Origin of the sequence: Sandarakinorhabdus sp. DWP1-3-1 (assembly GCF_049896705.1) — a bacterium.
GTDB lineage: Bacteria > Pseudomonadota > Alphaproteobacteria > Sphingomonadales > Sphingomonadaceae > Sandarakinorhabdus.
Genome location: NZ_JAFCUV010000002.1, coordinates 620,778 through 675,080, shown reverse-complemented (window position 1 = coordinate 675,080; position 54,303 = coordinate 620,778). Strand labels below are relative to the sequence as shown.

General features: G+C 67.3%; 58 protein-coding genes and 2 pseudogenes (2 of these 60 running past the window's edge). 29 read left to right on the top strand and 31 right to left on the bottom strand.

Annotated elements, in window-relative coordinates; translation table 11 throughout:
* From fusA to secA, 5 genes are all read right to left on the bottom strand, one after another.
* Positions 1-251: the start of an elongation factor G gene (gene fusA / locus ACP7AI_RS12690; protein ID WP_426167880.1), read on the bottom strand. 1,822 nt of this gene lie to the left of the window's left edge; only the first 251 of its 2,073 coding nucleotides appear in the window; it begins with the start codon at positions 249-251; its stop codon lies off the left edge, out of view.
* 63 nt (positions 252-314) lie between these two features.
* A complete protein-coding gene (gene rpsG, locus ACP7AI_RS12685; protein ID WP_426167878.1) occupies positions 315-785 on the bottom strand; it encodes a 30S ribosomal protein S7 in 471 nt (156 codons plus the stop codon).
* A gap of 13 nt (positions 786-798) precedes the next feature.
* A complete protein-coding gene (rpsL, locus tag ACP7AI_RS12680) occupies positions 799-1,170 on the bottom strand; it encodes a 30S ribosomal protein S12 (RefSeq protein WP_152577498.1) in 372 nt (123 codons plus the stop codon).
* Positions 1,171-1,425: 255 nt separating this feature from the next.
* A complete protein-coding gene (locus ACP7AI_RS12675) occupies positions 1,426-2,202 on the bottom strand; it encodes an energy transducer TonB (protein ID WP_426167876.1) in 777 nt (258 codons plus the stop codon).
* 36 nt (positions 2,203-2,238) lie between these two features.
* Entirely contained in the window at positions 2,239-5,001 is a 2,763-nt protein-coding gene (gene secA, locus ACP7AI_RS12670) for a preprotein translocase subunit SecA (protein ID WP_426167874.1), read from the bottom strand.
* Between the two features lie 47 nt (positions 5,002-5,048).
* On the opposite strand from secA, the gene ACP7AI_RS12665 reads away from it, so the two are divergent.
* Both ACP7AI_RS12665 and ACP7AI_RS12660 read left to right on the top strand, forming a co-directional pair.
* Positions 5,049-5,300: a hypothetical protein gene (locus ACP7AI_RS12665; protein WP_426167872.1), complete on the top strand. Its 252-nt coding sequence runs from the start codon at positions 5,049-5,051 to the stop codon at positions 5,298-5,300.
* Positions 5,290-6,351, top strand: coding sequence for a sensor histidine kinase (locus ACP7AI_RS12660; RefSeq protein ID WP_426167870.1), 1,062 nt, complete (start codon positions 5,290-5,292; stop codon positions 6,349-6,351). Before ACP7AI_RS12665 ends, ACP7AI_RS12660 begins: the two co-directional genes overlap by 11 nt.
* A gap of 16 nt (positions 6,352-6,367) precedes the next feature.
* On the opposite strand, the gene ACP7AI_RS12655 is transcribed toward ACP7AI_RS12660, so the two are convergent.
* Positions 6,368-6,688 (bottom strand): PGPGW domain-containing protein, encoded by a 321-nt coding sequence (locus tag ACP7AI_RS12655; RefSeq protein ID WP_426167868.1) that lies wholly within the window; start codon positions 6,686-6,688, stop codon positions 6,368-6,370.
* A 143-nt stretch (positions 6,689-6,831) separates the two neighbouring features.
* Here ACP7AI_RS12655 and ACP7AI_RS12650 point away from each other — a divergent pair.
* The 4 genes and pseudogenes from ACP7AI_RS12650 to ACP7AI_RS12635 form a co-directional block, all read left to right on the top strand.
* Positions 6,832-7,470 (top strand): annotated as a pseudogene (locus ACP7AI_RS12650) (magnesium chelatase domain-containing protein); the annotation flags it as partial.
* A 139-nt stretch (positions 7,471-7,609) separates the two neighbouring features.
* Complete coding sequence (locus ACP7AI_RS12645) at positions 7,610-8,386, top strand: HNH endonuclease (RefSeq protein WP_426167866.1); 777 nt, start codon at positions 7,610-7,612, stop codon at positions 8,384-8,386.
* Positions 8,364-8,657: a hypothetical protein gene (locus tag ACP7AI_RS12640; protein WP_426167864.1), complete on the top strand. Its 294-nt coding sequence runs from the start codon at positions 8,364-8,366 to the stop codon at positions 8,655-8,657. Before ACP7AI_RS12645 ends, ACP7AI_RS12640 begins: the two co-directional genes overlap by 23 nt.
* Positions 8,658-8,883: 226 nt before the next feature.
* Positions 8,884-9,294, top strand: a complete 411-nt coding sequence (locus ACP7AI_RS12635) for a hypothetical protein (protein ID WP_426167862.1) — start codon at positions 8,884-8,886, stop codon at positions 9,292-9,294.
* Here ACP7AI_RS12635 and ACP7AI_RS12630 read toward each other — a convergent pair.
* Positions 9,224-9,898: a recombinase family protein gene (locus ACP7AI_RS12630; protein ID WP_426167860.1), complete on the bottom strand. Its 675-nt coding sequence runs from the start codon at positions 9,896-9,898 to the stop codon at positions 9,224-9,226. The genes ACP7AI_RS12635 and ACP7AI_RS12630 overlap by 71 nt on opposite strands.
* Before the next feature lie 357 nt (positions 9,899-10,255).
* Here ACP7AI_RS12630 and ACP7AI_RS12625 point away from each other — a divergent pair, with 357 nt between their 5' ends.
* Positions 10,256-10,417, top strand: coding sequence for a hypothetical protein (locus ACP7AI_RS12625; protein ID WP_426167858.1), 162 nt, complete (start codon positions 10,256-10,258; stop codon positions 10,415-10,417).
* A 1,141-nt stretch (positions 10,418-11,558) separates the two neighbouring features.
* On the opposite strand, the gene ACP7AI_RS12620 is transcribed toward ACP7AI_RS12625, so the two are convergent.
* Positions 11,559-12,389, bottom strand: coding sequence for a hypothetical protein (locus ACP7AI_RS12620; RefSeq protein WP_426167856.1), 831 nt, complete (start codon positions 12,387-12,389; stop codon positions 11,559-11,561).
* 1,320 nt (positions 12,390-13,709) lie between these two features.
* The gene (locus ACP7AI_RS12615) at positions 13,710-15,311 is read right to left on the bottom strand and encodes a recombinase family protein (protein WP_426167854.1); all 1,602 of its coding nucleotides are present in this window, start codon (positions 15,309-15,311) and stop codon (positions 13,710-13,712) included.
* Between the two features lie 40 nt (positions 15,312-15,351).
* Here ACP7AI_RS12615 and ACP7AI_RS12610 point away from each other — a divergent pair.
* Positions 15,352-16,227: pseudogene (locus ACP7AI_RS12610) on the top strand (YifB family Mg chelatase-like AAA ATPase); the annotation flags it as partial.
* Positions 16,228-16,309: 82 nt separating this feature from the next.
* Positions 16,310-16,789 carry a peptidoglycan-binding protein LysM gene (lysM, locus tag ACP7AI_RS12605; protein ID WP_426167852.1) on the top strand — a complete coding sequence of 160 codons (480 nt, stop codon included), beginning with the start codon at positions 16,310-16,312 and terminating at the stop codon, positions 16,787-16,789.
* 52 nt (positions 16,790-16,841) lie between these two features.
* Here the strand turns inward: lysM and ACP7AI_RS12600 are convergent, their stop codons facing one another.
* A complete protein-coding gene (locus ACP7AI_RS12600; protein ID WP_426167850.1) occupies positions 16,842-18,092 on the bottom strand; it encodes a dicarboxylate/amino acid:cation symporter in 1,251 nt (416 codons plus the stop codon).
* 55 nt (positions 18,093-18,147) lie between these two features.
* Positions 18,148-20,157 carry a TonB-dependent receptor gene (locus ACP7AI_RS12595; protein WP_426167848.1) on the bottom strand — a complete coding sequence of 670 codons (2,010 nt, stop codon included), beginning with the start codon at positions 20,155-20,157 and terminating at the stop codon, positions 18,148-18,150.
* Between the two features lie 97 nt (positions 20,158-20,254).
* On the opposite strand from ACP7AI_RS12595, the gene ACP7AI_RS12590 reads away from it, so the two are divergent.
* On the top strand, positions 20,255-21,427 hold the full coding sequence (locus ACP7AI_RS12590; RefSeq protein WP_426167846.1) for an acetyl-CoA C-acyltransferase: 1,173 nt from the start codon (positions 20,255-20,257) through the stop codon (positions 21,425-21,427).
* A 313-nt stretch (positions 21,428-21,740) separates the two neighbouring features.
* Positions 21,741-22,244, top strand: coding sequence for a hypothetical protein (locus ACP7AI_RS12585; RefSeq protein WP_426167844.1), 504 nt, complete (start codon positions 21,741-21,743; stop codon positions 22,242-22,244).
* 122 nt (positions 22,245-22,366) lie between these two features.
* Here ACP7AI_RS12585 and ACP7AI_RS12580 read toward each other — a convergent pair whose 3' ends face one another.
* The gene (locus tag ACP7AI_RS12580; protein ID WP_426167842.1) at positions 22,367-24,289 is read right to left on the bottom strand and encodes a potassium transporter Kup; all 1,923 of its coding nucleotides are present in this window, start codon (positions 24,287-24,289) and stop codon (positions 22,367-22,369) included.
* A 181-nt stretch (positions 24,290-24,470) separates the two neighbouring features.
* Here ACP7AI_RS12580 and ald point away from each other — a divergent pair, with 181 nt between their 5' ends.
* The 3 genes from ald (at position 24,471) to ACP7AI_RS12565 (ending at position 27,230) form a co-directional block, all read left to right on the top strand.
* Positions 24,471-25,568 (top strand): alanine dehydrogenase, encoded by a 1,098-nt coding sequence (gene ald / locus ACP7AI_RS12575; protein WP_426167840.1) that lies wholly within the window; start codon positions 24,471-24,473, stop codon positions 25,566-25,568.
* A gap of 1 nt (position 25,569) precedes the next feature.
* Entirely contained in the window at positions 25,570-26,262 is a 693-nt protein-coding gene (locus ACP7AI_RS12570; protein ID WP_426167838.1) for a DJ-1/PfpI family protein, read from the top strand.
* Between the two features lie 83 nt (positions 26,263-26,345).
* A complete protein-coding gene (locus ACP7AI_RS12565) occupies positions 26,346-27,230 on the top strand; it encodes a DUF4394 domain-containing protein (protein ID WP_426167836.1) in 885 nt (294 codons plus the stop codon).
* A gap of 33 nt (positions 27,231-27,263) precedes the next feature.
* Here the strand turns inward: ACP7AI_RS12565 and ACP7AI_RS12560 are convergent, their stop codons facing one another.
* The 4 genes from ACP7AI_RS12560 to ACP7AI_RS12545 all read right to left on the bottom strand — a co-directional run bounded on the left by ACP7AI_RS12560 (position 27,264) and on the right by ACP7AI_RS12545 (position 31,359).
* Positions 27,264-28,628, bottom strand: coding sequence for a UdgX family uracil-DNA binding protein (locus tag ACP7AI_RS12560; RefSeq protein ID WP_426167834.1), 1,365 nt, complete (start codon positions 28,626-28,628; stop codon positions 27,264-27,266).
* 34 nt (positions 28,629-28,662) lie between these two features.
* On the bottom strand, positions 28,663-29,904 hold the full coding sequence (locus tag ACP7AI_RS12555; protein ID WP_426167832.1) for a putative DNA modification/repair radical SAM protein: 1,242 nt from the start codon (positions 29,902-29,904) through the stop codon (positions 28,663-28,665).
* 67 nt (positions 29,905-29,971) lie between these two features.
* Positions 29,972-30,796 carry an oxygenase MpaB family protein gene (locus ACP7AI_RS12550; RefSeq protein WP_426167830.1) on the bottom strand — a complete coding sequence of 275 codons (825 nt, stop codon included), beginning with the start codon at positions 30,794-30,796 and terminating at the stop codon, positions 29,972-29,974.
* Between the two features lie 32 nt (positions 30,797-30,828).
* Positions 30,829-31,359 (bottom strand): DUF2306 domain-containing protein, encoded by a 531-nt coding sequence (locus ACP7AI_RS12545; RefSeq protein WP_426167828.1) that lies wholly within the window; start codon positions 31,357-31,359, stop codon positions 30,829-30,831.
* A gap of 125 nt (positions 31,360-31,484) precedes the next feature.
* Here ACP7AI_RS12545 and ACP7AI_RS12540 point away from each other — a divergent pair, with 125 nt between their 5' ends.
* On the top strand, positions 31,485-31,751 hold the full coding sequence (locus tag ACP7AI_RS12540) for a hypothetical protein (RefSeq protein WP_426167826.1): 267 nt from the start codon (positions 31,485-31,487) through the stop codon (positions 31,749-31,751).
* A gap of 8 nt (positions 31,752-31,759) precedes the next feature.
* On the opposite strand, the gene ACP7AI_RS12535 is transcribed toward ACP7AI_RS12540, so the two are convergent.
* The 3 genes from ACP7AI_RS12535 to hrcA are packed head-to-tail and all read right to left on the bottom strand — an operon-like array spanning position 31,760 to position 33,668.
* Complete coding sequence (locus ACP7AI_RS12535; protein WP_426167824.1) at positions 31,760-32,062, bottom strand: putative quinol monooxygenase; 303 nt, start codon at positions 32,060-32,062, stop codon at positions 31,760-31,762.
* Positions 32,063-32,085: 23 nt separating this feature from the next.
* Positions 32,086-32,637, bottom strand: coding sequence for a nucleotide exchange factor GrpE (locus ACP7AI_RS12530; protein ID WP_426167822.1), 552 nt, complete (start codon positions 32,635-32,637; stop codon positions 32,086-32,088).
* Positions 32,634-33,668, bottom strand: a complete 1,035-nt coding sequence (gene hrcA, locus ACP7AI_RS12525) for a heat-inducible transcriptional repressor HrcA (RefSeq protein WP_426167820.1) — start codon at positions 33,666-33,668, stop codon at positions 32,634-32,636. Before hrcA ends, ACP7AI_RS12530 begins: the two co-directional genes overlap by 4 nt.
* A gap of 117 nt (positions 33,669-33,785) precedes the next feature.
* Between hrcA and rph the strand changes: the two genes are divergently transcribed.
* The 3 genes from rph to hemW are packed head-to-tail and all read left to right on the top strand — an operon-like array spanning position 33,786 to position 36,240.
* A complete protein-coding gene (rph, locus tag ACP7AI_RS12520; protein ID WP_426167818.1) occupies positions 33,786-34,502 on the top strand; it encodes a ribonuclease PH in 717 nt (238 codons plus the stop codon).
* Entirely contained in the window at positions 34,499-35,104 is a 606-nt protein-coding gene (gene rdgB / locus ACP7AI_RS12515; protein ID WP_426167816.1) for an RdgB/HAM1 family non-canonical purine NTP pyrophosphatase, read from the top strand. The genes rph and rdgB overlap by 4 nt, the downstream gene beginning before the upstream one ends.
* Positions 35,101-36,240, top strand: coding sequence for a radical SAM family heme chaperone HemW (gene hemW / locus ACP7AI_RS12510; protein ID WP_426167814.1), 1,140 nt, complete (start codon positions 35,101-35,103; stop codon positions 36,238-36,240). The genes rdgB and hemW overlap by 4 nt, the downstream gene beginning before the upstream one ends.
* Before the next feature lie 13 nt (positions 36,241-36,253).
* Here hemW and ccmE read toward each other — a convergent pair whose 3' ends face one another.
* From ccmE to ccmC, 3 genes are read right to left on the bottom strand one after another with little or no spacing between them, the layout of a single operon-like run.
* The gene (gene ccmE / locus ACP7AI_RS12505) at positions 36,254-36,682 is read right to left on the bottom strand and encodes a cytochrome c maturation protein CcmE (RefSeq protein WP_426168342.1); all 429 of its coding nucleotides are present in this window, start codon (positions 36,680-36,682) and stop codon (positions 36,254-36,256) included.
* Between the two features lie 2 nt (positions 36,683-36,684).
* Positions 36,685-36,828, bottom strand: coding sequence for a heme exporter protein CcmD (ccmD, locus tag ACP7AI_RS12500; protein WP_426167812.1), 144 nt, complete (start codon positions 36,826-36,828; stop codon positions 36,685-36,687).
* Positions 36,825-37,553, bottom strand: a complete 729-nt coding sequence (ccmC, locus tag ACP7AI_RS12495) for a heme ABC transporter permease CcmC (protein ID WP_426167810.1) — start codon at positions 37,551-37,553, stop codon at positions 36,825-36,827. The genes ccmD and ccmC overlap by 4 nt, the downstream gene beginning before the upstream one ends.
* Positions 37,554-37,599: 46 nt before the next feature.
* Here ccmC and ACP7AI_RS12490 point away from each other — a divergent pair, with 46 nt between their 5' ends.
* Positions 37,600-38,364 carry a hypothetical protein gene (locus ACP7AI_RS12490; RefSeq protein WP_426167808.1) on the top strand — a complete coding sequence of 255 codons (765 nt, stop codon included), beginning with the start codon at positions 37,600-37,602 and terminating at the stop codon, positions 38,362-38,364.
* Positions 38,365-38,609: 245 nt separating this feature from the next.
* Here the strand turns inward: ACP7AI_RS12490 and infC are convergent, their stop codons facing one another.
* Positions 38,610-39,134: a translation initiation factor IF-3 gene (gene infC / locus ACP7AI_RS12485; protein WP_310522262.1), complete on the bottom strand. Its 525-nt coding sequence runs from the start codon at positions 39,132-39,134 to the stop codon at positions 38,610-38,612.
* Between the two features lie 205 nt (positions 39,135-39,339).
* Here infC and ACP7AI_RS12480 point away from each other — a divergent pair, with 205 nt between their 5' ends.
* Complete coding sequence (locus tag ACP7AI_RS12480) at positions 39,340-41,454, top strand: prolyl oligopeptidase family serine peptidase (protein ID WP_426167806.1); 2,115 nt, start codon at positions 39,340-39,342, stop codon at positions 41,452-41,454.
* On the opposite strand, the gene ACP7AI_RS12475 is transcribed toward ACP7AI_RS12480, so the two are convergent.
* Genes ACP7AI_RS12475 through thrS form a run of 3 tightly spaced genes read right to left on the bottom strand, consistent with a single transcriptional unit; the run spans position 41,440 to position 43,884 of the window.
* The gene (locus ACP7AI_RS12475) at positions 41,440-41,568 is read right to left on the bottom strand and encodes a hypothetical protein (RefSeq protein WP_426167804.1); all 129 of its coding nucleotides are present in this window, start codon (positions 41,566-41,568) and stop codon (positions 41,440-41,442) included. The genes ACP7AI_RS12480 and ACP7AI_RS12475 overlap by 15 nt on opposite strands.
* A gap of 15 nt (positions 41,569-41,583) precedes the next feature.
* Positions 41,584-41,823, bottom strand: a complete 240-nt coding sequence (locus ACP7AI_RS12470; RefSeq protein ID WP_426167802.1) for a UvrB/UvrC motif-containing protein — start codon at positions 41,821-41,823, stop codon at positions 41,584-41,586.
* A gap of 45 nt (positions 41,824-41,868) precedes the next feature.
* The gene (thrS, locus tag ACP7AI_RS12465) at positions 41,869-43,884 is read right to left on the bottom strand and encodes a threonine--tRNA ligase (RefSeq protein ID WP_426167800.1); all 2,016 of its coding nucleotides are present in this window, start codon (positions 43,882-43,884) and stop codon (positions 41,869-41,871) included.
* 155 nt (positions 43,885-44,039) lie between these two features.
* Between thrS and ACP7AI_RS12460 the strand changes: the two genes are divergently transcribed.
* On the top strand, positions 44,040-45,047 hold the full coding sequence (locus ACP7AI_RS12460; protein ID WP_426167798.1) for a M48 family metallopeptidase: 1,008 nt from the start codon (positions 44,040-44,042) through the stop codon (positions 45,045-45,047).
* A gap of 133 nt (positions 45,048-45,180) precedes the next feature.
* Here the strand turns inward: ACP7AI_RS12460 and ACP7AI_RS12455 are convergent, their stop codons facing one another.
* Positions 45,181-45,963 carry a DUF2189 domain-containing protein gene (locus tag ACP7AI_RS12455; RefSeq protein WP_426167796.1) on the bottom strand — a complete coding sequence of 261 codons (783 nt, stop codon included), beginning with the start codon at positions 45,961-45,963 and terminating at the stop codon, positions 45,181-45,183.
* Between the two features lie 103 nt (positions 45,964-46,066).
* Between ACP7AI_RS12455 and ACP7AI_RS12450 the strand changes: the two genes are divergently transcribed.
* From ACP7AI_RS12450 to ACP7AI_RS12415, 8 genes are all read left to right on the top strand, one after another.
* On the top strand, positions 46,067-46,813 hold the full coding sequence (locus ACP7AI_RS12450) for an alpha/beta hydrolase (protein ID WP_426167794.1): 747 nt from the start codon (positions 46,067-46,069) through the stop codon (positions 46,811-46,813).
* Complete coding sequence (locus ACP7AI_RS12445; protein ID WP_426167792.1) at positions 46,810-47,547, top strand: tetratricopeptide repeat protein; 738 nt, start codon at positions 46,810-46,812, stop codon at positions 47,545-47,547. Before ACP7AI_RS12450 ends, ACP7AI_RS12445 begins: the two co-directional genes overlap by 4 nt.
* Positions 47,548-47,568: 21 nt before the next feature.
* Positions 47,569-48,012 carry an acyl-CoA thioesterase gene (locus ACP7AI_RS12440; RefSeq protein ID WP_426167790.1) on the top strand — a complete coding sequence of 148 codons (444 nt, stop codon included), beginning with the start codon at positions 47,569-47,571 and terminating at the stop codon, positions 48,010-48,012.
* The gene (locus ACP7AI_RS12435; protein ID WP_426167788.1) at positions 48,009-48,425 is read left to right on the top strand and encodes a VOC family protein; all 417 of its coding nucleotides are present in this window, start codon (positions 48,009-48,011) and stop codon (positions 48,423-48,425) included. The genes ACP7AI_RS12440 and ACP7AI_RS12435 overlap by 4 nt, the downstream gene beginning before the upstream one ends.
* Positions 48,425-48,730, top strand: a complete 306-nt coding sequence (locus tag ACP7AI_RS12430; protein WP_426167786.1) for a hypothetical protein — start codon at positions 48,425-48,427, stop codon at positions 48,728-48,730. The genes ACP7AI_RS12435 and ACP7AI_RS12430 overlap by 1 nt, the downstream gene beginning before the upstream one ends.
* Positions 48,727-49,458, top strand: coding sequence for a hydroxyacylglutathione hydrolase (gloB, locus tag ACP7AI_RS12425; RefSeq protein ID WP_426167784.1), 732 nt, complete (start codon positions 48,727-48,729; stop codon positions 49,456-49,458). The genes ACP7AI_RS12430 and gloB overlap by 4 nt, the downstream gene beginning before the upstream one ends.
* 69 nt (positions 49,459-49,527) lie before the next feature.
* A complete protein-coding gene (locus ACP7AI_RS12420) occupies positions 49,528-51,369 on the top strand; it encodes an alpha/beta fold hydrolase (RefSeq protein ID WP_426167782.1) in 1,842 nt (613 codons plus the stop codon).
* Between the two features lie 28 nt (positions 51,370-51,397).
* Positions 51,398-51,751: a hypothetical protein gene (locus tag ACP7AI_RS12415; RefSeq protein WP_426167780.1), complete on the top strand. Its 354-nt coding sequence runs from the start codon at positions 51,398-51,400 to the stop codon at positions 51,749-51,751.
* Between the two features lie 7 nt (positions 51,752-51,758).
* Here the strand turns inward: ACP7AI_RS12415 and gshB are convergent, their stop codons facing one another.
* The 4 genes from gshB to rsmI form a co-directional block, all read right to left on the bottom strand.
* The gene (gshB, locus tag ACP7AI_RS12410) at positions 51,759-52,712 is read right to left on the bottom strand and encodes a glutathione synthase (protein ID WP_426167778.1); all 954 of its coding nucleotides are present in this window, start codon (positions 52,710-52,712) and stop codon (positions 51,759-51,761) included.
* 81 nt (positions 52,713-52,793) lie between these two features.
* Positions 52,794-53,588, bottom strand: a complete 795-nt coding sequence (locus ACP7AI_RS12405) for a tetratricopeptide repeat protein (protein WP_426167777.1) — start codon at positions 53,586-53,588, stop codon at positions 52,794-52,796.
* A 3-nt stretch (positions 53,589-53,591) separates the two neighbouring features.
* On the bottom strand, positions 53,592-53,963 hold the full coding sequence (locus ACP7AI_RS12400) for a YraN family protein (RefSeq protein WP_426167776.1): 372 nt from the start codon (positions 53,961-53,963) through the stop codon (positions 53,592-53,594).
* On the bottom strand, positions 53,950-54,303 hold the final stretch of the coding sequence (gene rsmI, locus ACP7AI_RS12395) for a 16S rRNA (cytidine(1402)-2'-O)-methyltransferase (RefSeq protein ID WP_426167775.1). It continues 534 nt past the right edge of the window; 354 of the gene's 888 nt are visible here — the last part of the coding sequence; its start codon lies off the right edge, out of view; its stop codon occupies positions 53,950-53,952. The genes ACP7AI_RS12400 and rsmI overlap by 14 nt, the downstream gene beginning before the upstream one ends.

Here is a 54,303-nt window from a genome sequence, read left to right as displayed (position 1 = left end):
CCCGGGGTATCGATGATGTTGATGCGGTGGTCGTTCCAGAAGCACGTCGTCGCGGCCGACGTGATGGTGATGCCGCGCTCCTGCTCCTGCTCCATCCAGTCCATCGTGGCAGTGCCTTCGTGCACTTCGCCGATCTTGTACGACTTGCCGGTGTAATAGAGAATCCGCTCGGTCGTCGTGGTTTTCCCGGCGTCGATATGCGCCATGATCCCGATGTTGCGGTACATGTTGAGCGGGGTTGTGCGAGCCATGATTCTTCTACCAGCGAGAGGTCTGCGGTACCGCCGTCACCAGCGGTACCGTGATATGGGGTGCTACCAGCGATAGTGCGAGAAGGCGCGGTTGGCTTCGGCCATCCGGTGCGAATCTTCACGCTTCTTGACGGCGGCGCCGCGGTTGTTGGCGGCATCGAGCAGCTCGCCCGACAACCTTTGAGCCATCGTGTGCTCGCTGCGCTTGCGGGCAGCGGCGATCAGCCAGCGAATGGCGAGCGCCTGCGAACGCTCCGGGCGCACTTCGACAGGCACCTGATAGGTGGCACCGCCGACGCGGCGCGAGCGCACTTCGATGCCCGGGCGGACATTGGCGAGCGCATCGTGGAAGACGCCGACGGGTTCGCGGCGGCTCTTGGCCTCGATGGTTTCCAGTGCCGAATAGACGATCTGTTCGGCGACGGACTTCTTGCCCTCGTACATGACGAGGTTCATGAATTTGCTCAGCACGACATCACCGAAACGGGGGTCGGGCAGGATTTCGCGCTTTTCTGGGCGACGACGACGGGCCATTTTCTAATCCTTCTTACTTGGGACGCTTGGCGCCGTACTTCGACCGGCTCTGCTTGCGGTTCTTGACACCCTGGGTGTCGAGCACGCCGCGCAGAACGTGGTAGCGCACACCGGGCAAATCCTTGACGCGGCCGCCGCGAATCAGGACCACCGAGTGCTCCTGAAGGTTGTGGCCCTCGCCGGGGATGTAGCCGATGACTTCGAAGCCATTGGTAAGACGGATCTTGGCAACCTTGCGAAGTGCCGAGTTCGGCTTCTTCGGGGTCGTCGTGTAGACGCGGGTGCAAACACCACGCTTCTGCGGGCAGGCCTCCATGGCCGGCACCTTGTTGCGGGCCTTCTGCGGCTCGCGACCCTTGCGGATCAACTGGTTGATAGTCGGCATCGTGTCTTTGTCATCCTGCTGTTCGGTGGCTTGCGCCACCTACTCCAGGTCCGAACCGCCCTTACGGCATAAGCGCGCTTGGCACCCCTGACGGAGAGCCTCACGCGCGCGGCGCAGCCTGTTGTTTCATTTCGCGTCCACACGCCGGAATCGAGGCTTGCCTGATTTCGGCCCATATACGGGAGCGCGGCCTATAGGCTTGGAGGCCCTGCCCGTCAATTGGATTCACGGGGGCCGGCGTCTCCGCCTGTCGTCCTAACCTCCTACGGCGTCGATCACCAGCCGCCGTGTTCTGACCTTGCGGCCATCCGCAGTAGCCGTCGGCGCCAATCCACCGATAACGCAAAGATCGATGCGCGACGCCGGGGGCTTTGTGATCTCGGCGCCCCGCACTGGCTCGCACTTCGTGATCTCGCCCGTTTCGAGCGTCTGGAATTCGGCTTCTGCGATGACATTGCGGACAGCGAACCCAGTATCGAAATAGTGGCTTGCTTCCGGCAACTGGACCGTCCGGATTTCCGCCCAACGCAACCCTCGCGTTGGTCGGTCGAGGAATCCGAAAAAGACGCCCGCATTACCTTGGCGATCGCATTTCTTGTGGACGTCATCGGGCATCATTGCGTTGGGCATCATAGGCTTGACGATGCACTGCGTTACCCGGCCGAGCCGATCGAACTCGACGCGTACCACGTGCCCGGCGTTGGGCGATGGCGGGCTTCCTGCAAGTGTGAAGTTCACCGGCCCGTCGAAACTGCCGTCGACGGCATTGCCATCGGCGTCGCGCGCTGGCTGGAACCGGGCTCGCCGGCTCGCTGCATCACAGGCAACGCTGTCGAGACGGGGCGACCATGTTCCCTGCAGGATCGTGCAGCCTTTGACACGGCCCTTGCTATCCACTGCGAGGCGGTACCAGACGGTGCCCGCCATCCCGGCCCTGCGCGCTGTGTCGGAATAGTCCCCATCGCTGAACCACATCGTTCCGGCGATCGGAACCGGTGCCACGACTGCGGCCGCCATCATCAACGCCAGCATCACGTCCCCCGAAGTGCGAGGGTCGAAACTATGCCGCTACAGCACCCCGTGGCAATGCTTGAACTTCTTGCCCGAACCGCACGGGCAGACGGCATTGCGCGACACCACCCGGTGCCATTCGGCCAGATCCTCCGGGTCGACGTCGGTCAGTTCCGCGGTCGCCGCCATGACGCCGGTCAGCGCGCCGGCCGGCAGGCTGCCAAAGGCGTCGGTGCGGGCAAAGCCGCGGCTGCCAAAGGCGTCGTTTTCGCCGGTCAGCGGGTCGATGTGGGTGGTGACAAAGCTCGGCATTGCCGGCTGCGCCAGCGCAGGTGAATCCATCTGGAACTGGGCGTGCGACAGCATCCGCGTCACATCCTCGCGGACGATGACCAGCATGCGCTCGAACAGCGCGAACGCTTCGGACTTGTATTCGTTGAGCGGTGTCTTCTGCGCATAGGCGCGCAGGTGGATAACCTGGCGCAGCGCATCCAGCGTCGCCAGATGCTCCTTCCAGTGATGGTCGAGCGCCTGGAGGAGGAAGTTCTTCTCGATCTCCACCCAGTTGCCCGGCGGCAGTTGGGCGGCCTTGGCCGCCATCTGCGCGTCGGCGGCGGCGATCAGCCGATCGACGACGATTTCCGGGTCGATCGCGGCTTCCTGCGGCCAGTCGCGCACCGGCAGGTCGAGCGCCAGCGTGTTCTGGACGGCGGCCTCGAGCCCCTCGACATCCCATTGCTCGGGATAGCTGTTGGCCGGGCAATGCTCGGCGACGATGGCGTTGATCGTCTCGTGACGCATGTCGACGACGACGTCGCCGACGGTCTCGCTGTCCATGATGTCGGCGCGCTGTTCGTAAACGACCTTGCGCTGGTCGTTCATCACATCGTCGTATTGCAGCAACTGCTTGCGCACGTCGTAGTTGCGCGCCTCGACCTTCTTCTGCGCCGTCTCGATGGCCTTGGAGATCCAGGGGTGAACGATCGCCTCCCCCTCTTCAAGGCTGTTGTTCATCATGCGGCTCAGCATCGTCTGCTGGCCGAAGATGCGCAGCAGGTCGTCGTCGAGCGACAGGTAGAAGCGACTGAGCCCCGGATCGCCCTGGCGGCCCGAGCGGCCGCGCAGCTGGTTGTCGATGCGGCGGCTCTCATGGCGCTCGGTGCCGAGCACGAACAGCCCGCCGGCGTCGCGCACGGCCTGGCGCTCGGTTTCCACCTCTTGGCGGATGCGGGCAACGGCGGCATCGCGCTCCGGCCCCGGCTCCATCTCGGACAGTTCGCGTTCGACCCGCGCCTCGAAATTGCCGCCGAGCTGGATGTCGGTGCCGCGGCCAGCCATGTTGGTGGCGATGGTGACGGCGCCGAGCCGCCCGGCCTGTTCGACGATATGGGCTTCCTGTTCGTGGAAGCGGGCGTTCAGCACGACATGCTTGACGCCTTCCGTCTTCAGGAACTCGCTCAGCATCTCGCTCTTTTCGATCGATACCGTGCCGACGAGGATCGGCTGGTTGCGCGCCGATGACTCGCGGATAGTCTTGACGATCGCCCTGAATTTCTGGTCGGAATCCTTGTAGAATTCGTCGTCGACGTCCTCGCGCAGCACCGGCTTGTTGGTCGGAATCTCGACGACATTCAGCTTGTAGATGTCGAAGAATTCCGACGCCTCGGTCGCCGCCGTGCCGGTCATGCCGCCCAGCTTGGGATACATGCGGAAATAGTTCTGGAAGGTGATCGAGGCCAGCGTCTGGTTCTCGGGCTGGATCTGGACGCCTTCCTTGGCTTCGACAGCCTGGTGGAGGCCATCGGACCAGCGCCGGCCATCCATCATGCGGCCGGTGAATTCGTCGATGATGATCACCTTGTCGTTGCGCACGATGTAATCGGTGTCGCGGCGATAGATGACATTGGCGCGCAGCGCCTGGTTCAGGTGATGGACGACCTGGGTATTCTCGAAATCATAAAGGTTCTCGCCTTCGAGCAGCCCCATGTCGGCGAGCGCGCGCTCGGCCTTTTCGGTGCCGTCCTCGGTGAGGATCACCGAGCGCTGCTTCTCGTCGATCTCGTAATCCTCGGCCGACAGTGTCTTCACCATCGTGTCGACAGACATGTAGAGCTCGCTCTTGTCGTCGGTCGGGCCCGAGATGATCAGCGGCGTCCGCGCCTCGTCGATCAGCACCGAATCGACCTCGTCGACGACGGCATAATGGAACGGCCGCTGCACCATCTGCTCGCGGCTGTACTTCATGTTGTCGCGCAGGAAATCGAAGCCGAATTCGTTGTTGGTGCCATAGGTGATGTCGGCCGCATAGGCTTCGCGCCGGGTATTGTCGTCGATGTTGGGGACGATGACGCCGACGCTGAGCCCGAGGAACTTGTAGACCTGGCCCATCCAGCCGGCGTCGCGCGCGGCGAGATAATCGTTGACGGTGACGACATGGACGCCCTTGCCGGCCAGCGCGTTCAGGTAGACGGCAAGCGTCGCCACCAGCGTCTTGCCTTCGCCGGTCCGCATCTCGGCGATCTCGCCGCGGTGGAGGACGATGCCGCCGACCAGCTGCACGTCGTAATGGCGCTGGCCGAGCGTGCGCCTGGCGGCCTCGCGCACCGTCGCAAAGGCTTCGGGCAGCACATCGTCGAGCGTCTTGCCGGCGGCGAGCTCGGCCTTCAGCTTGTCGGTCTGGGCGCGCAACTGGTCGTCGGTCAGCGCCGAGATGGTCGGCTCAAGGGCATTGATCCGCCCCACCACCGTGCCGAGCGACTTGACGTAGCGGTCGTTGCTTGAACCGAAAAGCCGCTTGGCGATACCGCCGAATCCGAGCATGAAAATCCTAACGCGCAGGCGACCGGCGGCCGCAAAAGGGGCCGCGCATGTCGAACCGCAGCGATGTAGGGGCGACGACCGCTTTCGTCAATTCGGCCACCGGCAACCATGCAGCCACACCAACGATTGCAGGTCGCTGTGATTTTATGACGCGATGCCGCAGCGGCGTGCTACACCGGATGTTGCAGGAAGTCGGTTCCAGTCAGGTGGCGGGATGGGGGCTGCGGTCGATCCCGGTCAATGGTTTGCAAGTTGTAACCCTCCGGCTGCTTTGCGAAGGGCTTAACCATGGCTCCTGACGAATTCGCGGTCATCGTTCCCGAAGTCGCGCTGACACTGGTAAGCGCCGTCATCGGGTCGTCGACATCGCCGCTGATCCTGCTTGACGGCGAGTTGCGCGTTGTTCTCGCCAGCACTTCATTCGGGCGGTGCTTCGACCTGTCGCCCGGCGACATCATCGGCCACAACATCTTTGCACTGGGCCACGGCGAATGGGACGTGCCGCGTCTGCGGTCGCTGCTGTCCGCCACACTGTCGGGCGCCGAGATCACCCCCGCCTATGAAATCGATCTCGACCTGCCGAAGCGCGGCCGGCGGCGGCTGGTCATCAATGCCAGCAAGCTGGCCTATGACGGCAGCCCCACCCGTACCCGCGTTCTGGTCGCGATCGCCGATGTCACCGATGCCCGCATCGCGACCCGGGCCAACGAAAGGCTGCTGCAGGAAAAGGCGGTGCTGGTGCGCGAAATCCAGCACCGCGTCGCCAACAGCCTGCAAATCATCGCCAGCGTGCTGATGCAAAGCGCCCGCAAGGTCGGCTCTGAAGACGCCAGGGTGCACCTGAAGGACGCCCATAGCCGCGTGCTGGCCATCGCCGAGCTGCAGCGCAAGCTGGCCGAATCGGAGAATGACGAGGTCCACATCGGCCCCTATCTGAAACAGCTTTGCCAGAGCCTCGGCGCCTCGATGATCGACGATCACGACCGGATTTCGCTGACATCGACCGCCGATGACAGCCTGGTGCCCGCCAATATTTCGGTCAGCATCGGGCTTGTTGTCACCGAACTGGTGATCAATTCGCTGAAGCACGCGTTTCCCGACAAGCGTCAGGGCAAGGTCACCGTGGCCTATTGTGCCGCGGGCAATGCCTGGACGTTGACGGTGACCGACGATGGCATCGGCATGGACGGGGAGGCCGATACGTCGCCCGGCCTCGGCACCAGCATCGTCACCGCCCTCGCCCGCCACCTCAATGCCGAAATCGCCGTGAGCGACGGCGCGCCGGGAACCATCGTGACCGTTACCCATGCCGAAGGGGCGGAGGCCGTAGCCGACGAAGAACCGGTCTAGGCGGGTCGGCGGCGGGTCAGCGGCGATCCAGCGGCGGGGGCAACGGCCCCAGCGGCGGCGTCGCCGGCTTGCGTTTCGATTTGCGCCGCAGGCCGAAATTGACCGCCTTTTGCACCCGCGGATAGCGGCGGGTGTAGCGGACATAGCGCCGCCGCGCCCAGGCCGAATTGCGCAGCACCAGCGCCAGGCCAAAGGCAAAGACGAAGATACCGAGCGGTCCCGGTGTCGGAATGCCGATGATCGGCGCCACCAGCATCAGGAAGGCGCCGAGCATCAGCTGGAACACCCGGAAGGGTTCGCTTCTGATCAGCACATCAAGAAAGGCCGGGCGTTTCACGTCGCAGGCTCTAGGTGTCAGTTGTGGCACAGACAAGGCAGTGACAGGGCACTGAAAAGCCATCGTGAACAATTGCCCATGCGCCGGCGATGCGACATAACCGCAGTGGGGTCGCAACGAATTTCGTGAAAACAGGGGCAGCTATGGTCGCGCATGTCGGAACGGTGGCGTTCCTCGGGCTCGAGGCGCGCCGGGTCGACGTGCAGGTGCAGATGTCGTCGGGTGCGGCCGGCTTCCTGACCGTCGGCCTGCCCGACAAGGCGGTTAAGGAAAGCCGCGAGCGGGTGCAGGCGACGCTGCACGCCATCGGCCTGTCGCTGCCGCCGCGCCGCATCGTCGTCAACCTGTCGCCGGCCGACCTGCCCAAGGAAGGCTCCCACTATGACCTGCCGATCGCGCTGGGACTGCTTGTCGCCATGGGTGTCATCGCGCCCGATGCGCTCGATGGCTTCCTCGTCGTCGGTGAACTCGGCCTCGATGGCGCGCTGGCGCCGGTGCCGGGCGTGCTGCTGGCGGCACTGCATGCCGCCGAAAACGAGCTCGGCCTGATCTGCCCGGCCAGCCAGGGCGGCGAAGCAGCCTGGGCCGGCGAGGTCGATGTCGTCGCGGCGCCCGACCTGCTGTCGCTGCTCAACCATCTGAAAGGCACGCAACTGCTGTCGCCGCCGCAGCGCAGCCTCGCCGATCTGGTCCGCACCGGCCCCGACATGGCCGAGATCAAGGGCCAGGGAACCGCCAAGCGCGCCGTGGAGATCGCCGCCGCCGGGGGCCATAACCTCCTAACGTTGTGCACGTCCAGACCCAGCACGTTGCGTCAGAATGAACTCGACATTTTGGCAGAGTGCCGGCGGCGTTATGGGGCTACACCATCTATAGCGCCGCTCGCGGCCCTAATGCGCGGATTAAAGGCTGGAGGCGATTATGGCCGATGACATGGCGCCGGCGGGCAAGCGCAACCCGCCATGGACGCGCGATGAACTGGTCCTTGCCCTGGATATGTACGTGCGGCACGGCGGGAAGCCGCTGCCCCCTACACACCCTGAGGTGCGGGAGTTGTCAGGATGGCTAGCCGCACTCGCGCAGGGCGGCGGCTCCGCCACGTTCCGAAACGCAAACGGCGTGGCTATGAAGCTGATGAACTTCCGGGCACTCGATCCGGCCTATGTCAGCAGCGGAGGCGTCGGGCTTAGTCAGACCGGGCGGGGCGATAAGGCCGTATGGGCGGAGTTTGCAGGCCGCGCGCAGGCGCTTGCCGTGGAGGCCGGCTCGATTCGGTCTAGGAGCGCCCCTGAGGCGCCTGGGGAGCCGCTTATTGACTACCCTGCCGGTCTGTCGGCGCCTGAGGGCAAGGCGGAGTTTCGAACGCACCTGGTTCGAGAACGGAACGCCACACTCGTTGCCAAGCGCAAGCAAATGGCGCTGGCGGCTAATGGCCGGCTGGCGTGTGAAGCATGCGACTTCGACTTTGCGGAGCGATACGGGGAGCGCGGCTTGGGGTTTATAGAGGCCCACCACGTCAAGCCGGTGCACGCCATGCAGGCCGGCGAAGTGACGAAGGTGGAGGACCTGGCGCTGTTGTGCGCGAACTGCCACCGCATGGTTCACAGCGCGAAGCCGTGGCTGACGCTCGCGGCGCTCAGTGAGATAGTCCGCGGCAAATTGAAGGGGGTAAATGATGGAACGCAAGCTGTGGTTTGACGCTGTTGTCGGATTGGGAGGGATTGCCGGGATCACGTCGGTTCTGGGTGGAGTCTTTTGGCTGGGGAAACTCGACACGCGGCTCGACGTGCTTGAAAAAGCGATCAAACAGTCCGCCGCCGAGAGTAGAACTCTCGACCCGATAAGGCTTCGATGCGCCGCGCTCGCTCAGCAGGCAGCAACCTTCGACACTACACCCACGGCGCGGACACCAAACGAGATCAAAGACGTAATGACCAATCTAGGTTGTCGGGAGATAGCGGCGAAGTAGAGCGGCATTAGTCATCGACACGGGGCTCGACAGCACTAAAATGTACGTTGGAACCAAACAACGAAAAAAGCGCCACGCGATAGTGGCTCAGGCCGCGCGTACAGTCCTTACTGACGCATACGCGGCCTTAGCTGAATTAGAGGCTGTGTCAGCACACGAGCAGCCCCAATTGTTTAGACTTCGCTGGATAGCTTGCCTCGCGGTGCTTAGGGCGGTGGGGCACGTATTGCATAAGGTGGATGGCAAGCGGCAGGCCGAACTTTTTAAAGCCGCCAACGCCGCTATGGCGCGCTGGAAACAAACCCCGATTGATCATCTAATATTTCACAATTTTGTCGATGGACAACGCAACAGCGCCGTTAAAGAATACAGGTTTGCGTATTCGGAGAAGGGCCCAGAAACGTTGCCAATGCTGATCGGCGGGCAGGTTCTTCAGCCCATTGAGGCTGTGCAACAAGCATTGGACTGGTGGCGCAAAGAGTTAGATCGGGTTGAGGAGGAGGCTTACGCAATCCGAAAAACCGCCAACATCGCGGCCGACTTTGCACGACAACAGGCAAATGCCGTTAGAAGGAAAGCCGCCGCATCAAATTTTGCACCGACGAAGGATGCCAGCGGCCGCCCCGAGGAGTCTTGATTTCCCGCGCGGTTAACTCTCGCGCGATCCCGTCCAAAGACGTAACCCCGGCCGCCATTATGTCCTTTAGGACTAGCGCCAAGTCCTCCGCAAAAGCGTCCGCACGGGCGCCGATAGCTTCCAAGCTGGCAACGTTGCCCTTGCCCGCCCGTTTCAGGGCGGCGGCGCCGTTGGGATTGCCGAGCCGCACGCCGCGCGCCTTGGCGGCCTGTAGCGCCTCCCGGGTCCGCTTTGCGGTCGCCTTGCGCTCCGCCTGGGCGACGGCCGCCATGATATGCACTGTCAACTCGTTCGCCTCCGGCATGTCGGCTGCCACGAACTGCACGCCGCTGTCATGTAGGCTCGCAAGGAACGCGACGTTGCGGGACAGCCGGTCCAACTTGGCGATGACAAGCGTTGCCCCTGTCACCTTTGCCCGGTGGAGGGCGGCGGCTAGCTGCGGCCGGTCATCCCGCTTGCCGCTTTCGACCTCGGTGTAGGAGGCGATGACGCGCGCCCCACGGGACGCCGCGAAGGCTTCAATGGCCGCCTGCTGGGCTTCTAGTCCGAGCCCGGAGCGCCCCTGAGCGGCGGTGGATACGCGGTGATAGGCGACGATCCGCATGACAATCTCCCTTGCAAAACAACAGCCGGTGCCGGGCGTGCGCATTCGATAGCGGGCCTCCGGCAGGTGCCCGCTGCGCCTTGTACAGAATGGCGCAACGGACGTTAGGCCGTTATGTATGGCGCCCTGGTGCTCTGTCAAGCAGGCACTCAGAGCCGCGGGGCATGGTCGCCCAAGGGTCCCTGCGAGGCGCCAACTGTCGGCAAATGCCGGCGATTGACAGCCGCAGACAGTCGGCAGATACCGACACAAGGCATTGAGGAACATAGATTTTCTTGACACGCAGGCCCGCCGGCCCGATATTCCACCCTGCCCTCCGGGGCGCTCTTTCTCATCGCTGGAAACTAGGAGACACACATGCTCGACGTGTATCTGTTCGGCTTGGGCCTTGAAATCGGCCGGGGCCTCTCGTTCGTCCGCCTTACGGCTGGCGACCCCTCCAAGCCGCGCTGGCAAGCCGGCTGGGATAATCCCCACGCGATCCTGCCCGGCGGCTTCTACGCCGGCCGGAACGGCTAACAGGAACGACAGGGACGGCGCGGCGACACCACCGCCGCCGCTGAGGCTTCACCACCGCCGCGAAGGGACGCGCCCCGGCACATTGTCGGGGCGCCTTTCCCCCGGCCTTGGAGCGCCCTATCGACGCCGCAAAGGCGCACCCTTGGAGCGGCGCGACGCTAGAGGTCGGCGACCCCGCAGGGGGTAAATGGGGCAACGGCTTGTACGTAAGGGCGCTCGGAAATGTGCGCCAAAAAATCGGCCTGCCCCTTGAAATACAGACCGGCGCCATCAAAGACACGATGAGGGAGACAAAGAGGGAAACTATCAGTGCCCTATGGAGTGTCTTTAAGGGTGTATGGATAGAGTGCTAGTAGGGATGTAGAAGTAGGAGTGTACCATAAGACACTCATTAGACTCTCCATGGAGCCCCTGTAGGCCCATAGACCTCCATGGAGCGCCCTAATGAGTGCGCTTGGACTAGTCACGTTCTAGCCCTCCCCTCTATCCACTGTTGCCATTCTGCGGCGCAGCCGCTCAGAAGGCCCCTGAGCGCGTATACACGCCTCTGCCCTACCAACCGTCCAGTAGACGCCGTATCGGCGCTCTGAGGGGCCTCCAGACTCGATCTAGAGGCATTCTATGATACATAGTCTCATGCCATTGCCGTGGGGCGGCCTCAGCAGCGCCTTGCAACGCTGTTCAGGACGCCCCACGGCTGGCCGGTGAGTTACTGCTCGGCTAGGCCCAGACGTCCACGTCTAGCCCAGCCAATCGGGCTAGGTGTTCATCGAGGCGTGCTGCCGCCGCGGTCAGATTGCTGGCGCCCGTCGCTGCAAGCCACTCTGCAACGGCGGCCCTTTCGTGCGGCATCAGCGGCAGCCGCGCCTTTGCCCGGTGTCGCCGCGCTACCGGGTCGGGAGGATCGAACATCACCATGGGTGCGGTCCTGAAGGGTGGCGCCGTGCTAGTGTAGGCGGCGGCTTTCGAGCGATCAGCTGGCGGCCTTGGCCGATCAGGGAGCCGGCAAGGCGGTGCGCCTGCGGGGCCGTGAGGCGGTCGCGTAGCAGAGCGTTGTTGAAGTAGTCCCGCGCCCTGGCCGGTATGGCGCCGGCCAAGGCAGCGAAGGGGAACCGGCTAGCGGCGAGAGCGGCCAAGTCCATCACAGACGACGCGGCCGGCGAGCGTTGATCTCGCGGGCGCGCTCCTCTATCTGAAGCTGGCGGGCGCGCTCTTGGGCAGCCTTTTCAAGTTCCACGCCTTCAACGGTTTTCTGCCGCTCGGCATAGTCGGCGGCTATCGCCTGCCTCACCCTGCGGACGGCATCCAGCCGGCGGCCGGTGTATTCGAAGTTCTTGGCCTGTATCTCCGCCGACAGCTTGGCGCGTTCCAGTTCAGGCAGGACGTACCGCGGGCGCCCTTGAAGGTCATAGCCGGTGATGGCGTCGCGGCGGGCCGTAAGGGCCTCCGTTTCATCCAGAAGCCGCACGGCAGTCTGTCGAACGTCATATAGCGCCCCGTGCAGCAGAGATGACTGCTCAGGCGGCCCAGCATTGAAGCGTGCGCGCTTCACCATACGGTGCGCCGTCTCATCAATGATTGCCTGCTCGGCTTCCGCGTTGCCGTTGGCGCCGGCCGCGTTAATGGCCTTGTCTGCGGCTTCTCGCCATTCAGGCGGCAGCGCAGAGCGCGGCATGTTACGTGGGCGGCGATCCCCGCCCGGCAGCGGGTCAAAGTTGATCGGGTCCGACAGCATCGTGTCAACAAGTGCGAAGATTTGCGCGCCGCTGACGGTCGCCGGGTCGATAGAGCCGCGCGGCGCGTCCGCCCAATACTCCGCCGGCAAAGGCGCGTCGGGGGCCGCACGGACGCCTAGAACGGCGCTCCGCAGAGTGTCATTGAGGGCCTGTTGGGGCGCGACGGCGGGGGCCGGGGTGTCGCTTGGGGCGGCTTCAGGAGCGCCCTGGGGGTTGCTTTCAAGGTCCGTTGTCACGGGCTTGCTTTCATATGCCGGAGGTTGGGTAGTCGGCCCGGCACGCTCCGACGACGTGACAGGGCAGCGGCCGGCGCGTGTCATCGCGTCGATCCGGGGTTAATCGGGCTTTCGGAAAGGGTGCCGCCCCCAGCCCATGACAAAAACCGGGGGCGGCGATGGCGAGCGGCAGAGACGCGCTCAAGCCTCGGGCGCGTGAAAGCGGGCGCGCTCGATCTGGGGTAGAGGTCGGGGCCTCCGACGCCGGCCCGCCCTGCGCTAGTCGTTAGACAGGCAACAGGGCAGGCCCGCGATGCGGGGTCTCACCTAATCTCAGGAAAGTTTGGGGCGGTCAGGGCGGTCCCCGAACGCAGACGGACGCGCTCAGAGCATACGGAGGGGAAATCCCATACGTAGGGCGAATAGGCATACGACGGAGGAACCGCTGGATCAGCATACGCTGCGCGTGTTGATGCATATATCGTGGAAATAGCTGCGGCCCGAGTTACCGCGGCGCGGTGCCTACGATGTCATACGGGGAGCGAATTGCGCCTTTAGCATACGTCGGCTAAATTGTTGGCGCCAGCATACCCCGCCCAAATTGCGCGCTTGGCATACACGCGCCGATTTGCACGCGTCAGCATACGGGGACCGAATTGCCGCCAACAGCATACGTCACGCGAATTGCTTAGCCGCATACGATGTCCAAACAGCACTTCGGCTGCTGTCAACGCTCACACGGTGGGGAAATGACGGCGCCGATGTGTGTGCGCCAGAACACAGCTAAAAATCGCAGCACAAAAAAGTTGCACGATGTGCAACACGCCTAGTTGCACCAGGTAACACGGTAAGCGTACAATCTACGGACCGGAGACGGCATTGAGTCGGCCCCTTGTGGAAGGGGGCCGCGGCCTGGACGCCTACCGTCTCCGGTCCTTCGGCGGTTTGGAAATCGCCGATTGCCCTTCATACAACCCCGTTATCGCCTTCGGTAGTGCCGAAGCACACGTTATCCCCGGTTTAGTTCTATCCTGCGGAGACGCATGTCAGATAAGGCGCTGCAAATAAAAGGTTTCCTGCGCATTAAGCGGGCCCTTTCTTTTTTCGATCAAGTTAACTTGGCTGTGGATAACTCGGGCTCTCTGCCGAGATTCGGCGCTCAGCGACCTAATCAGCCAGTGGCTTAATCTGGTAGAGCGTGTGCAAACGCTGATTCGATGCCGCTCAAAACCAGCCTAAATCGCGTCAGGATGACTCAGAATGCTGTCAAGAGGGCCTCTCAGGTATCAACCCCGCGGACGCCCTCAATCGTCGCTCTACGGCCGTCCTAACGCGCCTTAGCTACCCAGCCGCAGCAACTGCCGTTCGCCGCCCGGCCTGCCGCTTCGGCCACTGATAGGCATACTGGATGACCGTTTCCCCACCCTGCCGCCACGCGAGCACCAGCCGGCTGTCGCGGTAGTCGACAACAGCCGCCTCCATTAGCACTCGGAGCGCTGCATTGATGGCAGGCCGATCAGGACCGGCCGCGCCTCTGCCGGCCGTCAGCAGCCGCACCAGCGGCCCCACGCGGGCCTGTATCAGCCCGCCGTCGACAACGCCGCGCTCCCTGTCTAGCGCGGCAAGTTCGGCCGTAAGACGGTCTAGGTCCGCCTCCATGTCCGCGAGTTTCTTGGCGCCTGTCCGTGACGGGGCGGCTACCAGGGCGTCCGCAAGGTCGCTGGCAAGCTGTCGGGTGCCGTCTATCTCCGCCGCTAACCGGTCCCGCCGGCCGTCCAGGGCCTCCCCGCGGCCGCCCGCTGGAACGTCTTGGAGGGCCTCGGGCCCGTCATTGAGCAACGCGGCCTCAACCGCCGCTAGGTCCACAGAGACGTACTGACAGCCGGCTCCCGCCTTCGCGCGTGTACAGACTAGCTTGGGCTTGCCGGCCTTGGCCGCCCTCCCCTTGTAGACACGGGTCATAGCATCCCCGCAGATTGGACAGCGCGCCAGCCCGGCGAGCATGTTAGCGACGACAGGGGCGACCCCACGGCCTCTAGGGGCAGCGTGCTTGCCGTCCTTAATGGCTCGCACGGCCTGCCAATCGGCCTCCGACACGACAGCCGGGAAGGCGCCCGACACGGGAGCCTCTAGAACGCGGCGCTTGCGGCCGTCGACGTATTCGATCCGGCCCGGGACAAGCTGCCCGATGACAGCGGGATTGCGGAGCACCTTGGCCACCGTGGAGCGGTGCCAGCGGGCGCCGCGCTCCAATACCGGAGCGCCCTCGGCGTTCAGGGTCTCGGCAATCTTGTGCTCTCCCATGCCGGCGAGCGTGAGCGCGAAAATGCGCGCCACGGCCGCGGCCTTCGGCCCGTCCGGCTCCCAGCCCGCCGGAGTAAGTTGCAGCCACGAAGGCGCCCGGCGGCTATACAGGCCGCCTCCGCCCTCCGCCGCACGCTTGCGCTTTTGCTCCCAAGCCGCAGCTACGCGGCGCCCCTTAGTCTTGCTTTCCTCATGGGCTCTTAAGGCGACCATGTAGGATATAATGAAGGCGGTAGGGTCGTTATCGAGCCGCTCTAGGGTGTACCGCTGGCCGTCGCTTAGGGTCACGATGTCCACGCCAGCCTCGATAATCTCCTCGACGATCCGCTGAGCGCGTCGGGGGACCATGCGGCTAATCCGGTCCAGGCTTTCAACAAGCAGAACCGATCCGGGCTCTACTAGCCCCTGCCGAATGGCGTACAGAAACGCCCCTAGCCCGCGATCTTCCTCAACGTTCAGACCGCGGTAGGCGGACACTCCCATATCTCGAAGGTCCAGGCGCTCGTCTAAAGTCATCCCGCGTGCGGCTGCCCACGCCGCCGCGGCCTCGGTCTGCCGTCTAAAGCTGTCGCCTTTCGCCTGCTCAGGTGACGAAAATCGCGTGTAAGAATAGACCGACGGCATAAGCGGAATTTGCATGTTGGACGCCTCCAGTTCAACGGGTCGCAACGTGCAATACCTGCTGATGTCCGGCCCGCCTGGCTCGGGCAAGTCGCTGCTCGCCGCCGCCCTGCCCGGCATCCTGCCCGAACTGACCCCGGCCGAGGCGCTGGAGGTCTCGATGGTCGCATCGATGGCCGGCGAGCTCGAAGGCGGGCGCCTCGTGCGCACCCGGCCGTTCCGCAGTCCGCATCACAGCGCCTCGATGCCGGCGCTGGTCGGCGGCGGCGCCAAGGCGCGGCCCGGCGAGGTCAGCCTGGCGCACTTGGGCGTGCTGTTCCTCGACGAGCTGCCCGAATTCCAGCGCGGCGTCCTCGATTCGCTGCGGCAACCGCTGGAAACCGGCACGGTCATGGTGGCGCGGGCGGCGGCGCATGTGTCCTATCCGGCGCGGGTGCAGCTGATCGCGGCGATGAACCCCTGCCGCTGCGGGCATCTCGGCGATGCGGCGCAGGCCTGTTCGCGGGCGCCCAGATGCGCCGTCGATTACCAGGCGCGGCTGTCGGGGCCGCTGCTCGATCGCATCGACCTGCATGTCGACGTGCCGGCGGTCAGCGCCGCCGATCTCAGCCTGCCGCCGCCGTCCGAAACCTCGGCGATCGTCGCCGCCCGCGTCGCCGCGGCCCGCGCCATCCAGACCGCGCGCTATGCCGGCGCCGCGGCGCGCACCAATGCCGAGGCCGACGGCAAGGTGCTGGAAGCCGCGGCGACGCCCGACGCCGCCGGCGCCAAGCTCCTCGCCCAGGCCGCCGACACGCTGCGGCTGTCGGCGCGCGGCTATCACCGGGTGCTGCGCGTGGCGCGCACGCTCGCCGATCTCGCCGGGGCGGAACAGGTGACGCGGCTGCATATCGCCGAGGCGCTGAGCTATCGTCGGCGAGCGCCAGTCAACTAACCCGGCCAACTGAATTGCGCTGCAGGCGACGCAACGATAACGGTAACGGCACGTTTTAAGCCCGAGCCGAAGGAGAACGTCTATGGGTATCTACAGTTTCATCAAGGACAAGCTGGGCATCGGCGGCCCCGATCCCGACGCGATCAAGGCGCAGGTCGCCAAGCTGGGCCTGAACGTGCAGAACCTGGGCGTGACGGTGGCCGATGGCGTCGCGACGGTGACCGGCCTCGCCGCCAACCGTGCCGAAGCGTCGAAGATCGTCATGGCGGTCGGCAACAACGACGGCATCCAGAAGGTCGACAACCAGATGCGCGTGCCGCTGTCGTCGATCACGCCGGCTGCCGGCGCGACCCCCGCCGCCGCCAACACCGACGACGACCATGCCGACGAGGATGCGGTGGTATTCTATCCGGTGGAAAAGGGCGACACGCTGTCGGGCATCGCCAAGCGCCTGTACGGCGACGCTAGCCTCTACCCGCGCATCTTCGAGGCCAACAAGCCGATGCTCAGCGACCCGGACAAGATCTATCCGGGCCAGGTCCTGCGCGTACCGCCGCTCTGATCGCGGCACCGATCGGTTGAACGGGGCGGTGCCTTGGCGGGCGCCGCCTTTTTCATGCCGGCGCTATGGTCTCGACCGGTTCCGTGCCGGTATCCCATTTCGCGATCACCGCCGTCGCCACCGCATTGCCGATGACGTTGGTGGCGCTGCGGCCCATGTCGAGGAAATGGTCGACAGCGAGGATCAGCAGCAGCCCGGCCTCCGGGATGTTGAAATAGGGCAAGGTCGCCGCGATGACCACCAGGCTGGCGCGCGGCACCCCGGCGATACCCTTCGATGTGATCATCAACAGCCCGAGCATGAAGATTTCCTGCCCCAGCGTCAGGTCGATGCCATAGGCCTGGGCGATGAAGATGCTGGCAAAGGCGCAGTACATCATCGAGCCGTCGAGATTGAACGAATAGCCCAGCGGCAGCACGAAGCTGGCGATGCGGTTGGGAATGCCGAAGCGTTCCAGCGACTCCAGCATCTTGGGGTACGCCGCCTCCGACGATGCGGTGGCAAAGGTGATCAGGAACGGCTCGCGGATGTCGCGCACCAGTCGCAGGATGTTGGGCAGGCCGATGACCGCGGCACCGGCGCCGAGCAGGACCAGCCACAGGATCGCCAGCGCCAGGTAGAAGCCGCCGATGAACTTCCCGAAGACGATGAGGATGCCCAGCCCCTCCACCGCGATCGCCGAGGCAACGGCGGCGAACACCGCGAACGGCGCCACCTTCATCACATAGCCGGTCACCGTCAGCATCAGGTGCATCAGCGCCTCCAGCCCGCGGGTGATCGGCTTGCCGGCGTCGCCGATGGCGATCAGCCCGACGCCGGCGAACAGCGAGAAGACGACGATCTGCAGCACCTCGTTGGTGGCCATCGCCTCGAAGATCGACTTGGGGAAGATGTGGAGAATGAACTCCTTGAGGTCGAATGCCTTTTTGGCCAGCCCCGTCGCCGCGTCGGCGGGCGGCAGGGTCAGCCCGACGCCGACGCCCGGCGCCAGCAGATTGACCATCAATATGCCCAGCGACAGCGATACCACCGAGGCGGTGATGAACCAGGCGAGCGTGCGCCCGAAGGTGCGCCCGACGGCGCCGCCGCTGCCCATGTGCGCGACACCGACCACGAGCGTCGACAGCACCAGCGGGGCGATGATCATCTTGATCAGCTGCAGGAAGACGCCGGTGACCACGCTGAAATAATAGGCCGCGTCCTTGGCCTGTTCGGCGTTCACCGAGATGTTGATCACATAGCCGGTGGCGACACCGGTCACCAGCGCGACGAGGATATAGCGGGTCAGGCGGTTGCTGTTCATCGGCCGCCACGCTTCCGGCGGCGGCGGGTTGCGGTCAAGTCATTTTGCACGCGCGCTACCCCTCCCAGCGCAGCCCGAGCCACAGCGTGCGCGGCTGGCCGCGATCGATGATGCCGTCGGCGCTGAGGCCCGACACGACCTCGGCATCGCCGATGTTCTCGGCGCGCGCCTCCACCGACAGGCCGCCGAGCAGCCGCAGCCGGGCGCCGGCATCGACCGTCGTCACCGCCGGCAGGCGGCGCAGATTCTGGTCGTCGTCGAATTGCGCGCCGGAATGGCGCAGCGTGACGTTGCCGCGCAGCCGATCGCCGGTCCAGGCGAGCGTGCCCGAGGCGCTGAACTGCGGCGTCACCGCCGGGCGCAAGCCGTCGAGACCCGCCGACAGGCCGGAGGCGCGGACGCGCGGATCGGCCCAGGCGGCGGACGCGACCGCGCTCCAGCGGCCGAACTCGACACCGGCGTCGGCCTCGATACCATGCACCACCACCGCATCGAGATTGAGCCGCTGGCGGAAGGCGCCGCCGGCGGCGACGAAGCCGACCTGCGGGAAGGTGCCCGGCCCACGCCCCAGCGTGACGTTGGAAATCGCCCCCGACAGTTCATTGGCATAGGCGGTCACCGACAGATGCGCCGCCGGCAGCGGCCGCCAATCGAACCCGGCCTCGACACCCCGCGCGCGCTCCAGGTCGAGCGCCGGATTGGCCGCGGTCGCATCGGCACCGACGCGGAACGGGCGGTAGAGCTCGTTCGGCGTCGGCAGCCGGAAGCCTGTGTAGATGGCGGCACGCAGCGCCAGCACCGGCGCCACCTTCCATACCGCGCCGCCGCGCGCCGTGCCGCGCCAGCCGTCGCGGCCCGGTGCCGGCAGGTCGAGCGTCATCGCCCCGGTGGCGCTGTCGATCTCGCGCAGCCGGCCGGCCTCGATGGTCCAGCGATCGGCGCGGGCGCCGCCGGTCAGCGTCAGCGTGTCGGTCAGCGACCAACTGTCCTCCACATAAAAGCCGATCGTCGAGGTCGCGCCGCCGGCCTCGCGCAGCCGGGTGAAGCTGCCGGCCACAAGGCGAAATCGTTCCTTGCTGGTGCCGTCACCACGCCGCGCATCGACGCCGATCTCGAGATTGTGCGCGCTGCCGACCGGCGGCCGTACGGCAAACTTGCCGCCGATCCCCGTCGCCGGGGTGCGATACTGGTCGAGCGTCGGCGTCGCTGTGGCCCGGCCCGGCCCGATGCTGGCGAACTGTGCCGCGAAATCCCGCGTCTGGACATAGGCCAGCGCCTCCACACCCCAACGCCCGCGGTGGATCACCCGCACGCTGGCATCGACGCCGCGGCTGGTCGAGCCGGCCAGCGCCAGCCCGCGAAAACGCACATCGTCGAAGGCCCGCGCCGCGACCTGCACCTCGCTGGCGTCGCCCATCGGCATCACCGCGCGCAGCGACGCCCCCCAGCTGCGATAGCGCGCCGGAATGTCGACCGGCCCGGCCTGGCCCTCCGGCAGCAGCACATAGCCGTCGCCGCGATCATAGCGGCCGCCGGCGGTAACGAAGCCGCCACCCAGCCGCGCCGTGACGCTGCCGCTCGCCGCCCAGCTGTCGCGCGAGCCACCGGCCAGCGCCAGCGACACCGGCGGCAGCACATCGGGCCCGCCGCTCTGCAGCTCCAGCGTGCCCGCCACCGCGCCGGCGCCGAACGCCCCCGCCCCGCCGCCGCGGGTCACCCGGATGCTCGCCAACGTCGCCGGGTCGATGGCGCTCCACGGGATATAGCCGGCGAACGGATCGGCCAGCGGCACGCCGTCGAGCAGCACCAGCGCCCGCGACGCGGCATTGCCGCCGAGCGCGCGCAGCGTGACGCCCTGCGATGTCGGGTTGGCGGCGCGGCTGTCGCTGCGACGGAAGGCGGCGAGGCCGGCGACATCCTTCAGCGCATCCTCGACGCGGCCGGAGGCGGTGCCGGCGACCCGCGCCCGGTCGATGGTGACGGTCGAATAGGCGGCGGCGCCCGGCGCCGTCGGCAGGGCGGTGCCGGTAACGACGATCTCGGCGGCGGGCGGGGGCAGGTCCATCGCGCCGTCATGGCGGCGCCGCGTGCCGGCGGCAAGACCACTGGCGGCCGCACCGGCGCTCGGCTACCGAGACGGCAATCAGCTGGAAGGCCCCGACATGACCGAAGCCGTCATCGTTTCCACCGCACGCACGCCGATCGGCCGCGCCTACAAGGGCGCGCTCAACGATACCGAAGGCCCGTTGCTGGCGGCACATGTCATCCGCGCAGCGCTGTCGCGCGCCGGCGTCGACGGCGCCGAGGTCGAGGACGTTCTGCTCGGCAGCGCCCATCCCGAAGGCGCCACCGGCAACAATGTCGCCCGCGTCGCGGCGCTGGCGGCGGGCCTACCGGTCGGCGTGTCGGGCACCACCATCGACCGCAAATGCGCGTCGGGGCTGCAGACCATCGCCTTTGCCGCCCAGCGGCTGCGCGCCGGCGAGGACGGCATCTACGTCGCCGGCGGCCTTGATTCGGTATCGCTGGTGCTGCCCAACAAGAACCTCGTCCGCTACCGGTCGGACGGCATCGCCGAGACCATGCCGGCGCTGTACTGGCCGATGATCGAGACGGCCGATTACGTGGCGACCAAATACGGCGTCAGCCGCGAGGCCCAGGACGAATATTCCCTCGAAAGCCAGCGCCGCACCGCTGCCGGGCAAGAAGCCGGTCGCTTCGATGCCGAAATCGTGCCGATCGCCGCGACAAAGCGGGTGACGGCCAAGGACGGCACCGAGAGCCTGGAACTGGCGACGCTCGTCAAGGACGAAGGCAACCGCCCCGACACCCAGCTCGCCGGCCTCGCCGCGCTGAAGACGGTGCGCGAGGGCGGATTCATCACCGCCGGCAACGCCAGCCAGTTGTCGGACGGCGCCAGCGTCTGCGTCGTCATGTCGGATGCGGAAGCGGCGCGGCGCGGGCTGGAGCCGCTGGGCGTCTTCCGCGGCTTTGCCGTCGCCGGCTGCAGCCCGGAGGAAATGGGCATCGGCCCGGTGTTCGCGGTGCCCAAGCTGCTGGCGCGGCATGGGCTGACAGTCGCCGACATCGACCTGTGGGAACTGAACGAGGCCTTCGCGGTGCAGGTCCTCTATTGCCGCGACAAACTCGGCATCGATCCCGAACGGATCAACGTCGACGGCGGCGCCATCTCGATCGGTCATCCCTTCGGCATGTCGGGTTCACGGCTGACCGGCCATGCGCTGATCGAGGGCCGGCGGCGCGGCGCCAAGCGCGTCGTCGTGACGATGTGCGTCGGCGGCGGGATGGGGGCGGCGGCGCTGTTCGAGGTCTGACCCTACTTCCCCCCTCCCTGAAAGGGAGGGGTCGGGGGTGGGTGCGTCCTGCAGTGCCGTGCTGCCGGCAAAAGAACCAACCCCCGAGCAGACTTGACATTTATCACCGATTTGGTTATAACCGCGACCGTTTCGCTCTTTGACATCGTGAGCATCAGAGGAAATCTTCACGCGAAGATATATCTTGGCGCGGCCAGAGCCGCAAAGTGAGTGACTTTCGAGACTTTTGGAGGATTTGGTAGTGATGGCCTCGGGAGTTCCGTCCGCTTTCGCCCCAATAGCGGTCAACAGCAATTGGCGTTAGATTGGAGTGATGAAGGCTTTTCCATCATCCGTGGCCGCAACTTGTGCGATGCTGCTCGTTGGATGTTCAGTCGAGATCAAACCCGAAAATCCCATTGCCCGAGTGGCTTCGTTGCCAGAAATTCAGAATGACGCCCATGCCTCAGCAACCAATCCCGATGGTGCAGGAGTGTGGGTGCTACTCACCGCCCTAATCACCAAAGAAGATGTTGAGCGCGTATCTCGCTCAGAGGTGTATCCTCATGTTTACATTGTCGAATGTGCGACCGGCAGGGACACCAACGTGGGAACAGAGCCCCGGCTGGAGGGGACCGATTTCGCGAACGCCAATAATGTCAAAGCGCTCGTCAAAGCGCACCCAACCAAGTTAACTTATCAGATGCAAAGTCTCATCTTTGCTCGCAAGGGGGACTTTCGGATGCCGCAGTGTTTGCAGTTTCGGGGCGGCAGCTACCTTGGCCAGAAGATCACTGAGAAGCGGAATCCTATCCGCACCAGTGGCCAGCTGCCCTAGGACCGCTTTCCACCCCATATCAGCCAGGGCCGCGGCAAAGCCGCGGCTCACGTCGGACGCGTTCGCCGGGCCTGATGCCCGGCGCCCCGCCGTCCGGTCTTGCGCCTGTCGGCGCGCTGCGACTAGATCTCGACCTGGCTTCCCAACTCCACCACCCGGTTCGTCGGCAGCTTGAAGAAATCCATCGCGCTTTCCGCGTTGCGCATCATCCAGCTGAACAGATGCTCGCGCCACAGCGCCATGCCGGGCCGGTCGCTGGCCAGCAGCGTCTGCCGCGACAGGAAGAAGCTGGTTTCCATCATCTTCAGCTTCGGCCCACAATTCTCGACCTTCTTCAGCACCGCCGGAATGTCGATTTCCTGCATGAAGCCATAGCGGATGAACAGCCGATAGAAATTGCTGCCCAGGTCGACGACGCCGATGCGGTCCTCGTCCGACACATAGGGCACTTCCTCGATCATCACGGTCAGGATCATGATGCGATCGTGCAGCACCTTGTTGTGCTTGAGGTTATGCAGCAGCGCCGGCGGCACGCCCTTGGGCGATGTCGTCATGAATACCGCGGTGCCCGGCACCCGGGTGGCGGCGCCGGCGGCGGACTTGATGAACACCTCCATCGGCATGGCGCTTTCGCGCAGCCGTTCCTGCATCAGCGAACGCCCCTTGGCCCAGGTCGTCAGGAAGGTGAAGGTGATCGCGCCGACGAGCAGCGGGAACCAGCCGCCATCGGGAATCTTGGTCATGTTCGACGCCAGATAGGCGGCATCGATGACCAGGAACACGCCGACAAAGCCATAGGCCAGCCAGCGATTCCATTTCCACACCGTCAGCACCAGTACCGCCATCATGCAGGTGGTGATGAACATGTTGCCGGTGACGGCTATGCCATAGGCCGAGGCCAGGTTCGACGACGACCGGAAGCTGAGCACCAGCAGCACGACCATGCCGAGCAGGCCCCAGTTGACCAGCGGGATGTAGATCTGCCCCGCCGCCGATGCCGAGGTATGGGTGATCTTCACCCGCGGCAGGAAGCCGAGCTGCACCGCCTGCTGCACGACCGAAAAGGCGCCCGAAATCACCGCCTGGCTGGCGATGATCGTCGCCATCGTCGCCAGCCCGACGAGCGGCAGCCGCGCCCAGTCGGGCACCATCAGGAAGAACGGGTTGGCGATCTTGTCAGGCGAAGCCAGCACCAGCGCCGACTGGCCGAAATAGTTGAGCAGCAACGCCGGCATGACGAAATACAGCCAGGAGACCTGGATGGGCTTCCTGCCGAAATGCCCCATGTCGGCATAGAGCGCTTCCGCCCCCGTCACCGACAGCACCACCGAGCCGAGCGCGAGAAAGCCCAGCCCCGGATTGTCGAGAAAGAAGCGCACCGCCCAGATCGGGTTGACCGCCTGCAGGATCGACGGGTTCTGCACCAGCTGGAACAGGCCCATGATGGCGATGACGACGAAATAGACCAGCATGATCGGCGCGAACAACGCCCCGACCTTGGCGGAGCCGCGCGCCTGCAGCAGGAACAGGCCGATCAGGATGCCGACCGAGATCGGCAGCACCAGCCGCTCGAAACCGCTGCTGACGACGGTCAGCCCCTCGACCGCCGACAGCACCGAGATCGCCGGGGTGATGATGCAGTCGCCGATGAACAGCGCCGTCGCCAGCACCCCGAGCAGGCCCAGGTAACGCGTCCGCTTGGCGCTGTGCGTCGACAGGCGGGAGATCATCGCCAGCAGGGAAAGACTCCCGCCTTCGCCGCGATTGTCGGCACGCAGGATGACGAGGATGTATTTCACCGTGACGATCAGCGTCATCGTCCAGAAGACGAGGCTCATCACGCCGAAGACGTGCAGCTGGTCCACCGCCAGCTTGTGATGGCCGGTAAAGGTTTCCTTCAGCGCATAGAGCGGGCTGGTCCCGATGTCGCCGAACACCACGCCGATGGCGCCCACGGCGAGCCGCGCCGTGCCCTGCGGGGCATGGCCATGATCGTCGGCAGTGGTCGCAGGCGTCGCGGCTGTCGCGCTCGACATTGTGCACAAAGTCCCGAAGGGAAGCGGGCGGCGCGGTAGCACAGCCATGACGGGCCCGCAATGCGACGGCTGACCCCGGCCCTGTCGGCCGGTCATGTGCGCCGGCCGCAACGGAACGGCCCGGCGGGGCACCTGTTCCATCCCGGGGCGACCGGCTATGGTCGCGCCATCGCGAGTTTGGAGAAGTTTGATGCGCGTCGGCGTACCCAAGGAAATCAAGGTTCATGAATATCGGGTCGGCCTGACCCCGCCATCGGTGGCGGAGCTGACGGCGCGCGGTCACCAGGTCATCGTCGAGACCGGCGCCGGCGGCGGCATCGACTTCACCGATGGCGACTATATCGCGGCCGGCGCGACCATCGCCCCGGACGCACCGTCGGTGTTCAGCGCCGCCGAGATGATCGTCAAGGTCAAGGAGCCGCAGCTGCACGAATGCGCCTGGCTGCGCCCCGAACAGACGCTGTTCACCTACCTCCACCTCGCCGCCGACAAGCCCCAGGCCGAAGCGCTGATGGCGAGCGGAGCCACCTGCATCGCCTATGAAACCGTCACCGACCGGCACGGCGGCCTGCCGCTGCTGCGCCCGATGTCGGAAGTTGCCGGCCGCATGTCGGTGCAGGTCGGCGCACACTATCTCGAAAAAGAACAGGGAGGCCGCGGCATCCTGCTCGGCGGCGTGCCGGGCGTCGCGCCGGGCCGCGTGGCCATCCTCGGCGGCGGCGTCTCCGGCCTCAATGCCGCGCAGATGGCGGTCGGCATGCGCGCCGATGTCACCATCTACGACATCTCGACGGCGCGGCTGGCGGAGATCGACGAAATCTTCGAAGGCCGGGTGAAGACGGCGTTCTCGTCGCGCGCCGCTATCGCCGCCGCCATTGCCCGTGCCCATGTCGTCATCGGCGCGGTGCTGATCCCCGGCGCCGCGGCGCCCAAGCTGGTCAGCCGCGACATGCTGAAGCTGATGAAGCGTGGCAGCGTCCTCGTCGACATCGCCATCGACCAGGGCGGCTGTTTCGAAACCAGCCGGGCGACCACCCATGCCGACCCGGTCTATGTCGTCGACGGCATCATCCATTACTGCGTCGCCAACATGCCCGGCGCCGTCGCCCGCACCTCGACCTTTGCGCTGAACAACGCGACGCTGCCCTTCGTGCTGCGCCTCGCCGACATGGGCGCCGCCGCGGCAATGGCGGCGGATCCGCACCTCGCCGAAGGCCTCAACGTCGCCGGCGGCCGCATCCGCCACCAGGCTGTCGCCGACGCGCTGCAGCTGCCGATGGCCGCATAGCATGGCCTTTCGCATCGGTTTCCTGCTGTATCCCAACGTCACCCAGCTCGACATGACCGGGCCGGCGCAGGTGCTCAGCCGGATGCCCGGCGCCAGCGTCGATTATGTCTGGCACAACCTCGATCCGGTGATGAGCGACTGCCGGCTGGCGCTGGTGCCGACGCAGACGCTGGCCGATGCGGGCCAGTTCGACATGGTCTGCGTGCCCGGCGGTTATGGCTGCACCGCCGTCATGCACGATGCGGCGGCGCTCGACTGGCTGCGGGTGCAGGCCGGGGCTGCACGGCTGATGACCAGCGTCTGCACCGGCTCGCTGATCCTCGCCGCCGCCGGATTGCTGGACGGCTATCGCGCCGGCTGCCACTGGGCCTGGGGGCATAGCCTTCCCAGCTTCGGCGCAACCTGGGTACCCGATCGCACTGTCGTCGACCGCGACCGCATCACCGCGGGCGGCGTCACCGCCGGCATCGACTTCGCCTTTCGGGTCATCGCCGAGCTGCATGGCCAGGACGTGTCCGACGCGGTGCGGCTGGCGCTGGAATATGATCCGGAGGCGGGCCCCGGCGGCACCCCGGCATCCGCGCGGCCGGAAATCCTGGCCATGGTCCAGGCCGCGATGGCCGGCCGCTTGGGAGAGCGGCAGGCGGAGATCGACGCCGCCGCAGCGGCCTTGAACGCTGATTCAGTTCGATGAACAAATTTTCATAAACGACGCATCTATGGCCGTGACTCCCGCGTAGCTGCCCAGCGGGGGCAGCAACGGAAAGGGACCCATAGATGATGCCGAAACTTCAATCGAGATCAGCAGTACTGCGACTTGCCGGCCTCGCCATCGCCAGCATGGCGCCGGCATCGGAAGCGCTTGCCGAGCGTATCTATGGCCTTGCCGGCGGCAGCGTCATCACCTTCGATTCATCGGCGCCCGGGACCATCACCTCGACGCGGACCATCACCGGCGTCGCAGCTGGCGACACGCTCGTCGGCCTCGACCTGCGCCCGGCGACCGGCGTGCTCTACAGCGTCGGCACCAGCGGCAACCTGTACACGCTGACGCGTGCCGCCGGCGGCACCTATGCGGCGACCAGCGTCGGCGTCATCGCACCGACGCCGACCGGCACCAGCTTCGGCATCGATTTCAATCCCGTCCCCGACCGGCTGCGGCTGATCAGCGACACCAACCAGAACCTGCGCATCAATCCGGCCAATGGCGCCACGCTGGTCGACGGGTCGATCACGCTCAATGGCAGCCCGAACGTCGACATCATGGCATCGGCCTATACCAACAACCGCGCCGGCGCGACGACGACCATGCTCTATGGCCTCGACGCCCTGTCCGACAGCCTGTTGCTGTCGACCAATGCCAATGCCGGCACCTATGTCGGCGTCGGCCCCCTGGGCTTTTCGTTCAGCGTCGGCGATCGCGTCGCCTTCGACATTTCCGGGCAGACCCGGAACGCCTTCTTTTCGATCGGCGACAACTTCTACAGCGTCAACCTGTCGACCGGCGCCGGGACCTTCATCGGCGGCGTCGGCGGCGGCGGGCTGACCGGCTTCACCGCCGGTGCGGTTCCGGAGCCCGCCAGCTGGGCGATGCTGATCGCCGGCTTCGGCCTTGTTGGTGGTGCCATGCGCCGCCGCGCAGCAACGGCGCTGACCGCCTGATCGGATGCGACCGGCGGCATGCCGCCGGTCGCATCACCCCAGCCGGGCGGCGACGGCCTTCAGTTCCTCGACAAAACGCGCCCGTTCGGCCGCCGCCTGGGTCGGGTCCTCGATGCGCAGCAGATAGCTCGGGTGGATGGTGATCCACAGCTCCGATCCGTCGGGCTGCGCGATCGGTGCACCGCGCACCTTGGAAATCGTTACCGCCTTGCCGGTCAGCCCGCGCGCCGCGGTAGCGCCCAGCGCGACGACGATGCGCGGCTTCAGCGCGGCGCGCTCGGCATCGAGCCACCAGCGACAGGCGGTGATCTCGCCGGTATCAGGCTTCGCATGGATGCGGCGCTTGCCGCGCGGCTCGAACTTGAAATGCTTGACCGCGTTGGAGACATAGGCCCGGGCGCGGTCGATGCCGGCCTCCGCCAGCGCCGCATCGAGCACCTGCCCCGCCGGCCCGACGAACGGCCGGCCGGCCAGATCCTCCTGGTCGCCGGGCTGTTCGCCGACCAGCATCAGCGCCGCATCGGCCGGACCCTCGCCGAACACCACCTGCGTCGCCGGTCGCCACAGGTCGCAGCGCTGGCAGGCGCTGGCTTCGGCGCGAAGGCCCTCCAGGCTGCCGGTCGGCCGCACGCCGCCATCATCGAGCATGGTCCGCGTTCGCTTCGCCGCCCCGGCGATCAGGTCGGGGATCAATTCGGCCTCCGGCAGGTTCTTCCAGTATTTCTTCGGCATCTCGCTCGTCATCGCATCGATCTTCAGCCGCGCCGGGTTGAAGATGCTGGCATAATAGGTTTTCCACGTCGCCTCGATCGGGTCGCCATCGGGCGCCTCCGCCTTGGTCACGCCGGGGCTGAACGACGCCGTCTCGCCATCCCAGTGCAGGCACAGCTCCGGCGTCAGGATCGAAAAGCGCATCGTCGTGAAGCGGCGGGTGAAAAAGCCGGCGTTGTAGCGCACGATATGATGTTCGGGCTCGAACCAGGCGGCATAATGTTCGCCGCTGTCGTCGGGCACCTCGCGGAAACGCACGAAGGCGCGCATCTTGTGGACGTCGCGACCGACCGCCTTGGCCATCTCGTCGAGCCGGCGGACGCGAGGGTCGGCGCTGTCCTCGAGCAGTTTCGGCCGCGCCTGCAGCGCCACGAGAATGTCGTGGAGCAGCGCAAACCGCTGCGGGTCGCTGTGGCAGATGACGCGGCGGGCCAGGTCGGGAAACGCCTTGGGCACGCGCAGTTCGGCGCCGCCGGCGGGCGGGGCATCGCCGCCGAACAGGTCGCCGTCGCCACCCGCGACGCGCCAGGTCACCGCGGCCGGCGGCGTGTCGGCGGCGATCAGCGCGCGGGCGGCGCCGCGGAAGCCTTCAAAATCATCGGGGGCGGACAGGGTTATGCTGGTCATGTCGTGCCACAACGCCGCCCGGGCGACGGTCGTTTCACCCGAACAGTTCGAGCTGCGCCCGCGCCGGCTTGACCAACGTCGCGCGCAGGTCGCCGCGCTCCGCCAGCGCCACCGGGCGCCAGTCGGCAGCGATCAGCCAGGGCCGCAACTTCTCGATGCCACGCGTCAGCCGCCCGACATCGTCGAGCCGCAGCGCCCGCTGCCGCCGCACCCGCAATATGGCGTTGACCGTCTTCACCCCCAGCCCCGGCACGCGCAGCAGCATCTCGCGCGGCGCGCGGTTAATATCGACCGGAAACTGGCCCCGGTTCTTCAATGCCCAGGCCGTCTTGGGGTCGATATCGAGCGGCAAATTGCCGGCGTCGGTCGCATCCTGCACCTCACCGACGCCGAAACCGTAAAACCGCATCAGCCAGTCGGCCTGGTACAGCCGGTGCTCGCGGATCAGCGGCGGCGACACCAGCGGCAGCACAGCGCTGGCATCGGGGATCGGCGAAAAGGCACTGTAATAGACGCGGCGCATCTGGAACCGGCCATAGAGCGACTGCGCCGTGCCCATGATGGCGCTGTCGTCGGCCCCGTCGGCGCCGACGATCATCTGGGTCGACTGACCGGCCGGCGCGAACTTCGGCGCCGAACGATAATGCTTCCGCGCATCCTTGTTGTCGTCGATGGCGGTCTTCAGCCCGGTCATCGCGCCCCGGATGCGGATGCCGTTCTTTTCGGGCGCCAGCTTCGCCAGGCCCGATTCCGTCGGCAGCTCGATATTGATCGACAGCCGATCGGCATAAAGCCCTGCCTGTTCGAGCAGCTCCGGATCGGCGTCGGGGATGGTCTTCAGATGGATATAGCCGCGGAAATCATGCTCCTCGCGCAGCGTTTTCGCCACCCGCACCAGCTGGTCCATCGTATAGTCCGATGTGCCGATGATGCCCGACGACAGGAACAGCCCCTCGATGTAATTGCGCCGGTAAAAGGCCAGCGTCAGCTTCACCACCTCGTCGACGGTGAAGCGCGCCCGCCGCACGTTCGACGAGCGCCGGTTGATGCAGTAATGGCAATCGAAGATGCAGCTGTTGGTCAGCAGGATCTTCAGCAGCGAGATGCAGCGGCCATCGGGGGCATAGCTGTGGCAGATGCCCATGCCTTCAGTGCTGCCGATGCCCTTGCTGCCCACCGACGAGCGCTTCGACGTGCCGGACGATGCGCAGGACGCATCGTATTTCGCCGCATCCGCAAGGATCGCCAGCTTTTCGCGGGTGTCGAGATGCGCCATGCGTTCACACTATGTTCTGTGCCGCCGGCATGCAATCGCCGCGGTGTCGCAGGCGGATCAGGATTCCTCAGGCGGCGAGCGACCAGCGCAGCAGCGACGCGACGCCCTTCGCCCCCGCCCGTACCGCCGGCCGCCGCCACGCCGGCGCGTCGAGGCCGTGCAGCGCCCGCGCCCAGGGCGGCATCAGGTCGATGCCGGCAGCCATGACGAGTTGCATTGCCGGTGCCGCGCCGGCGACCGGTGGCGGCGCCGCCAGCAGCACATCGGCGATGGCGCGGCTGCGATCATCGGCGCGCAGTTGCGGGCGCACACCCTGCAGGTAACGCGCCACTGCGCCGCGGCTTTCGGGCACCTCCGTTGCCCCCAGCCGCCGCGCGACGATGGCCGTCTCGGCGAAATAGCGGTCCTGCATCGCCCCCGATGCCCAGGGATCGCAATAGCGGACATAGGCGCGCACGAAGGCATCGGCGCCGGCGACATGCACCCAGGTCAGCGTTGCCGGGTCATTGGCGTGATAGGGCGCGCCGTCGGGCAGCACGCCGGTGACGCGATCATGGATGCGCCGCACCCTGTCGATGATCGTATCGGCCTGTTCGGTGGTACCGAACGTCGTCGCTCGCACGAACTGCGCGGTGCGGCGCAGGCGGCCGGTCATGTCTGCACGGAAATTGCTGTGGTCCCACACCCCGGCCGCCGCCGCCGGATGCAGCATCTGCATCAGCAGCGCGGTGCCGCCGCCGATCATCATCGCCGCGAAATCGCTGTGGATGCGCCACGCCGCGCCCTTGTACGGCAGCAGCCCCGCATCGCCCGGCCCGCGCGCCATGCCATCGCCGGCGCGCGACCCCACCATGTCATGGACTTGCGCGGCGATGGCATTGCGAAGCGGCATGGGGCCCAAGATAAGGTCCCGGTCCCGCTTGCTCAACCGAACAGCCAGCTGCCGAGCATACGCTGGAACGGAAAGGTGAAGAACCCGGCGATCAGCAGCGCGCCGATGACCATGCCGCGCACGCTGGCTTCATGGCGCATCACCTCGTGCCGGCGGGCGCGGACCGCGATCAGCGGCACCTGCAGCAGCACCCACACCGACAATATGTGGATGAAGGAGAAATCGCCGGTGAACACCCCCATATTGCCCGGGCGCCCGCCGGTATTGAAGAACAGGCTGGTCACCGCCGTCAGCAGCATCGCGCCGACCCAGACATAGCCGAGCGTGCGGTGCGACATCGTGCCCTTGCGGCGCAGCAGCATCATGGGCGTCAGCGCCGTCGCGGCAAGGATCGTCGCCAGGTGGACCCAGACCAGCGGTGGCACCCGATCCCATTGCGCCTGTCCGCGCAGCACCGCGATGACCGCGGCGGCCAGCAGCATCAGGCTGGCGATGGCGAGCAGCCGGTTGGGCAGCAACCGGTCGAGGAGGCCGCCGCGCCCCTGTGCAATCGTGCCGCCCATCACGTTCCCCGCCGCTACCGCGCCGGCCAATCTGGCACGGCTCGCGACGGATTGCGACGGCGACGATTGGAACCTTGCACCGGCCATTCCATTTAACGTCGGTAACGACAGGATGGAGACAGGATATGGCAGTCGTCGGACGCTTGGTAACGACATTGGCCGGACAGGCACTGGCCCGGACCTTTGCCGGTGCCTCGGCGGGGCCGGCGGGTGCCGTGATCGGCTTTGCACTGCCGATGGTGGCGCGCCGTCTGGGGCCGCTCGGCATGGCCGGCATGGCCGTCGGCGCCTGGGCGATCAACCGCTACATGCAGAAGCCGACGCCGCCGGCACCGGTGGTCCGCCAGCCCATCGTCACGCCGCCGCCGATTCCGATGGTCGTGTCAGACTAGATCGCAGCCTAGATCATCAACGGCCGCTCGTTGCTCGCATCATAGATGCGGGCATCGATCGACCTGACGGCGCCCTTCACGGCCGCGTTGAACGCCGCCATGTGCGGCTGGTTGAAATGCTCGCGGAGCGCCGCCTCATTCTCCCAGCGCTCGACGATCGAGCAAATGCCGTCCTCGCGACTTTCGATTGCCATCGAATAGCCGAGGCAGCCCGATTCCTCCCACGTCGACTTCATCATGGCGTCGAGCGCGGGCTGGAGTTCATCGAGCCGCGCCGGATCGAATTCGGCGCGCGCGATCACGATAATCATGAGATGTCCCCCCCGTTGCGGGTTCAGCCTTTGGCCTTGGCGACGCTGACCAGCGCCGGGCGCAGCAGCCGGTCCTTGATGATGTAGCCGGCCTGGAGTTCGTCGACGATGGCACCGGGCTCGTGCCTCTCGTGCTCGACCTCGATCATCGCCTGATGGCGATTGGGGTCAAGCTTCTGGCCGGCGGTCTCCACCTTGCTGATGCCGTGGCGGCCAAAGATCGCCTGCAACTCGCGCTCGGTCGCCTCGATGCCGGCGCGGACCTGGTCGACAGCCCCGGACTCGCCGGCGGCCGGCAAGGCCGCGACGGCACGGCGCAGATTGTCGGCCACCGCCAGCAGATCGCGGGCAAAGCCGGTCATCGCATAGGCCGCGGTATCGGCCTTGTCGCGCTCCAGCCGGCGCCGGGTATTCTCGGTCTCGGCGGCCTGGCGCAGCAGGCGGTCCTTCAGATCGGCGATTTCCTTGTCGCGGGCGAGAAGCTCCTCGGCGTAGTTGACCTCGATCTTGACCTCGGTTTCTGGGGCCTGCGTCTCGTCCTGCTCCTGTTCGGGAGCGTCATTCACATCGTTCATGCTACCAGCCTGCTGAGGGTTCGTGCGGTGTAATCCACCATGGGTATGACACGCGCATAGTTCAACCGCGTCGGGCCGATAACCCCCACCACGCCGACAACGCGCCCGCCCGGGCCGCGATAGGGGGCGGCGATGACGCTGGAGCCCGAAAGCGAGAACAATTGCGATTCGGCGCCGATGAAGATCTTGGTCGCCTCCGCCCCGCGTGCCAGTTCGAGCAGGCGGACCAGTTCCTCCTTGTCCTCGAGATCGTCGAGCAAATGGCGTACGCGCTCCAGATCGACGCTCGATTCGACAAGGTTGGCCTGGCCGCGGACGATCAGCACCGGCCGCGCCGCGCCGTCCGACGACCAGGCCGCCAGCCCCGTCGCCACCGCGCTCGCCGTCATCATGTCGAGCGCGGCGCGATCGGCGGCGACCTCGGCATTCAGCCGGTCGGTGGCCTCGGCCAGCGTCAGCCCGGCCAGCCGCGCATTGATGTAATTGGCCGCCGCCTCCAGCGCCGTCGGCGGCACGCCATCGGGCAGCGTCACCAGCCGGTTCTCGACGCTACCGTCGACGCCGACCAGGATCGCCATCGCCCGGCCCGGCGCCAGCGGCACGAAATTGATCTGGCGAATCACCATCTCGGTCTTGGCGACCAGCACCAGCCCGGCGCATTGCGACAGGCCCGACAGCACCGCCGTCGTCCGCGCCAGCGCATCCTCGATGGCGCCGCCGGTCAGCCCTCCCTCGATCGCGGCGCGCTCCACCTCCGACGGCTCGCTGGCCTGCATCATGCCGTCGACGAACATGCGCAGCCCGAGCTGGGTCGGCAGCCGCCCGGCGGAGGTGTGCGGCGCGGCCAGCAGGCCGAGTTCCTCCAGGTCCTGCATGGTGTTGCGGATCGACGCCGGCGACAGGCCGAGCGCGCCCAGCTTCGACAGCGTCCGCGAGCCCACGGGCGCTCCGGTCGTCAGGTAGGAATCGACGATCTGGCGGAAGACCTCGCGAGCGCGGTCGTTCAGCTCGGCCACGGTTGGAGATTGCATGGCGGGAATGTAGGGCCGTGTACCGAAAATGCCTACCCCTGTCCGGCAGGCGGGAGAGGGGTTCCCTTTGCACGGTCGGACCGCTACCCCCTCCCCACACATTCAAAGGACCTGCCCATGCGCCCTTCCGGCCGCGCCCCCGACCAGATGCGCACCATCGAGATGATCCCCGGCTTTTCGGCGCATGCCGAAGGCTCGTGCCTGGTCAAGTTCGGTGACACCCATGTCCTCGTCACCGCCAGCGTCGAGGAACGCCTGCCGCCGTGGCTGCGCGGCAAGGGCTCGGGCTGGGTGACGGCCGAATACGGCATGCTGCCCCGCGCCACCCACACCCGCGGCAGCCGCGAGGCCGCCAAAGGCAAGCAGTCGGGCCGCACCCAGGAAATCCAGCGCCTGATCGGGCGCAGCCTGCGCGCCGTCACCGACATGAAGGCGCTCGGCGAACGCCAGATCACCCTCGATTGCGACGTCATCCAAGCTGATGGCGGCACCCGCACCGCCAGCATCTCCGGCGCCTGGGTGGCGCTGCGCCTCGCCGTCGACGGCATCATGGCGGCCAACCCCGGCATGGCCGACCCGCTGGCGACACAGGTCGCGGCGATCAGCTGCGGCGTCCATGACGGCCAGCCGGTGCTCGACCTCGACTATATCGAGGACAGCGGCGCCGGCACCGACGCCAATTTCGTGCTGACCAGCAGCGGCGGCATGGTCGAAGTCCAGGCCACCGCCGAGGGGGCGCCCTTCGACGAGGAAACCATGCTCCGCCTGCTCCGTCTCGCCCGCATCGGCTGCAACGAGGTCTTCGCCGCCCAGCTGAAGGCGGTCGGCCGGTGAGCCCGCGCCAGCTCGAACCCGGACGCCTGGTGCTTGCGACGCACAATCCCGGCAAGGTCGTCGAGCTGGCCGAACTGCTCGGGCCGCACGGCCTGCAGGTTGTCTCCGCCGGCGACCTTGGCCTGCCCGAGCCCGAAGAGACCGGCACGACCTTCGTCGCCAATGCCGAACTCAAGGCCCTGGCGGCGGCCAGGGCCTCGGGCCTCCCGGCGATCGCCGATGATTCGGGGCTGTGCGTCGATGCGCTCGGCGGCGCCCCCGGCATCTATTCGGCGCGCTGGGCCGGGCGGGACAAGGATTTCATGGTCGCCATGAAGCGGGTCCGCGACGCGCTTGACCTGGAGGGCCCGCGCACCGCGCACTTCATTTGCGCGCTCAGCCTCGCCTGGCCCGACGGCCACACCGAAAGCGTCGAAGGCCGCGTCGACGGCACGCTGACCTGGCCGCCGCGCGGCAGCAACGGCTTCGGCTATGACCCGATGTTCGTCATGGACGGCAAGGAACGCAGCTACGGCGAGATCAGCCGCGCCGAAAAGGAAGCCGACAACCACCGGGCGCGGGCCTTCCGCCTGCTGATGCCGCTGCTGCCGCCCTGGCAATGACGGCGCCGATCGCGCTCTACGTCCACTGGCCGTTCTGCGTCACCAAATGCCCCTATTGCGACTTCAACAGCCATGTCCGCGCCACCGTCGACGACGCCGCCTGGTGCGCCGCGCTGCTCGCCGACCTGGCGCATGAGGCACAGCGTTTGCCCGGCCGCCGCCTCGCCAGCATCTTCTTCGGCGGCGGCACCCCGTCGCTGATGCCGCCCGCCACCGTCGCCGCGATCATCGATGCGGCGACGACCCACTGGCCGGCGACCGACGCCATCGAGATCACGCTGGAGGCCAATCCGTCATCGGTCGAGGCCGCCCGCTTTGCCGGCTTCGCCGCCGCCGGTGTCAACCGGCTCAGCCTCGGCCTGCAGGCGCTCGACGATGCCGACCTGAAGGCGCTGGGCCGCCCGCACGACCTGGCACAGGGGCTGGCGGCCCTCGACGTCGCGCAGCGGCATTTCGGCCGCGTCAGCTTCGACCTGATCTACGACCGTCCCGGCATGACCACCGAAAGCTGGCACGCCGAATTGACCCGCGCGCTCGCCTTCGGCACCGATCATCTGTCGCTCTACCAGCTGACCATCGAGGCCGGCACCCGCTTCGCCGCGCTCCAGGCCAAGGGCCAGCTGGTGCTGCCCGACACCGATACCTCCGCCGACCTGTTCGAGATGACCCGGGCGCTGACCGCGGCCGCCGGCATTCCGGCCTATGAGGTCTCCAACCACGCCCGCCCCGGCAGCGAGAGCCGTCACAACATCGTCTACTGGACCTATGGCGATTACGCCGGCATCGGCCCCGGCGCCCATGGCCGGCGCATGGGGGTGGCCACCGAGCGCCTGAAAAAGCCGGAAGCCTGGCTCGCCGCCGTCACCGCCCAGGGCCATGGCATGGCCAGCGAAGTCCTGCTGGCGCCCGCCGACCGCGCCACCGAGGCGCTGGTGATGGGGCTGCGGCTCGGCGCCGGCATCGACGCGGCGAACTTCCGGGCACGCACCGGCCTCGACCTCGCCGCCGTGCTGCGCCCCGATCGGGTCGCGCGCATCGCAGCGCAGGGCTTGCTGGAGCACGACGCCCTGGGCCTGCGCCTGACGCCGGCCGGGCAGCCATTCGTCGATGCGGTGCTGAAGGAAATCGCCGCCTGAAGCCGCGACGGCGTCAGGAAACCTTGCCCTCGACCTTCCGCATCGCCCCGGCCACCTCCGGCGGCATGTACTTCTCGTCGTGCTTGGCCAGCACGGTTTCGGCGGTGAACACCCCCGACGCGGGATCGATATGGCCTTCAGCGATCACGCCCTGCCCCTCGCGAAACAGGTCGGGCAGGATGCCGGTATAGGTCACCTGCCGGGTCTCGACATTGTCGGTGACGACAAAGCGCACCGTCTCGCCGGTCTTCACCAGCGAACCCTTTTCGACCATGCCGCCCAGCCGGATCGCCTCGACCGGCGCCGCCTTGCCGGCCAGGTCCGAGGGGGCATAAAAATAGGTCGCCTTGTCGCCGAGCGTCGAAAACGCCAGAGCACCGGCGCCACCCAGTGCCACCAGCGCGCCCAGCACCAGGTACAGCCGCTGGGTCTTTGCCTTCAGCTTCATTTGCGCTTCAAATCCTCCGCACGCTTTTCGGCGGCGCGCATCGACGTCCAGCTCCAGACCAGCAGCGCGATCATGCCGCCGACGGTCAGGATATAGGACGGCCAGATGTAGGACGCCCAGAGGTCGGGCCGACTCATCATGCAATCGCCTCCGCCATGCGCCGCGACCGCGCCTCGACCCGTTGCTCGGCGATCAGCGCCCGCATTCGCATCAGCACGATGGCGGCGAACAACAGGGTGAAACCGGCCGTCGACACCAGCAGCGGGGTCAATATCTCCGGCGCCATCGCCGATTTGCCGGCGAGCACGTTGATGCTCGAGCCCTGGTGCAGCGTGTTCCACCATTCGACCGAATATTTGATGATCGGCAGGTTGATGGCGCCGACCAGCGCCAGGATGGCGGCGCCCCGGCGCTCCCCGCCGCGCTCCGCCTCGGACGCCGACAGCGCCAGGTAGCCGAGATAGAGGAACAGCAGCACCAGTTGCGACGTCAGCCGCGCATCCCAGACCCAATAGGTGCCCCAGGTCGGCTTGCCCCACAGCGACCCCGACATCAGGCAGATGGCGGTAAAGGCCGCGCCGGCCGGCGCGATGGCCCGCGCCGCGATCGTCGCCAGCGGGTGCCGCCAGATCAGCGCGGTGGCCGACGCGATCGCCAGGCCGAAATAGCCGGCGGAGCCGAGCCAGGCGGCCGGCACATGGACGTACATGATGCGCACGCTCTCGCCCTGCTGGTAATCGGGTGGGCTGGCGAACAGGCCGATGTAAAGGCCCATGACCGCCAGGATAAGCCCCGGCACCAGGGTCAGCGGCAAGGCCCAGCGGGCAATGCGCAAAAAGCGGGCGGGATTGGCAAAGCGATGCATGCTGGCCCGGCTATAAGCCAGCCGCGGTGTCGCGCAAAGCGGCAAGATGGCCGCAAGTGCTTGCCCGCCGGCGCTGCCGCGTGGAAGGGTGGCACCGCAATCGGCAGGGAGACGGGCGCTGCGCGGCATCGATCTGAGCAGCTGGCAGGCGATCCTGACCAGCATCGTCGGCCTGGCGCTGTTCGCGCTGATCGGCGTCGGTATCCGGCTGGTGGCGATGTTCACCATCCAGCAGCGGCGGGAACGCCAGAACCGCCAGATCAACGAGCGGCTGAAGGTGCTGATCGCCGCCTACAAGGTGCTCGGCGGCTCGTTCACCGGCAATCTTACCGTCGATCCGACGCATCTGGGCGAGCTGCGCCGCCGGGCATCCGCGGAGGGCACGGCCGCGCTCGACCTGTCGGAAACCGCCGTCGCCGGCTCCGACCGGGCCCGGCGCATCCGCGACGCGGTGGAGGCGGCGCTGTCGGACATCATCCTGCTCGGCACCGACGAACAGGTGCGGCTGGCGAGCGCCGCGGCGGCGGAACTGGTCGCCGGGCGGCCGGTGCATGTCGCCGAACTGGTGGTGTCGCTGCGCGATTTCGTGCGGGAGGCGCTCGACCTGGGGGCGATCAGTGACGCGGTCCCGGCGCAGGGCCCGGCGCGACCGGCGGCGGGCGGTGGTCGTGGCGGCGCGGGCGGTGAGCGCGGCGGCGGCGGCGGGCGTGGGGGTGGCGGTGGCGGCGGTGGTGGCATGGGTGGTGGAATGGGTGGTGGAATGGGCGGCGGCGGGATCGACAGCGACGCGCCAATCGGTGCGAAGCCCTAGACCGGCAGCGTGCCCGTCACGCTGGCGAACGCCAGAATTCACCGTGCTGCGATTGCCGGCTATCGGGGCTGAGGAAGCGGCCGGGGTGGGGCTTTTTCGGGAAGGGCGCGGGCAAAGCCCGCGCTGGCGTCAGACGGGTTCGGCCGGCAATGCCGGCCGCCCCGCTGGCCGGGTCAGGCGCGAGTCGCGCCGCAGGCCAGAAATCGCTGTGCAATTTCGTGTCCTGCTGCGCGCCGCGCTGCGGCTTATCGCGGCGCTATGACCATCAGCATCTGCCGGCCTTCCATCTTCGGCGTCTGCTCGACCTTGGCATATTCCGCCGAATCGTCGCGCACCCTTTCCAGCAACGCCAGCCCGAGCTCACCATGCGACAGCTCGCGACCGCGGAAGCGCAGGGTCAGCTTCACCTTGTCGCCTTCCTCGATGAAGCGATGGACCGCCTTCATCTTGGTCTCGTAATCATGGTCGTCGATGTTCGGACGCATCTTGATCTCCTTGATCTCCTGCGTCTTCTGGTTCTTGCGCGCGGCGGCGGCCTTTTTCTGCGCCTCGTACTTGAACTTGCCGACATCGAGGATCTTGCAGACCGGCGGATCGGCACCGGGGGACACCTCGACGAGGTTCAGCCCGACTTCGTGCGCGGTGGCGATGGCTTCCTTGGTGTACAGGACACCCAGATTTTCCCCATCCTGGTCGATGACGCGGACCTTGGGAACGGTGATGAATTCGTCATAACGCGGGCCGTTCATCGGCGCGGGGGCGTTCATCATGCGGCGTGGGGGCGGTGGTATGGCAGCTTCTCCTGTCGTGTATCGCCGCTATGTAACCCCGATTGCCGTCATCCGAAAGGGACAGGCCCGCAATTGCGGTCGAAAATCACGGCCCTGACGCAAAAGAGGCACAGCAACCCCGCAATTGGCAGGTTGCGTTTCGGCGCATCGCCGGCCCATCGTCATGCAACAAGGGGTGACGACGATGCAACGACTTGCGATGCTCTGGGTGCTGGTGCTGACGCTCGTCGGGGTCACCCCGGCCTTCGCCGCCGATTTCACCCTGCCGCAGGCCATGGCCTTTCCCTTTGCCAGCGATCTCGTCCGCGACCGCGCCGGCAAGCGTATCGCCTGGGTGCGCATCGACGCCGGCGTGCGCAATATTTGGGTCGCCGATGCGCCGGGCTTCAACCCCCGCCAGGTGACGCAGTTCACCCAGGACGACGGCCAGGAACTGACCCAGCTGGTGCTGTCCCCCGATGGCAACACGCTGGTGTTCGTGCGCGGCGGCGACCATGATTCGAACTGGCCGGCGGCGGGCAACCTGCAGCCCAACCCCGGCTCGCCCCTCTCCGAGCCCAAGGTAACGCTGTGGCGCGCCGGCCTCGCACCCGGCTCCAGGGCCGCAAAGATCACCGAAGGCGACGCCCCGGCGCTGTCGGCGCGCGGCGAACTCGCCTTCCTGCGCGACGGCCAGGTCTGGACGGCGCGGCTGAAGGTGACCGGCGACGCCAATGATGTCCGCCGCCTGTTCTTCGATCGCGGCAAGAACGGTCGCCTCAGATGGTCGCCCGACGGCAGCAAGCTGGCCTTTGTATCGAACCGCGGCGACCACAGCTTCATCGGCATCCATGCCGGCGCCGACGCGCCGCTGGCCTGGCTGGCCCCGTCGACGGGGCTGGACAGCGACCCGGTGTGGTCGCCCGACGGCACCCGGCTGGCCTTCACCCGCCGGCCGGGCCGCGGCGGTGCCCCCGAATCGCTGCTGCGCGAGACACCGGCACCCTGGGCGATCTGGACCGCCGATGTCGCCACCGGCGCGGGCCGGCAGGTCTGGGCGAGCAGCAAGACCCTCCACGGCAGCTATCCCGATGTCACCGGCGGGGCGAACCTGCACTGGGCGGCGGACGATCGCCTGGCCTTCCTGTCGGTCGAAACCAACTGGCAGAACCTGTATTCGGTGCCGGCAGCGGGCGGCGCGGCGACGCCGCTGACCCCCGGCGCCTTCATGGTGGAGCACATCGCGCTCAGTCCGGATGGCAAGGCGCTGATCTATTCGGCGAACGCCGGCACGACGGCCGACGACGACGCCCGCCGCCATGTCTTCCGCGTGCCCGTCACCGGCGGTCCACCGCAACCGCTGACCGCCGGGGAGAGCCTCGAATGGACCCCCGTCGGCCTCGCCGATGGGGTGGCGTGGATCGGCGCCACGGCGAAACTGCCGCCGCAGGTCGGCGTCACCATGGCCGGAACGTCGCGCGTGCTGGCCGGGCAGGCGGTGCCGGCGGGCTTTGCCGGGGCCGATTTCGTCGTGCCGCGGAAGGTCACCTTCACCGCCGCCGATGGAGTCGTGGTGCATGGCCAGTTGTTCGATGCCGGCGGCACGGCGAAAAAGCCCGGCCTCATCTACGTTCATGGCGGCCCGCCGCGCCAGATGCTGCTCGGTTTCTCGTACATGCGCTATTACGCCAACAATTATGCGATGAACCAGTATCTCGCCTCACGGGGTTTTGCCGTGCTTTCGGTCAATTACCGGCTCGGCATCGGCTATGGCTGGGACTTCCAGCACCCCGACAAGGGTGGCGCGACGGGCAGCTCGGAATACAAGGACGTCGTCGCCGGCGCGAAATTCCTGCAGCGGCAGGACAATGTCGACCCGGCGCGCATCGGCATCTGGGGCGGATCATACGGCGGCCTGCTGACGGCGCTGGCGCTGGCGCGCGATTCGAACCTGTTCAAGGCGGGCGTCGACATCCATGGCGTCCACGATTGGTCGGCCTACCTGGGCGAATTCCTGCCGGCGCCGACGCGTTTCGAACAGGGCGACCGCGCGCTGGCGCTGGAAACCGCGTTCAAATCGTCGCCGGTCGCCGATGTCGCGACCTGGAAATCGCCGGTGCTGTTCATCCACGGCGACGATGATCGCAACGTCCGGGTCGGCCAGACCATCGATCTGGTGCGCCGCCTCGATGAAAAGGGCGACGTAGCCTATGAGGAACTGATCATTCCCGACGAGATCCACGACTTTCTGCAGCACAGGAACTGGGTGAAAGTGGGCGCTGCAACGGCAGATTTCCTTGAACGCTCACTCAAGCCGTAACGCACGTTTTTCGTCGGCTTTCAGTCGATCCCCGGCACTTTCCGCCGCCATGATGGCGTGCGAGTTGATGGCGTGCGAGTTGATGGCGTGCGCCAGCATGACGTCTAAATTCACGCTGTTGCGAGGGGTCTAGCGCTTCTTTCCCCGCGTCATCGGGTCGGGCTTGCGCGGTTTCTGCCACCCCGCCGGCCGCTCGGGCCGGGGGTGCTGGGTACCGATCCCCATCGCGCCGGGCACCTGGGCATGGATTTCCGACGGGTCATAGTCGAGCGCGCGCAGCTCATCGCGCAATTTAGCCGCGCGTTCAAAAGCGCCGGCGGCGGCAGCCGCGCGCATTTCGGCTTCCAGCCTGTCCCGGGTCGTTGCCATTTGCGTACCTTTCCGCCCTGACAACGCCCGAAACGGCGACCCGCCTCAGGCGGTACGCAGGTCCGGCGGGGTCGCCTCCGCCTGCAGCAGCGCCACCGCCTCGGCGAGCGGCATCACCCGCTGCTCGCCGCCGGCGAGATTGCGCAGCGCGACGGTGCCTTCCTCCGCCTCCCGCCGCCCGACGACGACCATGTACGAGGCCTTTTGCAGCGAATGCTCGCGCACCTTCAGGTTGATCTTTTCGTTGCGAAGATCGGTTTCGCTGCGGATGCCGGCCTTCTGCAACGCCTCGGTGACGTGCTGGGCATAGTCGTCGGCGTCGGAAACGATCGTCGCCACCACCGCCTGCACCGGCGCCAGCCAGGTCGGGAAGCGCCCGGCATAATGCTCGATCAATATCCCGATGAAACGTTCATAGCTGCCGAGGATGGCCCGGTGCAGCATCACCGGCCGGTGGCGCGCACCGTCCTCGGCGACATAACTGGCGTCGAGCCGCTCCGGCAGCACCGTATCGGTCTGGATCGTGCCCACCTGCCACGTCCGGCCGATGGCATCGGTCAGGTGGAATTCGAGCTTGGGCGCATAGAAAGCCCCCTCGCCGGGCAGTTCTTCCCAGCCCCAGTCGGCGTTGTCGCGGCCCGTCGCCTTGACGGCATCGCGCATCGACTGTTCCGACCAGTCCCACATTTCATCCGTGCCGAAGCGCTTGTCGGGCCGCAACGCCAGCTTGATGGCATAGTCGGTGAAGCCCAGGTCCTTGTAGACCACGTCGAGAAGGTCGCAGAAGCGCGCGATTTCGCCGACGATCTGGTCTTCCCGGCAGAAGATATGGGCATCGTCCTGGGTGAATTGGCGCACCCGCATCAACCCGTGCAGCGCGCCATGCGGCTCGTTCCGGTGGCAGCAGCCCATCTCGGCCAGCCGCAGCGGCAGGTCGCGATACGACTTGATGCCCTGGCGGAAGATCAGCACATGCGCCGGGCAGTTCATCGGCTTCAGCGCCATCCACTGCGCCTGGTCCGAAACCACCGGGCCGTCATCCTCGGTGTTGGGCACTTCGTCGGGAATGACGAACATGTTCTCGCGATATTTGCCCCAATGGCCCGATTGTTCCCACTGCCGGGCGTCCATGATCTGCGGAGTTTTCACTTCCCTGTAGCCCGCAGCATCGAGCCGCCGACGCATATAGGCCTCCAGCGCGCGATAGATGACGAAGCCGCGCGGGTGCCAGAAGACGCTGCCGTGCGCCTCCTCCTGCAGGTGGAACAGGTCCATTTCGCGGCCCAGCTTGCGGTGGTCGCGCTTGGCGGCCTCCTCCAGCCGCAACAGATGCGCGTCGAGCTGCTTCCTGTTCAGCCAGCCGGTGCCGTAGATCCGGCTCAGCATCGCGTTGTTCTGGTCGCCGCGCCAATAGGCGCCCGACACCCGCGTCAGCTTGAAGGCACTCGGATCGAGCTTGCCCGTCGACGGCAGGTGCGGCCCGCGGCACATGTCGAGCCAGGCATCCTGCTGGTTGCCGGCGCGATAGACCGTCAATGGCTCGTCGCCCGACAGCGCTTCGGCCCATTCCGCCTTGAACGTCTCGCCATGCGCGTTGAAGTGCGCGATCAGCTTTTCACGGTCCCAGACCTCGCGCACCAGCGGCTCGTTGCGGGCGATGATGGCCCGCATCTCGGCCTCGATCGCCGGCAGGTCCTCTTCGGTGAAGGGGCCACGCTCGGGCGACGGCGCGAAATCATAGTAGAAACCGTCGTCGGTCGACGGGCCAAAGGTGATCTGCGTGCCGGGAAACAGCTTTTGCACCGCCTCCGCCAGCACATGCGCATAGTCGTGGCGGGCGAGTTCGAGCGCATCGGCCTCGTCCTTCGCCGTCACCAGCGCCAGTTTCGCATCATGGGTGATCGGCCGCATCAGGTCGACGAGCTCGCCATCGACCCGCGCCGCCAGCGCCGCCTTCAGCAACCCGGGCCCGATGCTCGCCGCCACGTCCGCGCCGGTGGTCCCGGTCGCCACGGAGCGCACGGAGCCATCGGGAAGCGTGAGGTTGATGAGGTCGGACATCGGGGTAAACAGCCTGTCGGCGTCGGGATTGACGCGCCGCCACCTGCGACAAGGCAGGCGGCGAAGTCAATGAAAGTTGCGCCGGATGCCCCCGGACTTGCCGCCCCGGTGCCCGTCATGGCATCATCGAAGGCGGGCGCGGCAGCGGGGGCAGCATGGCCAGGACAAAGGGTTTGCCGCTGCGCGGGGTTTTGCACAGCGGCGGCAAGACCAGCCATGTGCTGGTAACACCGCACGGCGACCGGCTGGTCGTCCATGGCACCGATGACATCACCGGAATCCCGCTGAAACGCATCCGCCGCGACGGCGATACGGTTCTGCGCCGCGCCGACAAGGCCGACTGGCGCGTGGTGCTGAGCGATGTTCCACCCGACAGCTGGCCGACCAGCCTGCCGCGACAGGGCGTCTCGCGCGTGGCGCAGCGCGTGGTGCTGGCGATCCTCGCGCTGCTGGGCCTCGCCGCCGGTATCGCCTGGCTCAACCGGGAACGCATCGTCGTGGCCGCGGCACCGCTGATCCCGCACAGCGTCACCGCGCCGATGGGCCGCGACTATCTCGCCACCATGGGTCGCCCCTGCGACGGCGGGGAGGGCAGTGCGGCGCTGGCCCGGCTGACGGCGCGGCTGCTGCCGGCGCGCGGCATGCCCGAACCGGTCACCGTCAGCGTCGTCGCCAACCCCGAAGTCAACGCCGTGGCGCTGCCGGGCGGCTATGTCGTCCTCTACAGCGGGCTGCTCGACCAGGCGAAATCGCCCGACGAGGTCGCCGCCGTGCTCGCCCACGAGATCGAACATGTCGCCTGGCAGCACGCCAACCAGGCGATCCTGCGCGCCAGCGGCCCCGCCGTGATCGCCCGCACGCTGGGCAGCGATGCCGGCAAGCTCGCCGACCTGACGGTGCTGAAGGAAGGCGATGCCGCGGCGGAGGCGCAGGCCGATACCGGCGCCGTGGCGCTGCTGCAGGCCGCCAAGGTGTCGACCGGCAGCGTGGTCGACTTCTTCAAGCGCCAGATCGCCGCCGGCGTCGATGGCGGCGGGTTTGGCGACACCCACCCGGCCAACGCCGCCCGCGCCGCGCTGTATGACAAGGCCTCGACCTGGTGGGCGTCACCGGCGCTGGAGGATGCCGACTGGCGGGCGCTGCAGGCGATCTGCCGGACGTAACAATGCTGTCACCCCGGCGCAGGCCGGGGCCCATAACCCACAAGCTTGGCAGTACGAGCACCTACGCGCCGACGATCGTGGTTTATGGGCCCCGACCTTCGCCGGGGTGACAGTTTCAATCCCAACCCCAGCCCTACCGCTCCACCGCCCGGGTATACAAATGCCAGGTCGCATAGCCGAGCAGCGGCAGCGCCACCATCAACCCGACGAACAACGGCAGCGCGGCCAGTACCAGGATACCGGCGACGCGCAGGCCCCAGCCGATCATCACGCCGGGATTGCGCCGGAATGCGGCGACAGAGGTCGCCACCGCAGCAGTCGCATCGCCGCCGCGGCGGTCGACGACCATCGGGAAGCTGAAGGCGGCGACCGCCAGGGTCAGCGTGGCGATCACGGCACCGACCAGGTTGCCGACGATGATCATCGTCCAGCCCTGGCTGGTGCCGAACAGGTCGCGCACGAAGGCCTCGGGCGTCGGCGGCGCCAGCGTGCCCAGCGTCGCGCCGTACAGCGCATGCGCCGCGCCCATCCAGCCGAGAAACAGGATCGCCAGCATCCCCGTCAGCGCCATCATCGGCAACCGGGCCGGGCCCTTGATGGGGTCGAGGAAGTGCCACCAGCTCGAATCCTCGCCACTCTCGCGGCGCCGGGCGAGCTCGTAGAACCCTGCCGCGGCGAGCGGGCCGACCAGCGCAAAGCCGCCGACCAGCGGGAAGACCAGCGGGAACAGCGCCTGGTTGAAGGCAAACCAGGCCGCCAGCAGGCCCACGGCCGCATAGATGAAGGGCAGCAGGATGAGGTCGCCGCGCTTGGCCTTGAAATCGTCCCAGCCGGACCGCAGCGCCCAGTCGAGATCGGCGCTGCCGAGCGGTCGAACCGGCGCCGCAGCGCCCGGTGACGTCGTCATGGTGTTCATCGCGCGTCTCCGGCGTTGAAGGTCCCCGCCCGGCCAGCTTAGGCAATTGCCGCCGTGGCGCAACCGCTTTGCGCAAGCGGCGCCGCGGCGCTATCCGTTGGGCATGGCTCCCGATTTTCTCGATCATGGCGGCGCGCGGCTGGCGTATCGCCACCATTCCGGCACCGGGCCGCTGGTCGTTTTCCTGCCCGGCTACATGTCCGACATGACGGGGTCCAAGGCCGCGGCGATCGCCGACTGGGCCGCCGCGCACGGCCGGGCCATGCTGCGGCTCGACTATTCGGGCTGCGGCGCCAGCGGTGGCGACTTTCTCGACGGCAGCATCGGCCGCTGGGTCGGCGATGCAAGGGCCGTCATCGACCATGTTGCCCCTGCCGGCCGGGTGCTGCTGGTCGGCAGCTCGATGGGCGGCTGGGTGGCGCTGCGCCTCGGGCTGGCGCTCGGCGGCCGGCTGGCGGGCCTTGTCGGCATCGCCGCGGCGCCGGATTTCACCGATTGGGGGCTCGCCATCACCGCCGCCGACCATGCCGACATGGCGGCGCGGGGCTGGTTCACCCGGCCGAGCGACTATGATCCCGCTGGCTATCGCTATTCGCGGGCGCTGATCGAGGACGCCCCGGCGCAAATGTTGATGGGCGGCGCCATCGCCATCACCGCACCGGTGCGCCTGCTGCATGGCCAGTGCGACGATGCGGTGCCATGGGCACTGTCGCTCGACATCGCGGAGCGGCTGCGTTCCGACGATGTTCAGGTGACCCTGGTCAAGGACGGCGATCACCGCCTGTCGCGGCCGCAGGATCTTGCCCTGCTGCTGCGCATCGCCGCGGATCTTGCCGAGGGAACGCCATGAAGTTCATCGCCGTCCTGCTGCTGTGCGCCGCCGGCCCCGCCATCGCCGCGCCGATGGCCAGCGACCGCAGCCGCTACAACGCCTGCCTGGCGCAGGTGAAGGCCGATCCCGGCCGCGCCATCGCCATCGCCCAGGGCTGGCGGATCGAGAATGGCGGGGTGCCGGCGCTGCACTGCCAGGCGCTGGCGGAGGCGGCGCGCCGCGACTGGCCGGCGGCGCTGAAGAGCTTCGAACGTGCCGCCAGGGCCTCCGAACAGGCGGCGGACGGCCAGGCCGGCACGATCTGGGGCCAGGCCGGGGCGACGGCGATGCTCGCCGGGCAGCCGGCGGCGGCGCTGGTCTATATCGATACGGCGATCCCGTTGGCCGGCGGCGGCGCCGCGGAAGCGCAGCTGCGCGTCGATCGCGCCGAGGCGCTGGTCGACCTGAAGCGCGACAAGGAGGCCGTCGCCGATCTCGAAACCGCGGTCAAACTCGATCCCAGGGTCGAATGGGGCTGGCTGCTGAAGGCGACGCTGGCGCGGCGCATGGGCGACTTCAAGACCGCCGAAGCGGCGATCCTGGAGGCCGCCGAACAGACGCCGGACAGCGCCGAGGTGCAGTTCGAGGCCGGCAACATCGCCGCGGCGCAGGGCAACGCCGAACTGGCGCGCACCGCCTGGGCCGCAGCCGTGGCCGTCGACCCCGAATCCACCGCCGGCAAGGCCGCACAGGCGGCGCTGACGGGCGGTTGAAAGCCTGTTAGACGGCAGCACATGGCCCGTTCCGACTTCCGCTTTTCCTTCCCCAAGCGCGTGCGCTTTGCCGAGGTCGATGCCCAGGCGGTGGTGTTCAACCCGCGTTATCTCGAATATTTCGACATCGGCCTCGTCGAATACTGGCGCGCCGCCGGGCTGTATTCCGGCCCCGGGCTGGCAGGCGGGCCCGAGGCGCATGTGGTGAAGGCGGTGGTCGAATATCGCGCGCCAATCCTGATCGACGAACTGATCGCCATCTGTGTGCGTTGCAGCCGCATCGGCACTACGTCGATGACCGTGCAGTTCGAGATCCACGGCGGAGACGGCGAGGACCTGCGCGCCACCGGCGAGGAAGTCCATGTCGTCGTCGCCGAGGCGCGCGGTCGGCCGAGCCCGGTGCCCGCCGATGTCATCGCCCGGTTCGAGGCGTATGAAGGCCGCAGTTTGAGGAGCCCCGCATGAAGTATCTCCACACCATGATCCGCGTCACCGATGTCCCGGCGACGCTGAATTTTTTCGAACTTCTGGGCCTGAAGGAGGTCCGCCGCTTCGACAACGAGGCCGGGCGCTTCACGCTGATCTTCCTGGCGGCCCCCGGCGACGAGGAAGCGCAGGTCGAGCTGACCCATAATTGGGACGAAGGCGGCTACACCGGCGGCCGCAATTTCGGTCATCTCGCCTATGCCGTCGACGATATCTATGCCTCGTGCCAGCGGCTGATGGACGGCGGCGTCACCATCAACCGGCCGCCGCGCGACGGCCATATGGCGTTCGTGAAATCGCCCGACGGCATCTCGGTCGAGCTGCTGCAGGCCAATGGCCGCAAGGAGCCGGCGGAACCCTGGGCGTCGATGCCGAACACCGGGAGCTGGTGATGACGGCCGACATCATGATCCGGCACGAGGACGCGGTGGTGTCGGGCGCCGCAGCGACGGGCGTGGTTGCGACAGGAGCGGCAGCCACGGGTGCCGCAGCAACCGGGGCAGCGGCCACCGGCGCCCTGGCGATCGGTGCAACAGCGGTCGGCGCCCTCGCCGTGGGGGCCGTGGCCATCGGCGCGCTGGCGATCGGCAGGCTGACGGTGCGGCGGCTCCGCGTGCGGCGCGGGCATTTCGACGAGCTTTCGATCGGCACGCTGCGCGTCGACCGCATCATCGTGGACGGAAAGGTGCTGTCATGACCCTCGAAGTCGTCCAGATCCCCGTGCTTTCCGACAATTACGTCTATCTGGCGCGTGATGCGGCGAGCGGCGAGACCGCGGTTATCGACCCGGCGGTGGCCGAACCGGTGCTGGCCGCGGCAGCCGAGCGCGGCTGGACGATCACCCAGATCCTCAACACGCACTGGCACCCCGATCATGTCGGCGGCAATGCGGCGATCGTCGCGGCGACCGGCGCCAAGGTCACCGGGCCCAAGGGCGAAGCGGCCAGGATTCCGCACATCGGCCGGGCCGTCGGCGAGGGCGATACCGTCACGGTCGGGGCGTCCACGGCGCGGGTTCTCGACGTCGGCGCGCATACGGCCGGCCATATCGCCTATGTTTTCGACGACGACGCCGTGCTATTCCCGGGCGACACGCTGTTCGCGCTGGGCTGCGGCCGACTGTTCGAGGGCACGCCCGCCGACATGTTCACCGCGCTGGGCAAGCTGATGGCGCTGCCCGATGCCACGCAGGTGTTCTGTGCCCATGAGTACACGCAGAGCAACGCGCGCTTTGCCGTGACGGCCGAACCCGACAATGCGGCGCTGGCAGCGCGTGTCATCGAGATCGATGCCCGCCGCGCCCGCAACCTGCCGACGGTGCCCTCCAGCATCGGCGAGGAACGCGCCACCAACCCCTTCGTCCGCGCCGGCAGCATCGCCGAACTGGGCGCGCGCCGGGCGGCAAAGGACAGCTTCAAGGCCTGAATTGCCGATCGGCGCAGCCCCCATTTGGGGGTGATTGTGGAAAGAAATATCCGCGTTTACGTTTCCGGAATGAAGGCCAGCGCTGCCGCATTCCTCGATCGTTTCCGGCGTGCCGATCGCGACGACACGCTGCTGCACCTGCTCGCCGATGATTTCGACGGGCTGGCGGCGGCGATGGACGAGGCGCCGGCCGACCTGCTGGCCGCTGCCGATGCCGCGGCGGCTGCCGCCGGGCCCCCGGTCGATATCTTTGCCGACAGCTTTGCCTCTGCGGCGTGCGATCGCAACGGCACCGTCGTCGTCGCCGATCCGCGCTTCCTCGAATGGCTCGGCGGCCCCGACCCGCTTGCCGCCGTCGTGCGCAGCTGCAGCGATGCCCGGCCCAGCGTGTCGACCATCGCCGACGATCGCAGCGGCCGTCCGGTGGCCGTCGCCGCGGCACCCCTCGCCGCCGCCCGCGGCTGGCCGTTGGCGCCGGCGGTCCGTGCCGCGCTCGACGGCGGCGCCGGGCAATTCGCCATCGTCGCCTTCCGTCCCGATGTCAGCGCCTGGGACCAGGCGGCGCGGGCGCATGGCCTGTCGCCGCAGGAAACGCGGCTCGCCGCCGCGCTCGCCCGGCGCGGCGACCTGCAACTTGCGGCGGGGGAGACCGGGGTTGCCTATGAAACAGCGCGCAAGCTCGTCGCCAGTGCCATGCGCAAGGCTGGGGCCCCGCGGCAGACGGACCTGGTCCGCCGCATCCTGGCGGCGGCGGCGGGTGGCGTGCGCCCTCCCGAAGGCGGCACCCGGCTGTTTGCCGAGCTGTTCGGCCTGTCGGTGCGCCAGGCCGAACTGGCCCGGGCGATCGCCCATGGCGCGACCCGCGACAGTGCCGCCGATACGCTGGGCATCTCGCGCCATGGCGGCAAGGCCGATCTGAAAGTGGTTTTCCAGGCCTGCGGGGTCGCCAACGCCGTCGATCTGGCGCGAATCGTTGCCGAAGTCGACGCGTTGAGCGGCCTCGCCCATGCCTGCAGCGTGGAGATCGAGCCGCGCGGCGCCGATACCGAGCCGTTGCGGCTGATCGCGCGCCGTTGGGCCGCGGGGCGGATCGCGGTCACCGACCATGGCCCGGCGCGTGGCCGCCCGCTGCTGGTGTTCCACACCACCGTCGGCGGTCGCCACCAGCCACGCCGCCTGGTGGCGGCGCTGCAGCGGGCGGGCTGGCGGCCCATCTGTTTCGACCGTCCGGGCTTCGGCCTGTCCGACATGGCCGGGACCGAGCCGTTTGCCGCCGGCGCCGCCGATGCCGTCGATATCCTCGACACGCTCGAAATCGACGCCGTGACCATCCTTGCCCGCGGCGGTACTGCACCGCTGACCACGGCGGCGCGCCTCGGCAGCCGTGTCAGGGGCGGGCTGCTGATCGGGCCGGAACCGCCTGTCGCCATCGATGGCCGCCATGTCGGCATGATGGGCCGCGGCAAGGCACTGTTCTACGGCAACGCCGCGCTGGCGACGGCCTTTGCCCGCATCCTGTCGCGCCGCACCTCGTCGGCGCAAATCGCCCGCATGCAGCGGCAGAGCGTCGCCGGCAGTGCGATCGACGAGGCAGCGATCGACGATCCGGAGTATCTGGCCGACATCGTCCGTGCCTCGCGGCAGGCGGCGCTGGGCATGCGCGGCTTCCTGGCCGAGGTGCAGTCGCACGGCACCGGCACGCAGCCGCCGGTCCTGGCCGACGGCAGCGGCTGGGTCGTGCTGGCCGGCGCCAACGACCCGCTGTACGATTACCAAGACACCGCCGATTTCTGGCGCGGGGTGATGCCGGGGGTCGAGATCAGGATCGTGCCGGACGGCGGGCGCTGGCTGCACCTGACCCATGTCGACGCCGTTGTCGCAGCCTTGGCGAGCGTTGCCCGGCGGTGGTAGAGACCGGGTGCGGGGCCGGGAGAGACGCATGACACGCCATTATCACCTGCTCGCCACCCTCGCGCTCGCCGCTGTTGCTGTTCCGGCCGCGGCGGCCGAACCGCCGGCCGGCAAGACCTGCATCGGCAACCGCGAGATCAAGGAAAAGCGGATGGCCGCCGACACCGGCTATTTTGTCCGCACCGCCGCCGGCTGGTGGCACAACCAGACCAGTTGCCCGGCCTTTGGCCAGGCGCGATCGCTGATCACCCGGTCGTACAATGATCGCCAGTGCCGCGGCGATGTCGTCGATGTCTTCGATCCGTTCAGCCGCATCACCTTCGGCAGCTGCCCGCTCGGTGCCTGGGAAAAGGTCGCGGGCCCGCCGCCGAAGGGGAAGTGAGCCGCCGCTAACGCGCCGCGTGCCGCGCCTCGATGGCGTCCCAGATCAGCGCCGGGGTGTCGGTGCCGTTGAAACGGTCGATGGCGACGATGCCGGTGGGCGACGTGACGTTGATCTCGGTCAGATAGCCGGCAATGACGTCGATGCCGACGAAGACCAGCCCGCGCGCTTTCAGCTCGGGGCCGATGATGGCGCAGATCTCGGCCTCGCGCGCGGTCAGTTGGGTCGCGTGGGCGGCGCCGCCGGCGGCCAGGTTGGACCGGATTTCGCCCGATTTCGGCAGCCGGTTGATCGCCCCGGTGGCGACGCCGTCGACGAGCACGATGCGCTTGTCGCCCTCGCTGACCTGCGGCAGGAACGCCTGCACCATGAACGGCTCGTTCCAGACAGTGCCGAACAGTTCGACCAGCGCCGGCAGGTTGCCGTCGCTCTTGTCGATCAGGAACACCGCGGCGCCGGCATTGCCATAGAGCGGCTTCACCACCACGGCGCCGTGGCGGCCCCGGAATTCCATCGCCTCGGCAAGCGAGCGGGTGACCAGCGTCGGCGGCATCAGGTCGGGATAGCGCAGCACAAACAACTTTTCGGGCGCGTTGCGCACCTCGGCGGGGTCGTTGACCACCAGGGTCTCGCCCTGGATCATCTCGAGCAGGTGGGTGGCGGTGATATAGCCCATGTCGAACGGCGGGTCCTGCCGCATCAGCACGACATCGCTGTCATGGCCGAGATCGAGGGTCGCCGCCTCGCCGCCCCAGGCAAAGTGATCGCCGGCTTCACGCTGCACGGTCAGCGGCCGCGCCCGGGCGCGTACCCGGCCCTGTTCCGCCGATAGCGCGGTGGCGAGATAGTGATGCAGCGTGTGGCCGCGCCGCTGCGCCTCCAGCATCAGCGCAAAGGTCGAATCGCCGTTGATGTTGACGGCTTCGATCGGGTCCATCTGGACGGCGACGCGGAGGGACATGGCTGGGGTTCCGATCTGGCGGGTGACGGACAGCCCCTAGCAACTTTCGTCAGCGCCGCGAAGGCGGCGCCGGCGGCCGCGTCAGCTGTCGGACCGCGCCAGGGCCGCCAGCGCGGCCTGGATACGGCGCGCCATCGCGGTATCGTGCGTCGTTTCCAGCATCGCCGTCAGGCTGCCGCGCGCCGCCTTGTTGGCGCCGACGAGCTGTTCCAGCCGCGCCCGTTCCCACCACAGGGTCGACAGCCGCGGGGCGATCATCGTCATGCGCTCATAAAGGCGCAACGCCCGCTTGGTATCGCCACTGCTGCGCGCCCGGCTGGCCTGGTTGGTGATCAGCCGGATCAGCAGCTGGCGATTGGTCATCGGGTCGAAACGTGCCGACGCCGGTTCACCGCCGCCGTGGCGCGCGATTTCCATGGCGCGTTCGCGCGAAATGCCCATGCCATGGTCGAACGGGTCGATCAGCGCCGCATCGACGCCGCCGGTAACCTCGACGATGACATGGCCCGGCAGGTTCAGCGCCTCGGCCCCCCAGCCGACCCGGCGCGCCAGGGCGACATACAGGATCGACAGCGCCACCGGCAGGCCGCGGCCGCGCTCGACGACGGCGATCAGGTCGGCATTGAGCGGGTTGTCATAATCCTCGCTGGCGCCGGTCAGCCCGGCTTCCCCCGCGATCAGCCCCGACAGGCGGCGTGCCCGGCCGCTGCCCGAAACCGGCTGGGTGTCGCGCTGCAGCGCGATCGCCCAGCCACTGACCAGGCGGCGCAGACGGGCTGGATCGGCCTCGGGACGGTCGCAGCGCGCGATGGCGATGCTGGCCTCCACCAGGTCGATGTCAACGTCGTCGAGCAAGCCCAGTTCGTTCAATTCCATCGCTCACCCCTCTCGAGTGACGGCGATCATGTGCACCGGAAGTGCCCATGGCCGCACCAGTACGGCATCGATCCGCGAGGAGGTGCAACGCCCTGCATAACGCGGAGCCAGCACACGCGACGCGGCCTCGATCCGCCGCAAGGCCGCAGGATGCAATGCAAACAATGCGGTGTCGAGTGTCGCGCGCGCCTTGACCTCGACAAAAACCAGCGTTGTGCCCTTGCTGGCAACAAGATCGACCTCCCCCAGCGGCGTGCGGGCCCGACGGGCAAGTATTCGGTAACCTTTGGCGCGAAGGTACCAGGCGGCAAGCGATTCGGCGCGCCGGCCCTTCTTGTCGTTTTTCCGCCGCGAATCGGTATCAGGACGCGGCATTGTCACGCTTCAGCGCCAACGCACGTGAATAGACCTGGGCCCGCGGCAACCCCGTCGCCGCGCTGACCGCGGCGACCGCGCTTTTGACGCTGGCATCGGCCAGCGCCGCCAGCAGGGCCGCATCGAGCGTCGCCGCATCGGCCGGAGGTGATTCGCCAGGCGGCGCGATGGTGATGACGATCTCGCCGCGGGGCGCTGCCTCGGCATAGCGGGCGGCGAGTTCCGACAGGCTGCCGGCAACCGATTCCTCGAAACGCTTGGTCAGTTCCCGGCCGATCACCGCCGGCCGGTCGCCGAGCCCTTGTGCCAGCGCGGCGAGGCTGGCGGCAAGACGCGGTCC

Excerpts from the sequence above, each read along its gene's own strand:
- rpsG (WP_426167878.1), bottom strand. The coding sequence starts at position 785 with ATGGCCCGTCGTCGTCGCCCAGAAAAGCGCGAAATCCTGCCCGACCCC.
- rpsL (WP_152577498.1), bottom strand. The coding sequence starts at position 1,170 with ATGCCGACTATCAACCAGTTGATCCGCAAGGGTCGCGAGCCGCAGAAG.
- ACP7AI_RS12675 (WP_426167876.1), bottom strand. The coding sequence starts at position 2,202 with ATGCTGGCGTTGATGATGGCGGCCGCAGTCGTGGCACCGGTTCCGATC.
- secA (WP_426167874.1), bottom strand. The coding sequence starts at position 5,001 with ATGCTCGGATTCGGCGGTATCGCCAAGCGGCTTTTCGGTTCAAGCAAC.
- ACP7AI_RS12665 (WP_426167872.1), top strand. The coding sequence starts at position 5,049 with ATGTCGAACCGCAGCGATGTAGGGGCGACGACCGCTTTCGTCAATTCG.
- ACP7AI_RS12660 (WP_426167870.1), top strand. The coding sequence starts at position 5,290 with ATGGCTCCTGACGAATTCGCGGTCATCGTTCCCGAAGTCGCGCTGACA.
- ACP7AI_RS12645 (WP_426167866.1), top strand. The coding sequence starts at position 7,610 with ATGGCCGATGACATGGCGCCGGCGGGCAAGCGCAACCCGCCATGGACG.
- ACP7AI_RS12640 (WP_426167864.1), top strand. The coding sequence starts at position 8,364 with ATGGAACGCAAGCTGTGGTTTGACGCTGTTGTCGGATTGGGAGGGATT.
- ACP7AI_RS12630 (WP_426167860.1), bottom strand. The coding sequence starts at position 9,898 with ATGCGGATCGTCGCCTATCACCGCGTATCCACCGCCGCTCAGGGGCGC.
- ACP7AI_RS12625 (WP_426167858.1), top strand. The coding sequence starts at position 10,256 with ATGCTCGACGTGTATCTGTTCGGCTTGGGCCTTGAAATCGGCCGGGGC.
- ACP7AI_RS12615 (WP_426167854.1), bottom strand. The coding sequence starts at position 15,311 with ATGCAAATTCCGCTTATGCCGTCGGTCTATTCTTACACGCGATTTTCG.
- lysM (WP_426167852.1), top strand. The coding sequence starts at position 16,310 with ATGGGTATCTACAGTTTCATCAAGGACAAGCTGGGCATCGGCGGCCCC.
- ACP7AI_RS12600 (WP_426167850.1), bottom strand. The coding sequence starts at position 18,092 with ATGAACAGCAACCGCCTGACCCGCTATATCCTCGTCGCGCTGGTGACC.
- ACP7AI_RS12595 (WP_426167848.1), bottom strand. The coding sequence starts at position 20,157 with ATGGACCTGCCCCCGCCCGCCGCCGAGATCGTCGTTACCGGCACCGCC.
- ACP7AI_RS12590 (WP_426167846.1), top strand. The coding sequence starts at position 20,255 with ATGACCGAAGCCGTCATCGTTTCCACCGCACGCACGCCGATCGGCCGC.
- ACP7AI_RS12585 (WP_426167844.1), top strand. The coding sequence starts at position 21,741 with ATGAAGGCTTTTCCATCATCCGTGGCCGCAACTTGTGCGATGCTGCTC.
- ald (WP_426167840.1), top strand. The coding sequence starts at position 24,471 with ATGCGCGTCGGCGTACCCAAGGAAATCAAGGTTCATGAATATCGGGTC.
- ACP7AI_RS12570 (WP_426167838.1), top strand. The coding sequence starts at position 25,570 with ATGGCCTTTCGCATCGGTTTCCTGCTGTATCCCAACGTCACCCAGCTC.
- ACP7AI_RS12565 (WP_426167836.1), top strand. The coding sequence starts at position 26,346 with ATGATGCCGAAACTTCAATCGAGATCAGCAGTACTGCGACTTGCCGGC.
- ACP7AI_RS12560 (WP_426167834.1), bottom strand. The coding sequence starts at position 28,628 with ATGACCAGCATAACCCTGTCCGCCCCCGATGATTTTGAAGGCTTCCGC.
- ACP7AI_RS12555 (WP_426167832.1), bottom strand. The coding sequence starts at position 29,904 with ATGGCGCATCTCGACACCCGCGAAAAGCTGGCGATCCTTGCGGATGCG.
- ACP7AI_RS12550 (WP_426167830.1), bottom strand. The coding sequence starts at position 30,796 with ATGCCGCTTCGCAATGCCATCGCCGCGCAAGTCCATGACATGGTGGGG.
- ACP7AI_RS12545 (WP_426167828.1), bottom strand. The coding sequence starts at position 31,359 with ATGGGCGGCACGATTGCACAGGGGCGCGGCGGCCTCCTCGACCGGTTG.
- ACP7AI_RS12540 (WP_426167826.1), top strand. The coding sequence starts at position 31,485 with ATGGCAGTCGTCGGACGCTTGGTAACGACATTGGCCGGACAGGCACTG.
- ACP7AI_RS12535 (WP_426167824.1), bottom strand. The coding sequence starts at position 32,062 with ATGATTATCGTGATCGCGCGCGCCGAATTCGATCCGGCGCGGCTCGAT.
- ACP7AI_RS12530 (WP_426167822.1), bottom strand. The coding sequence starts at position 32,637 with ATGAACGATGTGAATGACGCTCCCGAACAGGAGCAGGACGAGACGCAG.
- hrcA (WP_426167820.1), bottom strand. The coding sequence starts at position 33,668 with ATGCAATCTCCAACCGTGGCCGAGCTGAACGACCGCGCTCGCGAGGTC.
- rph (WP_426167818.1), top strand. The coding sequence starts at position 33,786 with ATGCGCCCTTCCGGCCGCGCCCCCGACCAGATGCGCACCATCGAGATG.
- hemW (WP_426167814.1), top strand. The coding sequence starts at position 35,101 with ATGACGGCGCCGATCGCGCTCTACGTCCACTGGCCGTTCTGCGTCACC.
- ccmD (WP_426167812.1), bottom strand. The coding sequence starts at position 36,828 with ATGATGAGTCGGCCCGACCTCTGGGCGTCCTACATCTGGCCGTCCTAT.
- ccmC (WP_426167810.1), bottom strand. The coding sequence starts at position 37,553 with ATGCATCGCTTTGCCAATCCCGCCCGCTTTTTGCGCATTGCCCGCTGG.
- ACP7AI_RS12490 (WP_426167808.1), top strand. The coding sequence starts at position 37,600 with ATGGCCGCAAGTGCTTGCCCGCCGGCGCTGCCGCGTGGAAGGGTGGCA.
- infC (WP_310522262.1), bottom strand. The coding sequence starts at position 39,134 with ATGATGAACGCCCCCGCGCCGATGAACGGCCCGCGTTATGACGAATTC.
- ACP7AI_RS12480 (WP_426167806.1), top strand. The coding sequence starts at position 39,340 with ATGCAACGACTTGCGATGCTCTGGGTGCTGGTGCTGACGCTCGTCGGG.
- ACP7AI_RS12470 (WP_426167802.1), bottom strand. The coding sequence starts at position 41,823 with ATGGCAACGACCCGGGACAGGCTGGAAGCCGAAATGCGCGCGGCTGCC.
- thrS (WP_426167800.1), bottom strand. The coding sequence starts at position 43,884 with ATGTCCGACCTCATCAACCTCACGCTTCCCGATGGCTCCGTGCGCTCC.
- ACP7AI_RS12460 (WP_426167798.1), top strand. The coding sequence starts at position 44,040 with ATGGCCAGGACAAAGGGTTTGCCGCTGCGCGGGGTTTTGCACAGCGGC.
- ACP7AI_RS12455 (WP_426167796.1), bottom strand. The coding sequence starts at position 45,963 with ATGAACACCATGACGACGTCACCGGGCGCTGCGGCGCCGGTTCGACCG.
- ACP7AI_RS12450 (WP_426167794.1), top strand. The coding sequence starts at position 46,067 with ATGGCTCCCGATTTTCTCGATCATGGCGGCGCGCGGCTGGCGTATCGC.
- ACP7AI_RS12445 (WP_426167792.1), top strand. The coding sequence starts at position 46,810 with ATGAAGTTCATCGCCGTCCTGCTGCTGTGCGCCGCCGGCCCCGCCATC.
- ACP7AI_RS12440 (WP_426167790.1), top strand. The coding sequence starts at position 47,569 with ATGGCCCGTTCCGACTTCCGCTTTTCCTTCCCCAAGCGCGTGCGCTTT.
- ACP7AI_RS12435 (WP_426167788.1), top strand. The coding sequence starts at position 48,009 with ATGAAGTATCTCCACACCATGATCCGCGTCACCGATGTCCCGGCGACG.
- ACP7AI_RS12430 (WP_426167786.1), top strand. The coding sequence starts at position 48,425 with ATGACGGCCGACATCATGATCCGGCACGAGGACGCGGTGGTGTCGGGC.
- gloB (WP_426167784.1), top strand. The coding sequence starts at position 48,727 with ATGACCCTCGAAGTCGTCCAGATCCCCGTGCTTTCCGACAATTACGTC.
- ACP7AI_RS12420 (WP_426167782.1), top strand. The coding sequence starts at position 49,528 with ATGAAGGCCAGCGCTGCCGCATTCCTCGATCGTTTCCGGCGTGCCGAT.
- ACP7AI_RS12415 (WP_426167780.1), top strand. The coding sequence starts at position 51,398 with ATGACACGCCATTATCACCTGCTCGCCACCCTCGCGCTCGCCGCTGTT.
- gshB (WP_426167778.1), bottom strand. The coding sequence starts at position 52,712 with ATGTCCCTCCGCGTCGCCGTCCAGATGGACCCGATCGAAGCCGTCAAC.
- ACP7AI_RS12405 (WP_426167777.1), bottom strand. The coding sequence starts at position 53,588 with ATGGAATTGAACGAACTGGGCTTGCTCGACGACGTTGACATCGACCTG.
- ACP7AI_RS12400 (WP_426167776.1), bottom strand. The coding sequence starts at position 53,963 with ATGCCGCGTCCTGATACCGATTCGCGGCGGAAAAACGACAAGAAGGGC.